Source organism: Actinoplanes sp. NPDC051388, from assembly GCF_055586225.1.
This window is the reverse complement of the sequence record NZ_JBVJIP010000001.1, coordinates 687,789-741,818: the sequence shown is the minus strand read 5'-3', so window position 1 is coordinate 741,818 and position 54,030 is coordinate 687,789. Positions and strand designations below refer to the sequence as shown.

Below are 54,030 nucleotides of genomic sequence, written 5' to 3'. Positions count from 1 at the left end.
GCGGCGGTGGGTCTCCACGGCCCGCACGGTCAGCTCGAACGCCTCGGTGGTGCGCTCGTAGGTGCGCTGGGCCACGGCGACGTAGATCAGGTCGAGCACCAGCAGCGCCGAGTGCAGCGCGGACAGGGCGGCGACCCGGAACGTGGTCTCGTGCACCGACGTGGTGAACACGACGTCGGCGGTCTCGGCGAGCGGCGACCGCGGATAGGACGTCACCGCGACGGTCAGCGCACCGTGGTCGGCGGCCTCGGCCAGGGTCTCGATCACCTCGCCGGTGCGGCCGGAGTGGGACAGCCCGATCGCGACGTCACCGGGGCGCAGCAGCGCGGCGTTGGTCAGCGCGGTGTGGCTGTCCGACCGGCTCCACACCGGGATCCGGATTCGCTCGAGCCGGAACGCCATCTCGCGGCCGGCCGTGCCGCTGCTGCCCAGCCCGAAGATCTCCACCCGGCCGGCCGCGGCGATCGCCCCGGCGACCCGCTCGATGTCGGTCATCTCCAGACCGGCGGCGGTGGCCTGGATCGCCCGGGTGTCCGCGGTGGCGATCACCTTAAGCACGCTGTCCAGCGAGTCGCCGGGATTGATGTCGCCACTGATGTCGGTCTCCCAGCGGGCCTGGTCGGCGCGGCCGGTCTCGGTGGCCACGGCGACGCGCAGGTTCGCGTACCCCTTGAAGCCGAGCGCGCGGCTGAAGCGGGTGACCGTCGCGGCCGAGGTGCCGGTGCGCTCGGCGAGGTCGACGATGCTCGCGTTGGCGGCCCCCTCGGGGTCGCCGGCGATGGTCGCCGCGATCCGGGCGAAGGCGCCGGGCATGGTCGGGCCCTCGATGCGCAGCCGCCCGAGCAGCCCACCGCTTCCACCGGTCATGATGCGAGCGTCCTTTTCACAGTAAAGTTTGTTTGATGAAAATTACGACCGCGAGCCCGGATAGTCAATGATGACTTTCTATGGAGATGGTGCTGGGGGTCGATGCCGGGGGCACCGGCTCGCGGGCGGTGCTGACCACCGCGGACGGCGTCGTGGTCGGGCGGGGCGCGGCCGGGCCGGGCAATCCGGCGCTGGTCGGGGTGCACGCGGCCGAGGCGATCGGTTCGGCGGCCCGGATGGCGATCGGCGGACATCGGGTGGCCGCCGCGGTGGTGGGCCTCGCCGGGATCAGCGCGCTGACCAACCCGGCGGTCCGCGCGGCCTTCGACCGCGAGTGGGCGGCGATCGGCCTGCGCTGCCCGGTGCGCATCGTCGGCGACGCGGTCACCGCCTTCGCGGCCGGATCGATCGGCGACGGCGGCCCGGCCGGGCGGCGCGGGTCGGTGCTCATCGCCGGGACCGGTGCGGTGGCCGCGCTGGTCGACGGCTTCGAGGTGGTGCGCACCGCGGACGGTCTCGGCTGGCTGCTCGGCGACGAGGGCTCCGGCGTCTGGCTGGGGCTCGAAGCGGTGCGGACAGCCGCCCGGCACCCCGGCGACCTGGGCGCCGCGGTCCTCGCCCACGCCGGCGCGCGCACCTCGGACGAACTGGTGGCCTGGGCCGGCCGGCAGCCACCGACCGCGTTCGCCGCCCTCGCTCCCCTGGTCTGCGCCTCCACCGACCCGGCGGCCGCCACGATCGTCGGCCGGGCCGTGCGGAAGCTGATCGCGACGCTGGACGAGCTGCGCGACGACGGCCCGGTGGTGCTGGCCGGCGGCCTGCTGACCGCGGACACCCCGGTGCGCCGCGGGGTGCTGGCCGCGCTCGGCGACCGGGCCCGGGTGGCCGGCGATCCGGCGCTGGGCGCGGCCCGGCTGGCCGCTGAGGCGGTGTCAGGCGTTCCGGGTCGCCTCGGCATCGTGCAGTGACAGCAGATCGACGGCCTGCGCCCGCATCTCGACCTTGCGCACCTTTCCGGTGACGGTCATCGGGAAGCCGTCCACGATGTGCACGTAGCGCGGGATCTTGTAGTGCGCGAGCCGGCCCTCGCAGAACGATCGGACCGATGCGGCGGTCAGCGGCGCGGCGTCCGGGCGCAGCACCACCCAGGCCATCAGCTCCTCGCCGTATTTGGCGTCCGGCACCCCGATCACCTGCACGTCGGCGACGTCCGGGTGGGTGTAGAGGAACTCCTCGACCTCGCGCGGATAGACGTTCTCGCCGCCGCGGATGACCAGGTCCTTGATCCGGCCGACGATGTTCAGATAGCCGTCGGCGTCCATCGTGGCCAGGTCGCCGGTGTGCATCCAGCGGGCCGCGTCGATCGCCTCGGCGGTGGCGTCGGCCTGCTCCCAGTAGCCGAGCATCACCGAGTAGCCGCGGGTGCACAGCTCACCCGGCTCGCCGCGCTCGACGACCAGCCCGGTGGCCGGGTCGACCACCTTCGACTCGAGGTGCGGCATGACCCGGCCGACCGTCTCGGTGCGCCGCGCCAGGCTGTCGTCCGCCCGGGTCATCGTGGACACCGGTGACGTCTCGGTCATGCCGTAGCAGATCGCCACCTCGGTCATGTGCATCTCGGCGACCACCCGCTTCATCACCTCGACCGGGCACGGCGAGCCGGCCATGATGCCGGTGCGCAGCGTGGAGAGGTCGTGCTCGGCGAAGTCGGCCAGGCCGAGCTCGGCGATGAACATGGTGGGCACGCCGTAGAGCGAGGTGCAGCGCTCGCTCGCCACCGCGCGCAGCGACGCGGCCGGGTCGAAGCCCGGCGCGGGCAGCACCATGCAGGCGCCGTGCGAGGTGGCCGCGAGGTTGCCCATCACCATGCCGAAGCAGTGGTAGAGCGGCACCGGGATGCAGATCCGGTCCTCTTCGGTGTAGTTCACCAGCTCACCGACGAAGAAGCCGTTGTTCAGGATGTTGTGGTGCGACAGCGTGGCGCCCTTGGGGAAGCCGGTCGTGCCGGACGTGTACTGGATATTGATCGGATCGTCGAAGGACAGAGTGGCGGCCACCGGCCCGTCCGAGTTGTCGGATAGATCAGCCCACTCCGCGGATCCGATGAAGATGGTCTCGGCGAAGCCGACCGACTCGATCATCCCGCGGTAGTCGCTGGTCTTGAAGCTGACCGCGCTGATCAGCAGCCGCACCCCGGACTGCCTGAGCACGAAGTCCAGCTCGTGCGTCCGATAGGCCGGGTTGATGTTGACCAGGATCGCGCCGATCTTCGCGGTCGCGTATTGCACCAGCACCCACTCGGCGCAGTTCGGCGCCCAGATGCCGACCCGGTCGCCCTTCTCGATGCCGCGATCGCGCAGGCCGTGGGCCAGCCGGTTCACGTCGGCGTCGAATTCGGCGTACGTCCAGCGCCGGCCGGCGGCCACGTCGACCAGCGCCTCGCGGTCGCCGAAGCGCGCGACGGTCCGTTCCAGGTTGGCGCCGATCGTCTCCCCGAGCAGCGGCACGTCCGAGATCCCACTGGCATACGCGAGCATCCCCGCAGCATGAGCGCCCGGCACCGGAACTCGCCACCCCCATCCGGGGGTGGGCCGTGACATGCTCGTCGCATGGTCGAAACAAGTGACCCCGACCTGGGTGCCGCGCTCGGCCGCCTGCGGCGGGTCACCGGCCTGCCGGTGGCGTTCGGTGGCCTGGTCACCGGGCGGGCCATGCGGCTCAGCGACTTCGCCGGCACGGCGACCTCCGCGCTGCACGGGCTGGTGGTGCGGGCCGGCCACGGGCTCGGCGGCCGGGTGCAGGCCACCGCCCGGCCGGGACGGGTCGCGGACTATGCCGCGGATCCCCGGATCACCCACGAATACGACCGCCCGGTGACCGCGGAGGGCCTGCGGGCGATCGCCGCGGTGCCGGTGGTGGCGGGTTCGACGGTGCTCGCCGTGCTCTATGCGGGCACCCGCGAACCCCTGGCGGTGGGCACCCGGGCGATGGACGCGATGGGCCAGGTGGCGGTCCGGCTGGGCGCGGAGCTGACGGTACGCCGCGCGGTGCAGCGCCGCCTGGACGAGCTGGAGACCGCCGCGCTGACCCGGGCCGCGCACTCGCCGCCCGCGGCGCCGGAGTGGGAGAGCGTCCGGCAGGCACACGCCGACCTGCGGTCCATCGCGCGCGAGATCGTCGACCCGGCCCTGCGGTCGCGCCTCGAGGACGTCTGCACGCTGCTCACCACGAACACCGGCCGGCCCGGCCCGAACCCGCTGTCCCCCCGCGAGATCGACGTGCTGGCGATGGTCGCGGTCGGCTGCGGCAACGCCGAGGCGGCCCGGCGGCTGGGCGTCACGTCCGAGACGGTGAAGAGCTACCTGCGCAACGCCATGCGCAAGCTGGGCACGCACGGCCGCGTCGAGACCGTGGTCGCCGCCCGCCGACAGGGCTTCCTCCCTTAGGTTTGGGATCATGGAGATGAGCCGCGTCGTCGTCACGTCGTCCGGGGTCACGCTGGAGACCGTGCCGGTGCCCGAGCCGGGGCCGGGCGAGGTGCTGGTCAAGATGGCGGTGGCCGGCGTCTGCGGCTCGGACACGCACGCGCTGCACGGCCGGCATCCGTTCATCACGCTGCCCTACCCGGCCGGGCACGAGGCGAGCGGTGTCGTGGTGGGTGGCGAGGCGCTGCCGATCGGCCGCCGCGTCACGGTCGAGCCCGACCTGCCCTGCTGGGACTGCAAGAACTGCCGGGCCGGCCGCGAGAACATCTGCGAGCGCCTGCGGTTCTTCGGGTGCGCGCACGACCAGGGCGGCATGGCGGAGTACTTCACCATCGACGCCCGACGCCTGCACACCGTGCCGGACGAGCTGGACTGGCCGGCCGCCGCGCTGATCGAGCCGCTCTCCACGCCCGTGCATGCGATCCGGCTGGCCGGCGGCGTACCCGGAAAAAGCGTGGCGATCCTCGGCGCCGGCACCATCGGTCTTCTGATGTTGCGGGTGGCGCGTGCGCAAGGCGCGCGCCGGATCGTGCTGACCGCCCGCTCCGCGGCGAATCGGGAGCGGGCCCTGAGATTCGGCGCCGACGCCGCGGTGGTCACCGACGCCGATGCGGTACGCGCGGAGCTCGGCGAATCGGCGGACGTGGTCTTCGACTGCGTGGCCGAGCAATCCACCGTGACCGAGGCGATCCGGATGGCGAACAAGGGCGGCACGGTGATCGTGATCGGCGTGCCGGCCGCCGACGTGACGATCCCGCTGCCGGTCGTCCAGGACAGTCAGATCCGCATCCAGGGCAGCGCCACCTATCTGCCCGAGGACTACGCGGACGCGATGAAGCTGCTGGGCGAGGGCGTGGTCACGGCGGCCGACTTCGTCACCGCGACGCACCCGTTGCGGGACGCGGCGGCCGCCTTCCGCGACGCGGAGAGCGGCTCCCACATCAAGGTGCTGCTCACCGGCGCCACCGATCCGCCGCGCTGAACGCCGGCCCGACCTTCGGTCAGGCCGGGATAGGCAGGTAGCAGTCATACGAGCTCTGCCGCAGCAGCAGCCCGTCGCGGAACTCGAGGAACTGGCCGATGTGCGCGGCCAGCGGCGTGCCGGCCGGGATGTCGCCCAGCTCCCGGGCGGCGCGCGCGGTCCAGACCAGCTGGACCGCCATCCGGTCGCCCGACTCGAACAGGTCGGTGATCTCGATCCGCTGGTCGCGGACCACGGTGCCGGCGACGTCCGCGCCGGCGGCCAGGCCGTCGACATCGCGGGTGCGGCCGTGCGGCGTCATCAGATTGGGCATCTCGACCTGCTCGGCGTCCGGGTGCCAGAACTTCGCGACCTCCCGGCCCGGCGCAAAGGCACAGAGCGTGGAGCGCCGCACGGTGGCCGGTGATCAGCGCGCCCGTACGGTGCGGCTGACCGACCGCGGCCGGGCCGTCATCGAGACCTCGCGCCGGCAGCAGGCCGAGGCCGAACGGCAGGTCATCGAGCGAGTCGGCGCCGACCGTGTACAGGCGGCCAAGGAGACGCTCGCAGCCCTGCTCGACCTGACCGGCGCGGCCGCCCGCGTGCGCACCCGCAGCTTCCCCACTCCGGTCGACTGACCGGGTCTCACCATGGGTCATCTCCAGGGGTTTGTGCGTTGCCGGGGACCACTGTCTGGCGCACCGCTTTCGCAGCGCCTAACGTCGGCTGAATGGCAGGCTTGACGCACTACGACGTGGTGGTCGTGGGCAGTGGGTTCGGCGGGAGCGTGACCGCGCTGCGCCTGGCCGAAAAGGGCTACCGGGTCGGCGTGCTCGAGGCCGGCCGCCGGTTCACCCCGGAGACGCTGCCGAAGACCTCGTGGGATCTGCGGAACTTCCTCTGGGCGCCCCGGCTGGGCCTGCGCGGGATTCAGCGCATCACGCTGCTCAAGGACATCGTGGTGCTGTCCGCGGCCGGGGTGGGCGGCGGTTCGCTGGTCTATGCGAACACGCTCTATCAGCCGCCGGCCGCGTTCTTCGCCGATCCACGGTGGTCCGGCATCACCGACTGGGCCCGCGAGCTGGAGCCCTACTACGAGCTGGCGACCCGGATGCTCGGCGTCACCGTGCAGCCGTCGATGACCCCGTCCGACGTCGTCATCGAGCAGGTGGCGAAGGACATGGGGGTGGGCGGCACGTTCCGGCGTACGCCGGTGGGGGTGTTCTTCGGCGAGCCGGGCAAGACCGTGCCGGACCCCTATTTCGGCGGCGCCGGGCCGGACCGCACCGGCTGCCTGGAGTGCGGCGACTGCATGATCGGCTGCCGGTTCGGCGCGAAGAACCGGCTCGACCTCAACTATCTGCACCTGGCCGAGCGGGCCGGCGCGGTGATCCACCCGGACACCACCGTCACCGGCCTGCGACCGCGGGCGGACGGCGGCTGGCTGGTCGAGACCAAGGGCGCCGGCTTCACCGCGGACGATGTGGTGCTGGCCGCCGGGGCGCTGGGCACGCAGCGCCTGCTGCACGCGATGAAGGACACCGGCGTGCTGCCCGCACTGTCGGATCGGCTGGGCGCGCTCACTCGCACCAATTCCGAGGCGCTGCTGGGTGCGCAGGCGATGCGCGTACCGGAAGAGCCTTTTTCGCGCGGGGTGGCGATCACCTCGTCGTTCCATCCGGACGCCGACACCCACATCGAGCCGGTGCGATACGGGCCGGGCAGCAACGCGATGGGCCTGCTCTCCACGCTGCTGGTCGACGGCGGCGGCCGCGTGCCGCGCCCGATCCGCTTTCTCGGCCGGGCGCTGCGCCATCCCGCGCTCTTCGCGCGCTCGCTCTCCACCCGGAGGTGGAGCGAGCGGACCATCATCGCGCTGGTCATGCAGTCGCTGGACAATTCCCTGACGGTACGCAGGACCCGCCGCGGCCGCCTGACCACCGGACCCGGTCACGGGCCGGCGAACCCGACCTGGATCCCGGCCGGGCACGAGGCGGTGCGCCGCATCGCGGACCGGATCGGCGGCTTCCCGGGCGGCACGGTCGGCGACGTGTTCGACATTCCGATGACCGCGCACATTCTCGGCGGCGCGACCATCGGCGACTCACCGGCGACCGGCGTGGTGGACGCCTTCCACCGGGTGTTCGGATATCCGGGACTGCACGTGGTGGACGGCTCGGCGGTGCCGGCCAACCTCGGCGTGAACCCGTCGCTGACGATCACCGCGCTGGCCGAGCGCGCGGCGGCGCTGTGGCCGAACCGGGGTGAGCCCGATCCGCGCCCGCCGGCCGGCGCGGAATACCGCGTCACGGCGGCCGTCCCGCCCCGGTCCCCGGCCGTGCCGGCACACGCTCCGGCCGCTCTCCGAATCGACATTGGGAGCGCTCCCGTATCGGGCCGCACGGGCCTTGGTCAAGGCCCGGACAGCGGTCGTTAGAAATGCGACATGCGGTTGCCGCAATTTGCACTGACAAGCATTGCGAGACAGAATGAATGGCGACAGTCATTTTCGCGGTTCCGGACGCCGCGTGTGCATAGCAGTGACTTAATTCGCCGTTACAGGAGCAGCCACCACATGGCCAAGCAGGTAATCACCCTTCTCACCGATGACCTCGACGGCGGCGAGGCGGACCGCACCGTCGAGTTCGGACTGGACGGGGTCAACTACTCCATCGACCTGTCCGAAAAGAACGCCGGAAAGCTGCGCAAGGCGCTCGACCCCTACCTGGGTGTGGCGACCCGCGTCGGCCGCAGCGGCGCCGACGCCCGCGTCGCCCGCCGCGCCACCGCCAGCACCGGGCGCGCCAGCCGCGACCAGAACCAGGCGATTCGCGAGTGGGCGGGCAAGAACGGTTACGAGGTCTCGGAGCGCGGCCGCATCCCGAGCTCCATCGTCGAGGCATACCACGCGAAGCGCTAGATTGGTTCGACCCGAAACGACGCCGCCGGGCAACGGCGGCGTCGTTTTCTTTTCGTGACGGAAGGGCAACCATGACGGTCGTCATCGTGACCGGGGCGTCGAGCGGCATCGGAGAGGCGATCGCGCTCCGACTCGGGCGTCCGGGAATGACCGTGGTGCTGGCCGCCCGGCGCAGTGCGGAATTGGCCGCGGTGGCCACCCGTATCGAAGCGAATGGCGGCGCCGCGTTGATCGTGCCGACCGATGTGCGCGATCCCGAGGCGATCTCGACACTGATCGAAAAAGCGAGGTCGGTAACCGGCCGGATCGACGCGCTGGTCAACAATGCCGGGGTGGGTGGCGGGGCCTCGGTGCTCACCGACGACGCCGCGGTGGATCAGATGATCGAGGTGAACCTGCGCGCCCCGATCCGGCTGATGCGCGCGGTCGTGCCGATCATGACCGAGCAGGGGTCCGGCACGATCGTCAACATCGGGTCGGTGGCCGGCGAGGTGGGCATCGGCGGCGCCTACTCGGCGACCAAGTTCGGGTTGCGCGGCATGACCGATTCGGTTCGGCGCGAGCTGGGCGGCACCGGGGTCACGGTGACCCTGGTCGAGCCGGGCTACATCGCCACTCCGTTCAACAGCCGGCGCGGCAACCTGCCCGGCCCGGAGATCGTGGCCGCCGCGGTCGAGAAGGCGCTGCGCCGCCCGCGCCGGCGCATCATCGTCCCGTTCAAATACCGCCCCGCGGTGCTGCTCTCCAACGCGCTGCCGATGCTCACCGACCGCATCTACCGCGGGAAAGCTGCTTCAAAGATTGGGTAGCAGCTTGTCCAGGCGGACGGGGAGGTCGCGGACGCGGATGCCGGTGGCGTGCCAGACCGCGTTCACGATCGCGGCCGGCGAGCCGACGATGCCGATCTCCCCGATGCCCTTGGTGCCCATCGGGTTGAGCTGGTCGTCCTGCTCGTCGATCCAGTCCGCGTCGATCCACTCCACGTCGGCGTGCGCGGGCACGTGGTATTCGGCGAGGTCGTGGTTGACCCAGTCGCCGGTCGCCGGGTCGAGCACGCCCTCCTCGTGCAGGGCCATCCCCATGCCCATCGTCATGCCGCCGATGAACTGGCTGCGGGCGGTGCGCGGGTTGACGATGCGGCCGGCCGCGTACATGCCGAACAGCCGGGAGACCCGGACCTCGCCGGTGTCGGCGTCCACGCGCACCTCGGCGAAGTGCGCGCCGAACGCGTGTTTCCCGTCCTTCTGCAGTTTCTGCACGTCCTCGGTGGTGTCGTAGGTGGCCTCGTCGCCGCCGGACTCGCGCAGCCGGCGGCAGGCGCCGGTCACCGCCCAGCCCCAGGACGAACTGCCGGACGAACCACCGGCCACCGAGCCCTGCGGCAGCGTGCTGTCGCCGATCCGCAGCCGCACGAGGGGCACCGGCAGGTCCAGCGCGTCGGCGGCGATCTGGGTCAGGATCGTGCGGGCGCCGGTGCCGATGTCGGTGGCCGCGATGGACACCTCGACCCGCCCGTCCCCGAGCCGCCGGGCGCGGGCCGCGGACGCCTGCACCATCGCCGGATAGATCGCGCCCGCCACTCCCGTCCCGATCCACCAGTCCCCTTCGCGCCGCTGCCGGGGCCGCGGATCCCGCCCCTCCCAGCCGAACCGGGAAGCGCCGAGCCGCAGGCAGTCCGCATAGTGCCGGCTGGTGAACGGGGTGCCACTCTCCGGCTCGGCGGACGGCTCGTTGCGCAGCCGCAGCTCGATCGGGTCCAGGCCCAGCTCGACGGCCAGCTCGTCCATCGCGCACTCCAGGCCGAGCATGCCGGGGGCCTCGCCGGGCGCGCGCATCCACCTGGGCGTCGGCACGTCGAGCCGCACCAGCCGGTGGCCGGTGTGCCGGTTCGGGGCGGCGTACATGTGCCGGCTGCACACCGTGGTCTGCTCGGCGAACTCGAACAGCCGTGAGCTCTGCTCGATCGCCTGATGGTCGAGCGCGGTCAGGGTGCCGTCCGCCCGGGCCCCGAGCCGGATCCGCTGGATCGTCGGGGTGCGGTAGCCGACCATGCTGAACATCGCCTGCCGGGGCAGCGCCAGTTTCACCGGGCGGCCGGCCACCTTGGCGGCGAGCGCGGCCAGCACCACGTTGGGCTTCGGCGTGCCCTTCGAGCCGAAGCCGCCGCCGACGTGCTCGGCGATCACGTGCAGCTGCCCGGGCTCGAGCCCGAAGAGCGGCGCGATCGTCTTGGCGACCACCGACGCGCCCTGGCTGGAGTCGTACAGCACCAGGTCGTCGCCCTCCCACACGGCGATGGTGGCGTGCGGTTCCATCGGATTGTTGTGCAGCGCCGGGGTCTCGTAGACCACGTCCACGGTGGCGTCGGCGCTGCTCAGCGCGGCCTCGACGTCGCCCTCGGCGGTCTCCGCCGGGAACTGCGGGTTGACCTTCTCTGGTGTGTAGAGATCCTGGTGGTCGGCGGTGAGCAGCGAGTCGTGCGGCTCCTCGGCGATGTCCAGGTCGATCACCTGGGCGGCGCGCCGGGCGGCTTCCAGGGTGCGGGCCACCACGACGGCGAGCGCCTGGCCGCGATAGCTGATCCGGTCCGACTGCAGCACCTGCAGCTCGGGGTCGTCGCCCGGCCGCAGGCGTGGTGCGTTGCCGTGCCAGAGCACCGCGAGCACGTCCCGGTCCTCGGTGGTCGGATCGACCACGACCGCGTTCAGCGTGCCGCGGGCGACCGGCGACTGCACCACCCAGGCGTAGGCGACGTCGGACACCGGATATTCGGCGGCATAGAGCGCGGTGCCGGCCACCTTCTCCGGGCCCTCGATGCGGGCGAGCGGCGCGCCGACCGCCCGTTCCGTGGTCGTGGTCATGCCGCCCCTCCGGTCAGCTTGGTCAGCGTGGCCGCCACCAGGTTGCGCAGCAGCGGCACCTTGAACCCGTTGTCCCGCAAGGGTTCCGCCGCGGCCAGCTCGGCGTCGGCGGCGGCCAGGAAGGACTCCCGGGTGGCCCGGTGGCCGCGCAGCGTCTCCTCGGCCAGGCGGGCCCGCCACGGCTTGTGCGCCACCGCGCCGAAGGCCAGCCGGACGTCGCGCACGGTGTCGCCGTCGAGGTCGAGCGCCGCGGCCACCGACCCGGCGGCGAAGGCATAGGACGCCCGGTCCCGCGCCTTCCGGTACGCCGAGACCCGCCCGAACGACAACTCCGGCACGTCCACCGAGGTGATCAACTCCCCCGCCCGCAGCACGGTGTCCGCCTCGGGCCGGTCGCCGGGCAGCCGATGCAGCTCCTCGACCGCGAGGGTGCGGTCGCCGTCCGGGCCGCTCACGTGCACCATCGCGTCCAGGGCCACCAGGGCCACCGCCAGGTCCGACGGATGCGTGGCGACGCAGTGCTCGGAGGCGCCCAGGATCGCGAGGTTGCGATGGTCGCCGGTGCGGGCCGGGCAACCGCTGCCCGGCGAACGCTTGTTGCACGGCTTGGTGATGTCGGTGAAGTAGCGGCAGCGGGTGCGCTGCAACAGGTTCCCGCCGGTGGTCGCCATGTTGCGCAGCTGACCGGAGGCGCCGGCCAGCAGCGCCTGGCTCAGCACCGGGAAGTCGCGCCGGACCACCGGATGCACGGCGAGGTTGCTGTTGCGCACACCGGCGCCGATCCGCAGCAGGCCGGGCCGCTCCTCGACGTCCCGCAGCGGCAGCCGGGAGATGTCGACCAGCAGGTCCGGCGTGGCGACGCCCAGCTTCATCAGGTCGACCAGGTTGGTGCCGCCGGCCAGGAACGTCGCGCCCGGGTGGGCCAGCGCCTCGGGGACGGTGGTCGCGGCCTGATATTCGAAGGTCTTCATCGGGCCGCCCGAATCGCCGGGATCATGTTGGCGTATGCGCCGCACCGGCAGATGTTGCCGCTCATCCGCTCCCGGATCTCGGCGTCGTCCAGCTCGCACCCCTCGTCGGCGGCCTCGTCGAGCATGCCGATCGCCGAGCAGATCTGACCCGGCGTGCAGTAGCCGCACTGGAAGCCGTCGTGCTCGATGAAGCTGCGCTGCATCGGATGCGGCTCCGCCGCCGTGCCGATGCCCTCGATCGTGGTGATCTCCGCGTCCTGATGCGCGATCGCGAGCAGCAGGCAGCTGTTCACCCGGCGGCCGTCCAGCAGCACCGTGCAGGCGCCGCACTGGCCGTGGTCGCAGCCCTTCTTGGCGCCGGTGAGCTGCAGATGCTCGCGCAGCGCGTCCAGCACGGTGGTGCGCGGATCGAGGTCGAGCGCATGCTCGACGCCGTTGACGACGAGATTCATGTCGCGGTTCCTACCCGCGACATTCCGGTTCAACCGCCCGTGCCGGGGTAGCCGACACGCATGCGAGTGGTGATCGTCGGAGCGTCGGGAAACGCCGGAACCGCCCTGCTGCGCCGTCTGCGCCGGGAGTCCGATGTCGAGATCGCGGGCGTTTCGCGCCGCCTTCCGGCGTCGGACGACATCGAGTGGCACTCGGTCGACGTCGGCGAGGCGGACGCGGCCGAGCGGCTCACCGGCGTCTTCCGCGGCGCCGACGCGGTGGTGCACCTGGCGTGGCAGATCCAGCCCTCGCACGACCAGCGGTTGCTCTATCGCACCAACGTGCTGGGCAGCCGCAACGTGGCCCGGGCGGCGGTCGCGGCCGGGGCCGGCGCGCTGGTCTTCGCCTCCTCGGTCGGGGTCTACGCGCCCGGACCCAAGCGCGCCTACGTCACCGAGCAGTGGCCCGCGACCGGGGTGCCGCAGTCGTCCTACAGCCGGCACAAGGCGCTGGTCGAGCGGCTGCTGAACCGGGTGGAGGCCGACCATCCCATGCTGCGGGTGGTGCGGCTGCGACCCGGGCTGATCTTCCAGCGGCAGAGCGGCACCGAGATCGGCCGGTACTTCGCCGGGCCGCTGCTGCCCGCGAGCCTGCTGCGGTTCCAGCGGATCCCGGTCATCCCGGACCACCCGGGGCTGCGCATGCAGGCGGTGCACGCGGACGACGTGGCGGACGCCTACGCTCGCGCGCTGCGGTCGGATGCGCGGGGCGCGTTCAACGTGGCGGCCGAGCCGGTGCTCGACCCGGAGCTCGCGGCCGAGCTGTTCCACGGGGTGCGGGTACGCGTACCCGGAAAGGTTTTGACCGGCGCGGCGGCGCTGTCCTGGTGGTTGCGGCTGCAGCCGGTCGACGCCGGCTGGGTGCATCTGGGCCTGCGGGCGCCGCTGATGAACTGCGGCCGGATCATCCGCGAACTCGGCTGGCGGGCACGGCACGACGCGGTGGCAACGCTGCGCGAGCTGATCGCCGGGATGGCCGAGCGGGCATCCGCGGACACCCCGCCGCTCTCGGGCGACCCCAGCCTGCCCGGCCGGCTGGGCGGACTGGCCCGCGGCCGCCTGCCGGGTTCCGGAAACCCCTATTAGGCGAGAACGGGTTCGGGGGTCATCCAGGTCAGTGCCGCGGTGGCGCTGACCGGGCTGGAGAAGAGATAGCCCTGGCCCAGCGGGCAGCCCAGCTCCTCGAGCACCCGGCGGTGCTGATCGCTCTCGATACCCTCGGCGATCACCGTCAGGTTCAGCGAGTGCGCCAGGCCGATGATGCCGCTGACCAGCGTGACCTGCTGCTGGTCGTGGCCGATGCCGTCGATGAAGGTCTTGTCGATCTTCAGCACGTCGATCGGGCGCTGGCGCAGGTAGCTCAGTGACGAGTAGCCGGTGCCGAAGTCGTCGATCGCGATCCGGACGCCCATCTCCTGCAGCACCGCCAGGTCGGCCCAGATCTGCTCCTCGTCGCCCATCAGCAGGGTCTCGGTGATCTCCAGCATCAGCGCCTGGGCGGGCACCCCGGCATAGTCCAGCGAGTGCCGCACCTGGTCGACGAAGCCGGTCTGGCGGAACTGGCGGACGCTGACGTTCACGCTCACGTACGGGCTGCGGGAGCGCGGCAGCACCCGGCGCCACTGCGCGACCGTGTGCAGCGCCTGGTCGAGCACCCAGCGGCCCATCGGCACGATCAGGCCGCTCTCCTCGGCCACCTCGATGAACTGGTCCGGCGCGATCACCCCGCGCTGCGGGTGGTGCCAGCGGACCAGCGCCTCGAAGCCGGCCGTGTCGCCGGTGGCCAACTCCACGATCGGCTGGTACTGCAGCAGGAAATGGCCCTCGTTGACCGCGTGGTCCAGCGCCGAGCGCAGTTCCAGCCGCTCGACCATCGCGCCGTGCAGGTGCGACTGGTAGCGCCGCCACTGGTTCTTGCCGGCCCCCTTGGCCACGTAGAGCGCCAGGTCGGCCTGCCGCAGCAGCTCCTTGGCGGTGTGCGCCTCCGGCGTGGTGGTGATGCCGATGCTGGCCACCGCCTGCAGCGCCTGCCCGTCCACGTCGATCGGCTCGGCCAGCGCGGCCAGGATCCGGTTCGCGGTCTCCTCCACCGCGCCGGGGTCCTGCACGTTCTCCACCAGCGCGGCGAACTCGTCGCCGCCCAGCCGGGCCGCGGTGTCGTCGGACCGCAGGGCCCCGGCGATCCGGTCCGCCACCGCCATCAGCAGCTGGTCGCCGACCGCGTGCCCGAGCGTGTCGTTGACCATCTTGAAGTCGTCCAGGTCGATGAACAGCACGCCGACCACCGAGCCGTCGCGGGCGCCGCGGGCCAGCGCGTGTTCCAGCCGGTCGGCGAACAGCACCCGGTTGGCCAGCCCGGTCAGCGCGTCGTGGAACGCCTGGTGGGTGAGCTCGCGCTCGAGGCGGCGGCGCTCGGTCACGTCCCGCATGGTGATGACCAGGCCGGCCACCGACTGATCCGCGCGCAGGTCACGGCAGTGCAGCTCGAGCGTCACCTCGGTGCGTCGCCGGTCCATCGCCCGGAAGTCCTGGCCCTGCTCGGGAGCGCCGTGCCCGGCCCGGATCGCGGACACCAGTCCGGCCAGGCGATGGCGGTCCACCGGGTGGATCACGTCGTACACGTCCACGCCCACCGGGTCGGCGCCGAGCACCTTGCCCGCCGACGGGCTGGCGTAGCGGACCCGGTCCTCCTCGTCGACGATCAGGATCACGTCCGAGGTGTTCTGCACCAGCGTGCGGAAGTAGGTCTCGCTGTTACGCCGGGTGACCTCCTCGCTCAGCTCGATCCGCTCCATCGCCAGCGCCACCTGCGTGGCCAGCACCTCGATCGCCTGGGTCAGGCCGGCCAGCGCCCAGTGCGGCCCGCCGACGTGCAGCACGCCGACCAGCGGGTCGCCGGTGGGCCGGTCCTGCAGCACCAGCGGGCAGCGCAGCACGGTGTTGAACTGGGTGAGCCGCACCGCGACCGCCCAGTCGACGTCGCGGGTGGACATCATCCGGGCCGCGGCGCCGGCCGCGCGGTCGTGCGCCGCCTGGGCCACGGCCTGGGGGCTGAGCGGGTGTTCCGGCTCGGCGATCGCCATCGCCAGCACCACGCCGTGCGGCACGTCGGCGGGCAGCAGCTGGGCCACCGCCTTGCGGACCGCGGCGCCGACCTCGTCGGAGTCGGCCGCGGACACCAGTGCAGCGGAGGCTTCGCGCAGGCCACGCTCGCGGGCCACGGCCAGCCGGTGGCTCTTCACGATGCCGGCCATCCGGGCCAGCACCAGCAGGAACGTGAGGGCGCTGAGGGCGCCGACCACGGCCAGGTTGGGCACCTCGCCGTGCCGGGCCACCTCGACGATCAGCACGGTCGGCGCGACCAGCGAGGCCAGCGCGAGCAGCAGCAGGCGGGAGCGGCCCAGGTCGCCGGAGTTCACCTCGGCGGGCCTGGTCAGCTCGATCATCGACGGGTGCAGCGCGGCCAGCCCGGCCGCGGCATAGAGCGGGATCCGGCCGAAGGCGGCCAGGAAGCTCACCTCGCCGGCCGGCATCACCAGGTCGTAGCCGATGTCCGCGACGAGCATCGCGACGATGCCCGCGCCGAGCAGCCCGGCGGCGACCAGGCGGTGGCCGGCGGTGGTCAGCAGCCGGGTCAGCATGGCCAGGCAGAGCAGGTCGCCGATCGGAAAGGCGATCGGGATCCAGCTCTCCGGCGAGCTCAGGTCGGTCTGGCCGATCAGCGGCGCGATGGCGTACGCCCAGGCGAGCAGAGCCGCCCCGGCGGTGACGGTGAGCGCGTCCAGCACGCCGCCCCGGTCCCGGGCGCCACCGGCGCGGATGCGCACGAACACCAGGAAGACCAGGGCGAACAGCGGGTACACCAGGATCAGCAGCCACTCGCCGGCCTCGTGCACCCACGGCACCGGGCGCACCAGCCAGGCCGGTGCGCCGAACGCGGCCCCGCCGACCCCGGACAGGCCGACGCCGAGTTGCAGGAGTCGCCACGGGGCGGTGCGGGCGGGCTTGCGGCGGCGTACGCCGATCGCGATGGCCGCCACCGCGGACCCGGCGGCGATCAGCCGGATCGGGGTCTGCAGGGAAGGCTCGAGCAGGAACGCGGCGGCGAGCACCACCATCCACGCGCCGAACAGGGCGGCTGCCAATCGTGCCGGCATCCTGCTCCTCCTCGGGTGCGTTCCGACTCGGCACCCTGATCGGTTCACCCGGGGCGCAACTGAGCGAAACTGTCCCGATGGCTGCCGACTTCGTCCGATCCCACACGATGCTCGCGCCCGTCCCGTTCGTCCCGGAGCTGGTGTTGCACCAGGCGGACGAGCCGATCGGGCTGTGGGAGCGCACCGAGGAGGGCCGCACGGAGCAGCCGCCGCCGTTCTGGGCCTTCGCGTGGGCCGGCGGTCAGGCCCTCGCCCGCTACGTGCTGGACCACCCGGTCGCGGCCGGCCGGCGGGTGCTCGACCTGGCGACCGGCTCGGGCCTGGTGGCGATCGCGGCGGCGCGGGCCGGGGCGGCGGCCGTCACCGCGAACGACATCGACCCGCTGTCGCTGGCCGCGACCCGCGCGAACGCCGAGGCCAACGGGGTCACACTGGAGATCGTCGAGGGCGATCTGCTGGACACCGACGAGCCGTACGACGTGGTGCTGGCCGGCGACGTCTGCTACAGCCGCGCGATGGCCGCCCGGATGCTGCCGTTCCTGCGGCGCTCGGCCGGCCGGGGCTCGCTGGTGCTGCTCGGCGACCCGGGCCGCGCCTACCTGCCGCCGGGTCTGGTCGAGCGGGCGGCCTATGACGTGCCGGTGGTCGAGGCCCTGGAGAGCGTGACGACAAGGCGGACGACGGTGTGGGAGGTCCCCGCCTAGGCTGCTGGGCATGGTGATCGACGCGTTCCTGTCCGCCGCCGGCACCGTCGGCGGCCTGCTGCGCTCCCCCGAGCTGGCGCGGCGGTGGGACGAGGCCAGCGCGGCGCTGCCCGAGTTCCGGGTCGGGCCGCTCGCCGGGCACCTCGGCCGGGCGGTCTTCACGACCGAGGGCTACCTGGCCGCCGAGCTGCCGCCGGACGCCACGATCGTGGACGCGGCGCGGTACATGACCATGCTGTCCACGCTCACCCCCGAGGACAACCAGCAGATCGTGGATCGCGGCTCGGCCGACGCCGGGACCGGCCCGGACGACCTGGTGCGGCGCTATGACGCGGCGGTCGCCCGGCTCACCGCGACGCTGCCCGGACTGCCCGAGGACCGGCCGATGCCGATGCGCGCGGGCCTGGTGCTGCCGTTGCGGGAGTGCTTGGTGACGCGTCTGGTCGAGCTGCTGGTGCACGCCGACGATCTGGCGGTCAGCCTGGACGTGCCGACGCCGGAGTTCGACGACGAGGCCGCCGACCTGGTGGTGAATCTGCTGGCCGGGTTCGCCCGCCGCCGGCACGGAACGCCCGCGCTGCTCCGGGCACTGGCCCGCGACGAGCGCGCCCCGGTGACGATCAGCGCGTTCTGAGCAGGTCGAGCAGGCCGAAGCCGTCCTCGACGGTCACATCCGGGTCCGGCCAGTCGCCCTCGTCCTCGACGCCGGTGCGCGCCGACGGCATCAGGATCGCCAGCTCCACCTCGGCCCGGCGCGCGCAGAGGATGTCGCGGCGGCGGCTGTCGCCGACGAACCAGCACTCCTGCGGCGGCACGCCCAGCGCGTCGGTGGCGGCCCAGATCATCTGTGGGTTCGGCTTGCGGACGCCGGCCTCGTCGCTGTAGATCTGCACCGCGAAACGAGAGTCGACGCCCGCCTTCCGCAGGAAGTCACGGTGAGCGGCGCCGCACAGGGTGTTGCTCACCACGGCCAGCGGCAGGGCGGCTTCGGCCAGCATCTCGGCGATGCCCGGGCGCAGCGCCCAGGCGTCGCGCCGGGCCCAGTCATAGCTGAGGCGGCCGATCGCGCCGCGTACCGCGATCTGCGCGGACCTCGGCCACCCACCCAGCACGAACCGTTCCCAGACCTCGGCCTGCGGCAGCTCGTCGGGGTGGTCCTCGTCGCGCCAGCGGGCATAGGCCGCGGCACCCTCGGTGAGCGAACGCTGGATCGCGCCCGGCGTGAGCGTGACCCCGGCCAGGTTGAAGATCCGCAACACCAGCTCGGGCGGCGCGGTGCGCTGCGGCGGCGCGTCCGCCAGCACGCCGCCGAAGTCGAGCAGCAGCGCCGACGGCATCAGCGCTGCGGGTTCATGCCCAGGCTCCAGGCCCGGACGCCGCCGACGATGCCCGCCGTGTTGGGCACCACCACCACGTCGTCGCCCATCCGGGCCAGCTGGGTGGGCGTGATCAGGCGCGAGTTGCCGCCACCCAGATAGACCCGGTCCCACAGGTAGACCGGCCGCAGCCCCTCGACCACGTTGCGGACCCGGCGCGACCAGAGCGCGTCGCCCAGCCGCCGCCGCTCGTGCTCGCCGATGTAGGTGTCGTAGCTCATCCCCCACCGCACCGGGGCCTGCGACATCTCCATGTGCGGCGCGAGCTGGCCGCCGTCGAAGAGCGCGCAGCCCAGCCCGGTGCCCAGCGTCAGCATCAGCTCGCACCCGGTGCCCGCGACCACCCCGGCGCCGTGCACCTCGGCGTCGTTGAGCACCAGCGTGGGCAGCCCGAACGCCTCGGCCAGCGCGGTCCGGGCGTCGAACCCGTGCCACGCGTCGACCAGCTCGGGATCGACCTTCGTCCGCGGCCCGCTGCGGGTCACGTAATGCGGCGTCGCCACCACCACGCCGTGCCGCAGCATGCCCGGCATGCCGACCGTGACGCGATCCGCCTGGGGCAGCCGCCCACCGAGCCCGACCAGGGTCTTCACAAAAAGATCAGGATGCAACGGGTACGGGGTGGGCACGCGCAGTGGCTGGGCCCGCATCGTGCCGGCGTCGTCGAGCACCGAGCCCTTGATGCCGCCGCCACCGCAATCCATCGTCAGGGTGAATGCCACGCGAACAGTGTCGCCTACGTCGCTGAACCCCGCGAGTAGTCTCGGCGCCGATGAAAATCACTTCCCGTAACGCGAACTTCCAGCAGTGGCAGGCGTTGCTCGGCAATCGCACCAAGCGGCATCACTCCGGGCGTTTCCTGGTGCAGGGTGTGCGCCCGATCACGCTGGCGGTGGAGCACGGCTGGGCGGTGGAGACGCTGATCTATCCGGATCGGCAGGCGCTCTCCGACTGGGCCCGGGAGATGCTCGATCGCAGCGGGGCGACGCCGGTGGCGATGGCCGCCGAACTGGTGGCGGAACTGGCCGAGAAGGACGAGGCCGAGCTGATCGCGGTGGTCGGCATGCCGCCGGACGAGCTGGACCGGATCACCGCCGGGCCGCGGATGCTCACCGTGGTCTTCGACCGGCCGTCCACCCCGGGCAACATCGGCACGCTGATCCGGTCGGCCGACGCGTTCGGCGCCTCGGGCGTGGTCGTGACCGGGCACGCGGCGGATCCGTACGACCCGCGGGCGGTGCGGGCCAGCACCGGGTCGCTCTTCGCGTTGCCGGTGGTGCGGGCGGACTCGCATCGTGAGGTGCTCGACTGGGTGTCCTGGCTGCGCGACCGGGATCTGCCGGTGCAGATCGTGGGCACCGACGAGCACGGCGCCGACGACGTGGCCTCCTTCGACCTCACCGGCCCCCGGGTCCTGCTGATCGGCAACGAGACGCACGGGCTGTCGGCGGGGTGGCGGGCCGCGGCCGACGCGATGGTGCGCATCCCGATCACCGGGGCGGCCAGCTCGCTGAACGCGGCCGCCGCGGCGACGGTCGTCCTCTACGAAGCGGCTCGCCAGCGCGCCCTCGGCAGCTAGGTTCCGGGCCCGGGCAGGGCGAGGCGGACCAGGTTCACGTAGTAGTCCACGCCGGTCTGCAGGACGTCGTCGTTGAAGTCGTACGCCGGGCTGTGCAGCGGCGCGGTGTCGCCGACGCCGAGGAAGGCGAAGCAGCCCGGCACCTCCTGCAGGAACGCGCCGAAGTCCTCGCTGCCGGTGAGCAGGGCGGTGTCCGGGTCGACGTCGGCCGCGGTCAGCCGGGCGGCGGCAACCGCGAGCGCGACGGCGTCCGGGGTGTTCACGGTCGGCTCGAACTCGTGGGTGTAGTCGACCTCGCACGTCGCGCCGTGGGCGGCGCAGACGCCGGCGGCGATCTCGCGGATCCGGCGTTCGAGCAGCGCCCGCACCTCCGGATCGAAGCTGCGGGTGTCGCCGCGCAGCACGACCGCGGTCGGGATGGCGTTGCGGGCGCCGTCGGTGGTGATATCCGTGCAGGACACCACGGCGGCGTCGGCCGGGTCGAGGTTGCGCGCCACGATGGTCTGCAACGCCAGCACGATCTCCGCGGCGACCACGATCGGGTCGACCACCATCTGCGGCCGGGCCGCGTGCCCGCCACGGCCGAGGATCCGGATCTCGAAGTCGTCCTCACTGGCCATGATGGCGCCGACCCGGGTGCCGATCCGGCCGGCGGGCAGCCCCGGCAGGTTGTGCAGGCCGAAGACGGCGTCCACCGGGAACCGCTCGAACAGCCCGTCGGCGATCATCGCCTTGGCGCCCAGCCCGTGCTCCTCGGCCGGTTGGAAGACCAGGTGCACGGTCCCGGCGAACCCGCCCTCCGCGGCCAGCACCCGGCCGGCGCCGAGCACCATCGCCATGTGCCCGTCGTGCCCGCAGGCGTGCGTCACCCCGCCGGGCAGCGCGAGCGCGTCCATGTCCGCTCGCAGCGCGATCGCCTTGCCTTGGTCGTTGCTCAGGGTGGCGACGATTCCGGTGCCGCCGACTCCCTCGGTGACGTCCAGACCCATCTCGCGCAGGGCCGCCGCCAGATAGCGGCTCGTCTCGTGCTCGCGCATGCCGGTCTCGGGGATCAGGTGCAGATCGCGGCGCCAGCGCCTCGTCCGGTCGTCGCTCATGCCGGCTGCAGCAGCGGTCCGATGGCGCTCACCAGCGCCACCGCGCACTCCTCGTCGGTGGCCCAGGGCAGCTGGTCGGTGAAGTTGCCGAGGAACGCGTAATTGAGGCACCCGCCCAGCAGCAGCTGCGCGATCGCGGCCGGATCCGCGGTTTGCGGCACCCGGCCGGCATTCTGCTCCGCCGCCAGATAGGCGGCCACCGCCTGCGAGACCTTCTGCGGTCCGCTGTCGGCCGCCGCCAGGAAGCCACGATGCGCGGCGAGCAGCTGCGGCTCGGCGAACAACGACGCCGCGATCGGGAACGTGCGCCGATAGAACGTCAGCGCGACCCGCACCAGCTCGCCGACGGTGTCCATCACCTCGCCCCGGCCGACGCGCTCGGGCAGCTCGGCGAGCAGCGGATTGAGCCCCGGCACGCGTTCCTTGAGCACCGCCAGAAAAATCTCTTCTTTGGTACGGAAAGACTTGTAGAGCATTGCCTCGGAGTAGCCGGCCTCCCGGGCGATCTCCTTCGTCGTGGAGCGCGCGAGCCCGATCGTGCCCATCACGTGGGCGGCGGCGTCCAGAATCCGGTCCCGGCTGCTCATTCGTCTCCTCAAGCTCTTGCTCTTCGAGACTCTACGCAAGATAGTGGTTAGTAAGTGCTCACTCACCACTCTCTCGTCGAGGAGACATCCCATGGATCTCACGGTCATCGGCGCCTCCGGCGGCACCGGCAGCCAGGTGGTCGCCCAGGCTCTGACCGCCGGGCACCGGGTCACCGCCGTGGTCCGCGACCCGGCCAAGCTGCCGCCCCTCCCGCCCGGCGACCTGAGCGTGGTGACCGCCGACGTGCTGAAGGCGGACGACCTGCGCCCCGCGATCCGCGGCCGCGACGCGGTGATCACGGCGCTGGGCCCGAGAGGCGCCGCCGACGCTTCGCCGATCGTCACACCCGCCCTGCAGGCGCTGATCGAGGCGATGTGGGCCGAGAACGTCACCCGCGTCGTGCTGGTGAGCAACAGCGGCATGCACACCACGGGAGACCCGCTGCTGATCCGCTTTCTGGTCAAGCCGCCGCTGCAGCGGGTGTTCCGCCACGCGTACGCCGACGCGATCCGCGCCGAGACCCTGCTCGAGTCCACCGATCTGGAGTGGACGATCGCCCGCCCGCCCCGCCTGACCAACGGCCGGCGCCGAGCCTCCTACCGCACCGCGACCCCGGCAAACGTGCGCTGGGGCAACAGCATCAGCCGAGCCGACCTGGCCGACTTCCTGCTGAGGGTGGCCGCCGACCCAGGCACCACCCGGCGAGCGGTGAGCCTCGCCTACTGACCCCTTTCAAATGCCCTCAGACCTTCCCTCGTCATGCCCGCAGACCTTTCGTCAGATGCCCTCAGCGAACGCGGCCCGAATGCCGTCGCCGTAGTCATCGTCCGACAGCGCGTGCAGGTGCGCCCGACCCAGCTCGAAGTGCCGACGCGCGTTGGCGTCGTCACCGAGGCGCCGGTAGTCCACCGCGAGGTTCAGATGCAGGGACGGCAGCAGGGCGGCCCGGCCACCGGGGTTGCCCCGCTCGAGGGCGCGCTGGTCGGTGAGATCAGCCATGAAGGCGAGCGCCCGGAGGTCCCAGGCGAGCTCGTCCTCGGGGTTCTCCTGCACGTCGGCCAGCGAGTGCGCGAGGAAGACCTTGGCGAAGGCGTCCGGTCCGCTGTCCACGTCGGCGACCAGGGGCTCCATGAGGGCCTTCGCTTCGGCTGAGCGCCCCTGCTCACGCAGGGCGATCCCGGCGAGGATGGTCGCGTAGGCGGGCGACTCGGCCGGACTGGTCATGCTGGCCCTCCTGCGGCGCTCACGTCTCATGGGATTCCGGACGCGCTTGGACTTGGTTTTTGGGACTTGGGCCTGCGCCTTGTCAGGCTTACCCTGACGTCGTCAGGCTAGCCCTGACGAAGAGCCCGGAGCAACCCCTTGCGGCTTTGTCAGCGGACCTCTTCGGCCCAGACTCGCCAGTCGTCCAGCACTCCGTAGAGCGCCGGGGTCAGCCAACCCGGCGCCGAGCGACGGAACACGCCCGGTTCCATCGCGCCGGCGCCGTCCGGGAGGGCGCCGACCATATGGGGCACCAGTTCGCTGAGGTTGGCCCAGTGGACCAGTTCCGGCTCGGCCGGCCACGCGCCGAGCACCACGCCGGCCGGGACGCCGCGGCGGTTCAGTGCCTCGAGTGTGAGTGCGGTGTGGTTGAGCGTGCCGAGTCCGGCGCGGGCGACCACCACTGTGCTCACACCCAGCGTGGTGGCCAGGTCGGCCAGGTTCCACGGTTCGCCGGACGGGCGCACGCCCATCGGCACCAGCAGGCCGCCGGCGCCCTCGACCAGCACCAGATCGTGTTTGGCCGCCTCGGCCCGGATCGCGTCCACCACTTCGTAGAGTTCCAGCGGCGGCATCTCCGCGAACCGTGCGGCGGCCAGCGGGGCGAGCGGCTCGGGATAGCTGGCCAGGGTTTTCGCGGTGTGCGGGGCGGCCAGGTGGTTGACCAGGTCGATGTCGGTGGGGGCGCCCTGGGCCGTACCGGTCTGGCCGGGCTTGATCACCGCGACCCGCAGCCCGGCCGCCTCCGCCGCGGCCGCGATCGCCGCGGTGACGATGGTTTTGCCGACATCGGTGTCGGTGCCGGTGACGAGCACGACGCCGCGCCACTCACCGGATTCGGCCGGCCGGGGTGCGGGCTCGGCGACCGGCTCCGGTGCCTGAGCCGCCAGTTCGGCCTCGATCTCATCACTGAGCTGTTCGCCCAGGGCCGGTGAGCTCTCGGCGGGACCGTCCGGCAGATCCGGCGCGGGCCCGATCGGCCCGGGCGACACGGGGATGTCGGGATTCGGTTCCGCCGGGCCATCCGGTCGCGGCGCGGGCGGAGCTGAGGGAGCGGGCGGAATCGACGGCGCGGGCACATCCGGCACGGACGCAACCAGCGCACCGACCTCCGCCGGCGGGAGAGCTGAAAAAGAAGGGGAAGAGGTCACGGTGCGCACTCCACGATCACGTCGAGGGCTCGGGCGAAATCCGTGTCGGACACGCCGGCGTTCAGGGTGATGCGAAGACGACTGGAACCGTCCGGTGTGGATGGTGGGCGAAAACATCCGACGGCGATGCCCCGGTCCCGGCAATCCGCGGCCCACGCGACCGCCGCCTCCGGCCCGGGCGCCGGCACCGACAGCACCCCGGCGCTCGGCCGGGTGACCGCGAACCCCGCGCCCCGCAGGCGGCTCACGGCCGCGGCGCCGCGCGCGACGAGCAGCGCCCGGCGATCCTCGGCAACCCGGGCCACCCCCAGCGCGGCGCGCACCCCGGCGACCACCGCGGGCGGCGCGGCCGTGTCATAGATGAACGTGCGACCGGTGTCGATCAGGTGCCGGATGAACACCGCCGGACCCACCACCACCCCGCCCGCCCCGCCGAGCGACTTGGACAGCGTCGCGGTCACCACCACGTCGAGCTTCCCGGCCAGCCCGGCCGCGGCCACCCCGCCCGCGCCCTGCGGCCCCAGCACCCCGACCGCGTGCGCGTCGTCCACCAGCAGCACCGCGCCGCGGGCCGACGTGACCGCGTGCAGCTCGGCGAGCGGCGCCAGGTCACCGTCCACCGAGAACACCGACTCGGTCACCACCACCGCGTCGCGGCCGGGCGCGCCGTCGAGCAGCGCCGCCACCGCGTCCGGGTCGGCGTGCGGCGCGACCACTACCTCGGCCCCGGACATCTTGCAGCCGTCGATCAGCGAGGCGTGGTTGTAGGCGTCGCTCACCACCAGCGTGCCGGCCGGCGCGAGGGCCCGGACGGCGCCGATGTTCGCCAGATAGCCCGACGAGAACAGCAGCGCCTGCTCGGCGCCCAGCCAGGAGGCGAGTTCGCCCTCCAGTTCGGTGTGCGCGTCGGTGGAGCCACGCACCAGCCGGGAACCGGTGGCTCCCAGCCCGTACCGGGAAAGGGCCTCGGCGGAAGCGGCGATGACCTCGGGGTGGACGGCGAGGCCGAGGTAGTCGTTGCCGGCCAGATCGACGACCCCGTCGTCGGCCGGGCGCGGTCGCAGAGCGCGGGTGAGTCCGGCCTTGGCCCGGGCGCGGGCCAGGCGCTCAAGCGCCGCCAACCAGCCCGCCAAGGAAGCCTCACATTCACCCGGGAAAGTGCTAGATCGGCAAACTATCACCCAGGTTTTCGCGGCCCGGGCGCTGTGTAGGGTACGAACATGCCAGAGATCCTCGACCGGGCGCGGGCCCAGGTTCTTGCCGACGGCGCCGGGCTCGATGAGGAGTCGATCCTGCGGGTGTTGCGATTGCCCGACGAGGATCTGCCGGCGCTGCTGCAGCTGGCGCACGAGGTGCGCATGCGGTGGTGCGGCCCCGAGGTCGAGGTCGAGGGCATCGTCTCGCTGAAGACCGGCGGCTGCCCCGAGGACTGCCACTTCTGCTCGCAGTCCGGCCTGTTCACGTCGCCGGTGCGGGCCGTCTGGCTGGACATCCCGGCGCTGGTCGAGGCGGCCCGGCAGACCGCCGCGACGGGCGCCACCGAGTTCTGCATCGTGGCCGCCGTGCGCGGGCCCGACCAGCGCCTGATGGACCAGATGCGGGAGGGCGTCAAGGCCATCAAGGAGGCGGTCGACATCCAGGTGGCGGCCAGCCTCGGCATGCTCACCCAGGAGCAGGTCGACGATCTGGTCGAGATGGGCGTGCATCGCTACAACCACAATCTCGAGACCTGCCGCTCCTACTTCACGAACGTGGTGACCACCCATTCGTGGGAGGAGCGCTGGAGCACGCTGAAGATGGTGCGCGAGTCGGGCATGGAGGTCTGCTGCGGCGGCATCCTCGGCCTGGGCGAGTCGATCGAGCAGCGCGCCGAGTTCGCCGCGCAGCTGGCCGAGCTGAGCCCGCACGAGGTCCCGCTCAACTTCCTCAACCCGCGGCCGGGCACGCCGCTGGGTGACCGCCCGGTGGTCGAGGGGAAGGACGCGCTGCGCGCGATCGCGGCGTTCCGCCTGGCCATGCCGAAAACCATTCTGCGGTACGCGGGCGGCCGCGAAATCACCCTCGGCGACCTGGGCACCCGGGACGGCCTGCTGGGCGGCGTCAACGCCGTGATCGTCGGCAACTACCTGACCACGCTGGGCCGCCCGGCGACCGCCGACCTCGACCTGCTGGCGGAGCTGAAGATGCCGGTCAAGGCGCTGTCGGCCACGCTGTGAGCTTCTGCGACCGGTGCGGCGACCCGCTCGCCGCCCGTGACCACAGCGCCTGCGCGGCGGCCCGGCGGCTCGAACCGCCGCGGTTCTGCCCGCAGTGCCGCCGCCGGATGAAGGTGCAGGTGGTCCCCACCGGCTGGACGGCGACCTGCGTCGAGCACGGCGTGCGGGCGTCCTGATGGTCTGGACCAGGCTGCGCGGCAGGTCCGTGACGTTGCGGATCGCCGAGGAGGCGGACGTCGCCGAGCTGGTGCGGATCCGCTCGACGCCCGAGGTCCATGCCCGCTGGCGGGGTGCGGACGTGGCCGCGGACACGCGCGAGGCGATCGCGGACGACAGCCTGGTCTACTACGTCATCGAGGTCGACGGCCGGGTGGCCGGCGGCATCCAGTGGGCGGCCGAGGAAGACCCGGAATATCGGCACGCGAGCATCGACGTCTTCGTCGACCCGGCGGTGCACGGCCGGGGCGTCGGCACCGACGCGGTCCGCACCCTGGCCGTCCACCTGGTCGACGACGAGCACTTCCATCGCCTGGTGATCGACCCGGCGGCGGACAACGTCGCGGCGATCCGCTGTTACGAGAAGGTGGGCTTCCGGCCGGTCGGCATCATGCGCCAATATGAGCGCGGCGACGACGGCTGGCACGACGGCCTGCTGATGGACCTGCTCGCGGCCGAGCTCATCCGCTGACGCCCGGGTCTGCCGACGCCGTCGACCGTGGTGAGCCCGTTTCCGGGCCCACCGCAGCCGCTCTCACCCCGCTTCGCGGGAGTCTCGTCCGGACCGGGCGGGCGTGCCGCCGGTCGCGGGTGCGCCGCCTGGCACCGGCATCGTCACGGTCAGCATGGATCCGTCGCGGTCGGCCGGCCCGGCGCCCAGCCGGCGCAGCGTGCGCAGCATCGCGACATTGTCCGCCGTGGCGTGGCTGACCACCGCCGCGAAACCGTTCCGGCCGGCCCAGGCGACCAGCCGCCGCAGCAGTGCGGTGCCCAGCCCGCGGCGCTGCCAGGCGTCCTCCACCAGCAGTGCGGCCTCGCCCAGATCGCCCTCGGCGAGCAGGCCGGCCATCGCGACCACGTGCTCCTCGCCGCTGCGCGGGTCGACGTGCACGGCCAGCAGGGTGAGCCCGCCGACCGGCTCGAGCAGCCGGCGCAGCCGGGCGTCCGGCGGCGCCCCACCCGGGTAACGCGCCTGCCGGGTGGCCGCCGACGACCGGGCGTGCATGCGCAGAACGCCCTCGCAGTCCTCCGGCGTCGCCGGGCGCAGCACCAGCTCGGCGCCGTCCGGCAGCAGCAACGCGGTCTCCTCGGCCTGCTGCCGCAGCAGCGCGCCGGAAAGCTCGATCAGGGCCTGGGCCCGGGCGTATTCGGCAGGGGTGAACGCCGGCGCCGGGCGCAGCACCTCGAAGGCGCCGCCGGCCGGATCGGCCAGCGTCATGCGGCCCGCGGAGAAGCCGTGCCCGGCCACCCCGTCGGGCCGCCAGCGCACCTCGGACGCGTCGAGCAGGGCGACCAGCGCCTCACCCAGCCCGTCGGGGTCGTGCACCAGGCGGCCCGCCAGCGCCAGCGCGCGGGTGGGCTGGTCGGCCAGGCCCTGCGCCTCGGCCCGCGAGACGAACGCGTCGCGCCCCCGGCCCCGGGCGATCGCCGCGAGCATGTCGGCCTCGGACATGGTGTCGGGCGCATCGACCAGGAAGTCGTCGACCGCACCCGCCTCGGTGGTGTGCACCTGCACGGCCAGGATGTTCACCGACCGCAGCGCGAGGCTGGCGGTCAGCACCGACAGATAACCCGGGCGGTCGTCGACCGTCGCCCTGATCCGCCACAGCGCCATGGCCCGGCACCCCTCTCGGATCCGTTCGCCTGAACCAAATCAAGAGTGCCGCGCCGGTGTTAACCCGACATTGCTTATGCGGGAAGAACTATGAGGGGTCGATCACAGCGGAGGAGACGACCGGCGGCACGCCCGCCTGGTCGAGCCGGTCGCCCAGAATCACCGCGGCGGCGCGCACCAGCTGGGCCACCCGGTCGACCTCGGTGATGTGGAAGGCGGCGGCGGGCAGCTCCGCGTCGTCACAGCGGGCCACCACGAGCACCAGCCCGGCCCGGCCGAAGGGCGCCACCGCGTAACGCGTGTTGTCCGAGCCGATCATCGGGCGGGCGCGCAGCGGGGTGACCTCGGGCAGCCGCAGCGGGGAGGGCGCGCGCCAGCTCGCATAGGCCGTCGTCGGTTCGTTGCCGAGCTGCAGATCGGGACCCGCGGAGAGGGGTCGTGGCGCGCCGGACCGGGCGGCCCAGTCGGCCGGCACCACGGCGGCGGCGGCCCAGTCCGCGGCCAGCAGGCCCGGCACGGCGTCGACCAGGGTCGCCAGGCCGTCCGCGGGGTTGGCCGCGACCTGCGCGAGGAGCTCGGCGTCGTGCCCGCCGGCGACCGGCGCGCCGATCGCCGTCCACACCCCGTCGACCTGCACGCCCGGGATCGCGGCCAGCCCGGCCAGCAGTCGCTCGACACGTGCTGCGCCCGGCCAGACGACCGAGAAGTCGTCCACCGCCCGGCCGCCGAGTCGCTCCAGCACCACGACCTGGACGATGTCCGCTCCGGCGACGCCCAGCGTGCGCGCCACCTGGCCGAGAGCCCCAGGGCGGTCCGGCAGGGTGACCCGTACCCGCAGCAACATGCAACTCCTCCCGTCGAGACGACGGCATGCCGACGCCGCCCGTTGGCGACCACCTTGCCAAAGTGGCGTTTCACACCCGTTGCGCCGCCGTGTCCCAGTCGTCAAGGGGCAGCGTATTGCCGTCTATGTGCTGCTGCGACGGACCAGATGGGTGTCCAGCAGAACGTGCGAAACCCCGTCCGCGCGGCCGGTGATCAGGTCGATCAGCAGCCCGGCCAGCCGCCGGCCCATCTCCTCGACCGGCTGATGCACGGTGGTCAGCGGCGGATCCGTCCGCCGGGCCACGTCGGCGTCCTCGAAACCGGCCAGCGCCACCTCGCCGGGCACCTCGCGCCCGGCCGCCCGCAGCGCCCGCAGCGCCCCCGCGGCCATCAGGTCGGACGCCGCGAACACCGCGTCCAGCTGCGGGTCACGGGCCAGCAGGCTGCGCATCGCGGCATGCCCGCCGGCCTCGGTGAAGTCGCCGTACGCCACCAGCTCCGGCCCGTCCAGCGCGGCCCGGTAGCCGGCCAGCCGATCACGGCCCACCTGCATGTCCTGCGGCCCGGCCACCGTCGCCACCCGCCGCCGGCCCAGCCCACGCAGGTGCTCGACGGCCAGCCGGGCGCCGGCCACGTTGTCCACGTCCACGAACGCATCGTCCGGCCCGGGTGCGGCCGGCCGCCCGCCGAGCACGAACGGCATCCCCCGCGCCCGCAGGATGCCCGGCAGCGGATCGTCGTCGTGCAACGAGAGCAGCAGCACGCCGTCGACGTGCTGCCCGGTCAGGTGCGCCTCGACCCGGCGGCGCTGCTCGGGCGTGGCGGCCATGGCCAGCCAGAGCTGCAGCGGCGTCTCGATCAGGGCGGCGTTGATGCCGCGCAGCACGGCGGCGAAGAACGGCTCGCCGAACACCCGCTCCTGCGATTCGGACACCACCAGGGCGACCGAGTCGGTGCGCTGGGTGACCAGCGAGCGGGCCGCGCGATTGGGCACATAACCCAGCTCGACGACGGCGGCCTCGACCGCGGCCCGGGCCTGCGCGCTGACCTGCGCGGAGCCGTTCAGCACCCGGGAGGCGGTGCCGCGGCCGACCCCGGCCAGCGCGGCGACCGCGTCGAGCGTGGGGCGCTGACCGGGCCGGGACATGCGGGCATTATCCCGGCGTCGGCGCGAATGACATAGATATTGTTGCGGCATGATCTGCCGGGCTTGCAAGGAACGGCGGCACGAGGACTGCAAGGGCGGGTCCTGGTGTGACTGCCAGCATCGGCCGGTCGAGCCGGTGCCGCCGGTGACCGGCCCGCCGGGCTCGTGAACCGGGCTCGTGAAATACACGCGGTTGTGGCCGCTGCCGAGTGCGGAGATCGACGAGTCCGCGCTGGCCGCGTGCTATCCACGGGAGGACCGGCCGACGCTGCGGATGAACTTCGTCTCGAGCGTGGACGGCGCCGCCACCGTCGACGGCAGGTCCGGTGGGCTGGGCAGCCCGGGTGACAAGCTGATCTTCGACACGCTGCGGATGGTCTGTGACGCGCTGGTGGTGGCGGCCGGCACGGTTCGGGCCGAGAACTACGACGCGTTACGACTCACGGCGCCACAGCGGGAGTGGCGGGAGGCTCGCGGGCTTTCCGCGTACCCGATGATGGTGGTTGTCTCGAGATCTCTTGATCTTGATCCTGAGCAGCTCGTCTTCAGCGACGCGCCGGTGCGCCCGATGGTGCTGACCGGCGCGGGCGCCACGCCGGCGGCAAGACTGGCGGACGTCGCCGAGATCGTCACCATGAGCGATCTTGCGGAGGGTCTCGCCAAGCTGCGGGAGCGCGGCGCCGGCCAGGTGCTGTGCGAGGGCGGGCCGAGCCTCTTCGGGTCGCTGATCGCCGCCGACCTGGTCGACGAGCTGTGCCTGACGGTTGCGCCGCTGCTCACCACCGGCGACGCGGGCCGCATCGCCAACGGACCGCCCGCCCCGGCGCGCGAGATGTCGCTGCGGCAGGTCCTGACCGTCGACGACACCCTTTTCCTCCGGTACGCGAGACGCTAGCGCTTGTGGATAGAGCTGTGCACAACCACTAGTTCTTGTGGAAACTCGATGCCAACCGACGTGGGGTCCGTCGATTTGTCGTACCGAAGGTGCACCATGATCCCGTGCTGGACGAACTGACTCCCCCCGGTGACCCGGTCGGCCGTGTGCTGGGCACGGCCGACGCCACCCCGCTGTCGTTCTGGGTGGCCGTCACCCCAGGCAGTTATCTGCAGCTCGACGACGTGGTGGTGACCCGTCGCGACCTGCCCGGGCGCGAGCCGGTGACGATCGCCGGCGTGGTCACCCAGGTCCGCGCGCGGCACGAGGGCGCGCAGTTCGACTCCGACGTCTTCGCGATCGCCGACGGCACCCTGCCCGCGCTGGTGCAGGAGGCCGCCGAGATCACCACCACCCGGGTGGACCCGGAGTTCTATGTGCCGCCCGCCCCCGGCGCCGTGGTGCACCGGGCCTCCGGCGACGCCCGCGACGCGGCGCTGCACTTCGACCGCATGGAGCGGCGCATCCCGATGGGCACCGGCCGCGACGGCGTGCCGGTCTTCCTCAACGCGGACTTCCTCGACGGCACCCGCGGCGCGCACGTGTCGATCTCCGGCATCTCCGGGGTCGCGACCAAGACCAGCTTCGCGACCTTCCTGCTCTATTCGGTGTTCCGGTCCGGCCAGCTCGGCGCCGACGGCACCAACGCCAAGGCGCTGATCTTCAACGTCAAGGGCGAGGACCTGCTGTTCCTCGATCATCCGAACACGCGGCTCGACGAGCCGACCACGGCGGCTTACAAGATGCTCGAGCTGCCCGCGATCCCGTTCCCCGACGTGCGGGTCTATGCGCCGCCCCGGGTCGGCGACGCGTCCGGCACCCCCGACGTGACCAGCCGGATCACCGGGGTGGACAGCTTCTATTGGACGCTCGAGGAGTTCTGCGAGAAACGCCTGCTGCCCTATGTGTTCGCGGACGCCGACGACGAGCGCCAGCAATACACGATGGTGGTCCACTCGGTCACCGCCCACCTGCACCGGCACGCGCTGCCGGCCGAGGGCGGCATCAGCATCGACGGCCGCCGCCTCGGGTCCTACGGCGACCTGGTCGACCACATCGTCGAGCAGCTCACCGACGACGAGACCCGGTCCACCTGGGCGGGCAGCGCGATCAACATGGGCACGGTCAACGCGTTCGCCCGCCGGCTGATCGGCAGCAAGCGCGACCTGGCCCGGCTGATCCGGGGCGACCTCGCGGCCCGCCGCCCGCACCAGATCAAGACCGCGGAGAGCGCCCAGGTCACCGTCGTCGACCTGCACAACCTGCCGGACCGCGCGCAGCGGTTCGTGGTCGGTGTGACGCTGAAGACGGAGTTCGAGGAAAAGGAAAAGGCCGGCACCGGCAAGCCGCTGCTGTTCGTGGTGCTCGACGAGCTCAACAAATACGCGCCCCGCGAGGGCACCTCCCCGATCAAGGAGGTGCTGCTCGACATCGCCGAGCGCGGCCGCTCGCTCGGGGTGATCCTGATCGGCGCGCAGCAGACCGCGAGCGAGGTGGAGCGGCGCATCGTCACCAACTCGGCGATCCGGGTGGTCGGCCGGCTCGACCCGGCCGAGGCGTCGAGGCCGGAATACGGATTCCTGCCGCCCGCCATGCGTCAGCGCGCGCTGCTGGCCCGGCCCGGCACGATGTTCGTCAACCAGCCCGACATCCCGGTCCCGCTCTGCGTCGAGTTCCCGTTTCCGGCCTGGGCCACCCGGTTCTCCGAGGCCGGCCCGCCACCGGCCGGCTCCATGCGTTCGATCGTGCAGGGCGCCGACCCGTTCGCGGTGGTCGGCGGTCGTGCCGGTGGCGCCGACGACGACATCCCCTTCTAAGGTTCAGCGATGCGCATTCTGCACACCTCGGACTGGCACGTCGGCAAGGTCCTCAAGGGGCGTGACCGCGAGGACGAGTTCAAGGCGGTGCTCGCCGAGATCATCAAGATCGCCGAGCGCGAGCAGCCCGACCTGGTGCTGATCGCCGGTGATCTCTATGACACCGCCTCGCCGACGCCGGCCGCGACCCGGCTGGTCACCCGCGCGCTCTCCGCGCTGCGCCGCACCGGCGCCGAGGTCGTCGCGATCGGCGGCAACCACGACAACGGCCCGGCGCTCGACGCGCTGCGCCCGTGGGCCGAGGCGGCCGGCATCACGATCCGCGGCGCGGTGCCCGGCAACCCCGACGAGTTGCTGATCACCGGCACGACCAAGGACGGCGAGCGCTGGCAGCTCATCGCCCTGCCGTTCCTGTCCCAGCGCTGGGCGATCCGGGCCGCGGAGATGTATGAGCTGACCGCCGCCGAGACCCAGCAGACCTATGCCGATCACGTGGCCCGCCTGATCGCCCGGCTCAGCGAGAAGTTCAGCGAGCCCGGCATGGTCAATCTGCTCACCGCGCACCTGACCGTGGTCGGCGCGAGCACCGGCGGCGGCGAGCGCGAGGCGCACACCATCATGGGTTACGCGGTGCCCGCCACCGTCTTCCCGTCCAATGCGCACTACGTCGCGCTCGGCCACCTGCACCGCGTGCAGCAGGTGATCGGCCCGTGCCCGGTGCGATACTGCGGCAGCCCGCTGGCGATCGACTTCGGCGAGGAGGAGAACGTCTGCGGTGTGGCGATCGTCGACGTCAGCACCGACAAGGCGGCGCGGGTCCGCGACGTGCCGGTGCACGCCGCCAAGACGCTGCGCACCGTGCGCGGCACCCTCGAACAGCTCACTTCGGTGAACCTCCCGGACGCCTATCTCCGTGTCTTCGTGCGGGAAGCGCCGAGGGTCGGCCTGCGAGAGGACGTGCAGGAGTTGCTCCCGAACGCACTGGAGGTCCGCATCGACCCCGACATGATTCCCGACCGCAGGGGCGCCACCACGGCCCAGCGCCAGGGCCGCTCGCCACGGCAGTTGTTCGGCGACTACCTGGAGGCCCGCGGCACGTCGGAGGACGGCGTCCGCGAGTTGTTCGACGAGCTGTACGACGAGGTGAGCACCAAGTCATGAGGCCACTGCGACTGGACATGGCCGGATTCACCGTGTTCCGCGAGGAAACCACGGTGGACTTCACCGACGCCGACTACTTCGCGCTGGTCGGGCCCACCGGCTCGGGCAAGTCGACGGTGCTCGACGGCATCTGCTTCGCGCTCTACGGCACCGTGCCGCGCTGGGGCGGCGCCCGCGGCATCGTCAACGCGCTGTCCCCGTCGGCCACCGAGGCGCGGGTCCGGCTCGTCTTCGAGTCGGCCGGCGAGCGTTACGTGGCCACCCGGGTGGTGCGCCGCGACGGCCGGGGCAACGTGAAGACGGCCGGCGCCGGCCTGCAGCTGATGCCGCCCGGCTTCGACGCCACCCGGCTGGACACCGGGATGAGCCTGGACGACCTCGGCGAGGTGCTGGCCGGCACCCCGGCCGAGATGGACCGGGCGGTGATCGAGGCGGTCGGCCTGCCCTACGAGCAGTTCACCAGCTGCGTGGTGCTGCCGCAGGGCCAGTTCGCCGACTTCCTGCACGCCAAGCCGGCCACCCGGCAGCAGATCCTGGTCAACCTGCTGGGCCTGCACGTCTATGAGGACGTGCAGGCGCTCGCCCAGGGCCGGGCGACCGCCGCCGAGGCCAAGCTGGGCACCATCGACCAGCTGCTGGAGGGCCTGGCGGACGCCGACGACGAGGCCGTCGAGGCCGCCGAGGCGCAGCTCAGCCGCATGCGCGCGCTGACCGCCGCGGTCGAGGAGGCGGTGCCCGGACTGCGCGAGATCCGCGGGCGCGAGGCCGAGACCGCGCAGGCCCGCGACGCGCTGCGGGCCGAGGTGGCCACGCTGACCGGAGTGCGCATGCCGACCGGCAGCACCGAGATCGTGGCCGCCACCTTGGCCGCCCGGGGCGAGGCGACCGCCGCGGCCGAGGAGGTCCGCACCGCCGAGGAGCGCGAGGAGAAGATCCGCGGCGAGCTCACCGCGGCCGGCGACCCGGGTTCTCTCAAGCTGCTGCTCGACCGGCACCAGGAGCTCGACCGGCTGTCCGGCCAGGCCGAGTGGCTCGCCGGTGAGGTGTCGGTCGCCGAGGTCGAGTTCAAGGACGCGGTCGCCGCGGCCGACCTGGCGCACTCCGCCCACCTGGGCGCCGAGCAGCTGCTCGAGCAGGCGCGGGCGGATTACACGGAGGCGCAGAAGCTCGACCGGGCGGTCGCGTTGCGCGCGCATCTGGCCGCGGGCGACGCCTGCCCGGTGTGCGAGCAGACCGTGGCGACCGTGCCGCCGATGCCGGCCGGCTCGGCGGTGCAGGCCGCGGAGGCGACCGGCAAGGCCGCGCGAGCGGCGGCCGAGGTGGCCGGCACGGCCTATAAACAGCGCGACGCGGTGGCCCGCAAGCTGGAGAGCAACCTCGAGCGCAAGCGCGCCCAGCAGGAGCATCACCTGTCCCGGCTGGCCGAGGTGCGCGCCACGGTGGCCGACTCGCCCGGCGTCGAGGCGGTCGAGCACCGGCTGGCCGAGCTGGCCCGGCTGCAGAAGAAGCTGGAGGATGCGGGCACCCGGGTGCGCCTCGGCCGCGAGGCGCAGCGGCGGGCCCAGCGCGCGGTGGCCACGGCCGAGGAGCAGCAGCGGTCCGCCTGGCGGGCATTCGACAGCACCCGCGACGCGGTGGCCCGGTTCGCGCCGCCCCCGGCCGACCGCGACGATCTCTCCGGCGCCTGGTCCACCCTGGTCGACTGGGCGGCCGCCGAGCGGGCCAGCCGCACCGCCGCGCTGACCGCCGCGGAGGAGTCGGTGAGCGCGGCACAGCAGGCGACGGCCGCAGCCTGGCAGGCGGTGGCCGCGCTGTTCACCGAGGCCGGGGTGACCGCGCCGGCGAGTCGCGGCGGGTCGGCCGACGCCGATCTGATCCGGGCCGCCGCGGTCGCCGCCGAGCGCGCCGAGTCGACCTGGCAGCGGCTGGTCGACCGGCGCGAGCAGGCGCGCGAGTTCACCGAGCAGCGGGCCGGGCTGGTCCGCGACAGCCGGGTGGCCAAGTCGCTGGCCGGGCATCTGCGGGCGAACAACTTCGAGCGCTGGCTGCTCGAGGAGGCGCTCGACCTGCTGGTGGACGGCGCCTCCGGCATCCTGCGCGAGCTCACCGCGGGGCAATACGACCTGATCCACGAGAAGGGCGAGTTCTTCGTGGTCGACCACTTCGACGCCGACCTGCAGCGCGGGGTGCGCACGCTGTCCGGCGGCGAGACGTTCCAGGCCTCGCTGGCCCTGGCGCTCGCGCTGTCCGAGCAACTGGCCGGCATGTCGACGGCGGCCGCCAGCCTGGAGTCGATCGTGCTGGACGAGGGCTTCGGCACGCTCGACGCGGCCACCCTCGAGGTGGTGGCGGCGACGCTGGAGAGCCTGGCCGCGCGCGGCGACCGGATGGTCGGGGTGGTCACCCACGTCAACGCGCTGGCCGAGCGGGTGCCGGTGCGGTTCGAGGTGCACAAGGACGCCAAGACGGCATACGTGGAAAGGGTCGGCCTTTGACCAGGACGTTCGTGGACGCGTGGGATCCGTCCTACGGCGCCTCGTTCGAGGGCGACGGCGGCGACGGCCCGGCCTCGCCCAGCACCGCCCAGGTGGAGACCGACCACGAGATGCCGGCCGCCGAGTGGGCGCCGATCGATCCGGGCGGCGCGCGCTGCCCCGACGTGGTGCTGCTGGTCGACGGGGTGCGGCGCAACGACGCGCTGCTGTGGACCGAGGAGGAGGACGGCGCTTCCTATGCCGGCCTGGCCGCCTCGTTCGCGGCCGGCGTGGTGCGCTGCGACCTCGGCCGGGGCGCCGCCGAGTTGCTGCCCGGCGCGATGGTGGGCCGCGGGCTGTTCACCGCCAGCCCGTCGCTGGAGGATCTGCGGGCCGGGTCGGTGAGCTACACGGTCCGGCGGGTGAGCGGCAACGGCGAGGTGAGCAAGCTGCCGGCCGCCGTGCAGGCCCCGCTCACCCAGCTGGAGATCGAGATCTCGTCGGCCGCGCGCGAGGAGGACGACCTGCTGGTGGTGGACGGTCCGCTGCGCAGCCGGCGGCAGCTCCCGCGCACCCTGGGATATGTGAAGACCCAGCAGCGGCAATACCTGTCCGCGCAGCTCACCACCGTGGTCACCAGCCTGCGCCCGGGTCAGCGCACACCGATCTTCAAGCTGGGGTCCAACTGGGGCAGCTGGAGTTGGTACCTGCGGCTGCCCGGCAGCAGCGGCGCCCCGTGGGCCGGCATCGTGCGGCTGGAGTGCTCCCCCGACCTGACCCCGGAGCAGGCCATCGAGCTGGCCATGCTGTCCGGCGTGACGTTGCCGCGGTTCGCGTCGTCGGCGTACAAGGATCCGCGGGCCCCGCAAAATCTGGTGCCGATCGCCGGCCTCGAGCGCCGCCTGCGCGGCATGCTGGGCGACGCCCGGGTGCTGCACCGGGCCCTGATCCAGGCGTCCGCCCGAACGCGTTAGTCGTCTTCAGGCTCGGTCCGGGGCAACGGCCGCAGGCGGATCTTGGTGATCGCGCGGCCGGTCACCTCGACCACCTCGGCGGTGAACTCGGGCAGCGTGACCACCTCGCCCGGCGCGGTCGGGATGTGCCCGAGCGCCGCCAGCACCATGCCCGCCACCGTCGTGTAGTCGCCTTCGTCCGGGCCGTCGCCGTCGAAGCCGATGTCCGGCAGGTCGTGGATCGGGAACGAGCCCGGCATCAGCAGCGCGCCGTCGTCCTCGCGCACCACCGCCTGCACGTCGCTGTCCGTCTCGTCGTAGATCTCGCCGACGATCTCCTCGACCAGGTCCTCCATCGTGATGATGCCGTCGATCGCGCCCCGCTCGTCCACCACCATGGCGAGCTGCTGACGTTCCAGGCGCAGTTGCCGCAGCGCGTCGGACACCCGCAGCGTCTCCGGCAGGAACAGCCCGGCCCGCGCCACCCCGTCGACCGGCCCGGACGCGTCGATCAGGTCGCGCAGATGCACCACGCCGATCACGTCGTCGAGCCCGGCCGGGCCGACCACCGGGGCCCGCGAGTGGCCGCCGTCGATCAGCAGCTTGAGCGCCTCCGGCGCGGAACAGCCGGTGGGCAGCGTCAGCACGTCGCGGCGCGGCACCAGGATCTCGCGCAGGATCCGGTCGGCGATCTCGAACGCGCCACTGATGATCGTGCGCTGCTCGGCCGAGAAGTCCTGCTGCGCGGCCACCATGTCGCGGATCTCCTCGGTGCTGACCTCCTCGCGCTGCGCCTTCGGGTCGCCGCCGGCCAGCCGCACCACCATGTCGGTGGAGACGCCGAGCAGCCAGACCGCGGGCCGGGAGATCATCGAGAGGATGTCCAGCGGCCGGGCGACGAGCATCGCCCAGCCCTCGGTGCGCTGCATCGCGATCCGCTTGGGCGCGAGCTCGCCGAGCACCAGCGTGATGAAGGTCAGCGCGATGGTGACCAGCACGATCGCGGACGGCTCGGCCGCCGCGCCGAGGAAGCCCAGGGGCTCGACCAGCGGCTTGGAGAGCGACACCGCGGCGGCCGCCGACGCCAGGAAGCCGGCCAGGGTGATGCCGATCTGGATGGTCGCCAGGAACCTGTTGGGGTCGCGGGTGAGCCGGCCCAGCACCCGCCCGCGCCGGGACTGCCGCTCGAGCCGCTGCACCTGGCTCTCGCGCAGCTGGACCAACGCCATCTCGCTGCCCGAGAACGCGGCGTTCACCAGCACCAGCACGAGCACCAGGACGATCTCGCCGCCCAAACCACCCATCACACGTCCTCGGAGGAGGTCAATCGATCACGAAGGGACCACGCTAGCGACCGCCCGGCCACGGCGCAGGACGGCAGGCGGGGTCGTCACGCCCGTTTTTCCAGGAATGCGAGCGGTGGCACCGCCGCTGTGCTGCTTCCGGCCTGGGTGCCTCCGGCCCTGGCGGAGAATCCGGGCCCCTGCGGGGCCGTCGGTCCGCGGCCGATCTCCACGTACCCCAGGCTGCGATAGAGCCGCAGGTTGCCCTCGCTGGTGGCGCCGGTGAAGAGCTCGAAGCGGGTGACTCGGCCGGCCAGCTCGGCCTCGATCGCGGTCATCAGCCGCCGCCCGATGCCGAGGCCCTGCAGATCCGGCGCCACCGCGAGCCGTCCGACGTGCCCGGTGCCGTCGGCGACCACGCCGCGCACCGAGCCGACCAGGCGGCGGCCCATCCGGGCGACCAGCACCACGGTGTCGTGGTCGGCGATCGAGGCGCGCACCTCGTCGAGCGTCTCGGTCAGCGGCGGCAGCTCGAACGAGTCGTTCAGCCGGCCCTCGGCCAGGAACGCCGCCCGCTGCACGGTCATCAGCTCCCCGGCATCGGCCGGCTGGGCTGCGGAAACCTGAAGATGCATCTAGGGCCTAGAACCGCGCGAACGAACGAACCGGCATGCGCGGACCATATCGCGGCGCCCCGATGCCACCGGCGGCGAGCAGGTCGCAGACCCGGCCACGATGCCCGCGAAACGGCTCGAGCAGCTCCAGCATGCGGGCGTCGGTGCCGCGCGGTTCACCGGCCAGCGCCCAGGTCACGGTGTTCGGGATGTGGTAGTCGCCGACGCTCACCGCGTCCGCGTCGCCATAGGTGGTGCGGACCACCTCGGCCGCGGTCCACGGCCCGATGCCCGGGATGGCGGTCAGCCGGCGGGTCGCCTCGACGCTGTCCGCGCAGCTCTCCAGCCGGTCCGCGACCAGCGCGGTGCGCAGCAGGGCCTGGGTGCGACGCTGCTCCATGCCGAACGGATGAAACACCCAGTAGGGCGTCGCGGCCACCGCGGCCGGATCGGGCGGCAACGTCAGCCCGTCCGGCACCGGCCCGGGCGCCGGCTCGCCGAAGTGCTTGACCACCTGGTGATAGGACCGGTGCGCTTCCTTGCCGGTCACCTTCTGCTCGAGCACCGCGCGCAGCAGCCGGTGGAACATCAGTCCGGTGGCCGGCATCCGCGATCCGGCGAAGGTCCTGGCCAGCCGATGCAGCAGCGGGTTGCTCCCGGCCAGCGCGAACCACTCGCCGAGGTCGTCGCGCAGCCCGGCGATCGCGTCCGCGTGCTCGACGATCCACGCCGCGCCCGGCCCATGGCCGGTCGCGATCAGCTCGGTGCCACTCAGCGTGAGATGGACGGTGGCGGCTCCTTGCGGGGTACGCGCGGCGAGCCAGAACTCACCCCGCCCCAGCCGAGCACACGGATCCTGCCGCACCGCCAGCAGCGACCCCACCGACCCGGCCAGGTGATAGCGCTCCGGCGCGGTCATCCGTCGGGTCAGCTCGCTCACGTGGGCCACTGTGCCACCTGTCCGGCTGTTTCAAAAAACCCGGGACGTGCCGATGGCCCTGACCGCGCTCCCGGTCAGGGCCATCGGGTGGCGACATCGGACACCCGAGTTGGTCCGCGTCGCCCGGTGCCGGAGCTCTTCGCCCGGCTCGACTTGGTCCCGCGCCTCCTTTCGTCAGCCGTTTCCTTCGTCGAGCCGACTGCCGCGGGTGCCGTCCGTCAGGGGGGTGGACGGCGGTCCCGGTGACCGACGGGGGGTCCTGCGGTCCGGACGCCACCTGCTCGTTGGTGTCGCCCGGAGCCGCCGGGATCGGGTTTCCGGGGTGCGGCAGTGCTCCGTCTGTTCAGTTGTGAGTGCGGACTGCCGGGCGGATCAGTTGCCGCCGCCACCGTTGTTGTTGTCGCCGCCGTCGTTGTTGCCGTCGCCGCCCTGGTTGCCACCATCACCCTGGTCGCCACCCTGGTCGCCACCCTGGTCGCCGCCGTCACCCTCGTCGCCGCCACCGCCGCCGACCTGCACGCGGACCGAGTCGAACGCCGGGGTCTGGTTGGCGCGCTCCATCATCGGGATGCGGTGCGAACCGTCACCGGCCCACGAGGAGCACTGGAAGGTGCCCTCGGTCGGCAGGCCCGGGACCTGGACGGAGACCACGTCCGGCGCCGCGCCACCCTGACGGTCCTCGGTCGCCACGAAGAACTCGGGGACCGGGGCCGGGTCCGGCGCCTCGGCGGTGCTGTTCAGGCTGCGGCAAGCGGTGTGGAAGTGGCCGCGCACGATGTTGTTCTGCAGCACCGAGCTCTCCACGTAGTAGCCACCCTGCCCGGCCGCGAGGAACCGGTCGCGGATCAGGTTGCGCGTGCTGACCCGGATGGTGAACGCCTCGCCCACGCCGATCTGCTGCGGGGCCTCGGTGATCAGCAGCGTCGGGTTGTTCGCCGCCGTGCCGACCTCACCGAACTCGGTGGAGACGCAACGGTTGCCGATCTGGAACCCGTCGTGCGGGTCGAGGTTGCTGTCGTCACAGGTGTTGGTCAGGATGCCCAGGCCGGCACCGGGGGGCGGGGTCGCGGGGTCGCCGCCACCGTTGTTGCCGCCACCGCCGTTGTTGCCACCGCCACCGTTGTTGCCGCCACCGCCGGTGTTACCACCACCGGCGCCGGGGTCGGTGCTGGCGCTGCCGCTCGGCGCGGGCTGACCGCCACCACCGTTGTTGCCGCCGCCGCCGTTGTTGCCGGCGTTCTGCATGACCCACTGGCGGCAGCGGGCGCGCAGCTGCTCGCGCGTCGGCACGTCGCTCGCGCCGTCGTCCGAGTGCTGCGTCACGCGGCCCTTGTTGGTGGTGTAGGTGCCCTTCTTGGTCTCGGTCGAGAGCTTCGAGGCCCGGGGCGCCTGGATCCGGTCACAGGCCGCCAGCGCACGGTCGGTGGACCGCTTGGTGGCCGCGTCGGACACCTGCGTGACGGTGACGATGCCACCGAATGCGACCAGCGTGGCGGCCGCAGCGACTAGACGACGCTTGCCGGTGAACCACTTCGGGGCCTTGCTTGCGCGCCGGTACTGTGACCTTCGCATGGAAACACCTTTCTTCAACACACGTGGCGGGCTGTGGTCGCCGGCCGAGGGGTGATACGTACGGCCTGGTCGGCTTGGCCAGGTCGATACCGAAATGCGCGGCTACCTGGCTCGGAAGATGCGCATGGTGGTGACGACTCCGGCGACGAGAGCCGCCGCCAGGACCATCAAGATCACGGACGTGTTCACGCCCGAGACGCCTCCGGGTCCGGCCGCGGCGGCGAGCATCTGCCCGTCCACCGGAACCGGTCCCTTGTTCGCGGCGGGCGGCGGCGCGGTCGGCAGGGCGCCGTAGTTGACCAGGCCACTGCTCTCCAGCAACGTCAGGTGGGTCATGACGAACTGGTTGGCCTCCTGGGCCAGCTTCCGCACCGCGTCGTTGCGGGTGCTCGACCGGATCGTCCCGATCGCCGGGAAGATGTTGCCGTGCGCCGCGCGCAACCGGTCCACGAAGATCTGATCGAAGGTGACGCTGTTGGCGGCCTTCATCTCGGCCAGCCAGCCCTGCTGCTGCTCGGTCGGCACGTTCGGCAGGGCGATGCCCAGCTTCTTCGCGGCCGCGATGTCCAGCTTGTCCAGGGTGACGTGCTGGGCGGCGATGGCCTTGCCGATCGCCCGGACCTTGGGGTCCTCCGACTTCTCCACCGCCATGTTCCCGGCCGGGATCTCCCACAGACCGGCGAGCCGCACCTTCACCACGAAGTCCCGGTCGGCCATGGCGATCTCACCGACGCCACGGTTGGAGAGTCCGCTGCTGGACGGGATCGGAATGGGAGTGTCCGCGGCCTGCGCCGCGGCCGGTGCGGCGAGCACCACCAGGACCATTGCCGAAACGCCCACGACCCAGCGGACGAGCCGTCCTGAGTAGGAGCTGGCAATCATCTCTGAAACACCTCCGAAAGGGAATTACGGGAGAACGTTAGAAGCACGCATCGGTGGTTCGCAATGCCGTCGGCCGGAAATGCGGAACACTTAGGAGCGGCCTAAAGAGAACTTATGGCTTCAGTTTTGAACCCCTGGGCATCGTCCGTTCGGACGATGCCCAGGGGTGACGCTCAGTAGCTGTAGTCCGTCGATCCGGCACCGCCGGAATCGCTCTCCGCGTCCTCCTCGTCGTCGGCCTTGGGCGGCGCGATCGGCTTCGAGACGGGCGGGAGGCAGGTCAGGTTCTTGGTGCCGTCGGGCTCCACGACGAACCACTTGCCGCCGATGTTCTGGCCCAGCCACTGGCCCGGCTTCTTGTCGCCGGCATAGCGGTACACCGGCCAGTCGCCGATGGTCAGCTGCTTGCTGCCGTCCTCGCGGGTGACCGTGCCGACGTCGTCCGGGTCCACGCCCTTGATCTCGGGCTTGCCGTCCACGGTCAGCGCGGGCGGCCAGATGGCTGCGCAATCGCCGTAACACGTGGTCTTCGGCTCGGGCTTGGCCTGGTCCGCGTCGAAGCGGTAGAGCACCCAGCCCTCCTGGTCGACGACGACGTCGCCCATCCGCTTGACCTTGGTGCCGGTCAGCTCACTGGTGATGTCGTCCTCGCTGAGCTCCGGCACGTCCGTGCCGTTCCCGGCCTCACCGGTCGACGTCGGCGAGGGTTCGCCGGTCGGTTCCGCGGTGGGCTCGGCAGTGGGCTCATCGGTGGCGTCCACGGCGTTGGCCGCCGGTTCGACGCCGCCGCCGTTGTTGGACGCGTTGTAACCGGCCGGTGCGCATCCGGGCAGCGCGAACGCCACCGCGATGGCCGCCGAAACGACCATCAACTTTCGCTTCTCCGGAACCACGGTTGCCCTCCAGCGTCTTTGTCTGCACTGCGTTTCCGGGCAGTAGTACGCAGGACCGGCGGCGCGCGGTTGAATCACCACGGCTCAATTTTGTTTGTTTTTCGTTTGAACCCTTCGGCGGGCGTGGCACGTATTAACGTCAATGGCGCCGAAATGGTTGCGGAAAGTATGGCGCCGACTCCGGAACGCGAGGAATCCCGGAAACAAGGAAGCCCGGTCGCGGATGCGGCCGGGCTTCTCGGTGGAGCGGATTCTTACGGGGCGGTCACCAGGGTCTCGGTGGCGCCGTTCTTCGCGACCTCCTGCACCTGCAGGTGGGCGATCTCGGAACGCGGCAGGGCGGTGATCGCCTGCAGCAGCAGGGGCTCCTCGCGCTGCGCGGTGCCCCAGCCCTTCTCGCCCACGGACCAGGTGGACAGCGCCTCGGTGCTGCCGTCGGTGCGGACCGCGACCAGCCGGCAGAGCTTGGGCCCGCTGATGTTCGAGACCGCGAACTGCACCTGAGTGCCCCAGTCCTTCGGCTCCAGCGCCGCGTCCAGCCGGACCCCGCTGCGGGCGTCCGTGCTGCCCACCCGCTCGCCGCGCAGCTCGGTGCCGCCGAAGCCGGCGCCGCCGTCGCTCTGCGGCAGCGGGTCGAGCTGCGTCGGGCCGCCGGCCTTCTGCTGCTGCTGCTGCTGAGCGACCGGTGGCGCCTGCGGCTGATCGGGCGCCATCCACTGGGCGCCGGCGAACAGCGCGCCGATGGAGAGCATCGCGAACACGACCACCGCCGCGGCCAGCGAATAGAGCCGCCGGCTGTTGGCCTTGCGCCGCTCGCTGCGCACCGCACCGAACATCTGCTTGAGGACCACGCCGTCCTTGCGGGACTCCTCGGTCGCCACCAGGGCGTCCGCGTCCACGTCCGCGAGGATGTCGGCCACCTGGAGGAACGACTCGAGCTCCACGGCGCAGGCCGGGCACTCGATCAGATGGTCCTCGAAACGGCCCGCGTCGCGCTCGTCGAGCACCCCGAGGGCGTACGCCGCCACGTCGAAGTGTTGTTCCTGTGTCATTCCGTCACCCCCCGCTGCTGCAAAGCCGTACGCAGAGCCCGCAGTGCGTAGTACACCCGTGACTTGGCCGTCCCCAGCGGGAGTCCAAGCACCTCCGCCGCTTCCGGAACCGTCCGGCCGCGGAAATACGTCTCCACCAGGATCTCACGGTGCGACTGACTGAGCGTCTTCAGCGCATCGGTCACCGTCATCAGCTGCAGCACCCGATCGGTGTCGTCCGCCGTGCTCGGGAAGCTCTCCAGCTCACGGTCGTACGTCTCCGGCGGCCGGGCGGTGGTGCTGCGGTGATCGTCGATCGCGATCCGCCGCGCCACCGTCACCAGCCAGGGCCGCAGTGACTGCTGCCCCTGGGCTCCGAGGCGGTGCGCATTGCGCCACGCCCGCAGCAACGTCTCCTGCACGATGTCCTCGGCACGTTGCCGGTCACCGCCGGTCAGCCGCAGCACGAACATGAGCAACGGACCCGCATGCTCCTCATAGAGCATCCGGACCAGCGTGTCCTCATGATCTGCCGCGGTCGGCGCTGCCTCGTGCCTGGGGGCCTGTCGCGGGATCACCGAACCATCATTCTCCGCACCACGGCCTCCGTCGAGAGCCTGCCACCTGCCACCGGATCGTTGCTGCGTCATGCCGCACACCCCGTCCGGCGCACGCCGCTCCATGACTGACGCATGCATCGATTCCTCCTGCCGGTGCTTTCCCCGTCACCCTCTTTACGGGCGGGGACCCCGGCGGGGATCAACTGGCGGACAAGAAATTCATAAGGTTCTGCTGAGGTGCGGGCAGCGCGTGACAGCAAGGTTCCTCCGGGGGGCGAAGGGCAGGGGGGCCCGCGCAGTGGACGGATCGCAAACCATCCATCTGCACCGATATGTGCGGCCGAGCACGCGAATACTACTCACTGGGCGTCGAACCCCGAAGCCGTGCAGCGTAAGGCCTCACAGTTTGTGCGACATTCGACTTCCCCGGTCCAGTTGGGCCGGATTGGGCCACCAGGGGCATTGCGGCACTCCCCCTCACGTTCACTAAGCTCACGGTGACCACTGGGGATCACATGCGTGAGGGGGTGCCCCGGATGACGAACAGCAGCCCGGTCTCGTCCAACGCATACCAATACCTCGATGCCGTCGGGCCCGAGGAGCAGGCACGGCTGGCGGCGGTGCGGCGATACCGGTTGGTGGATCAGCCGGTGGAGGACGCGTACGACCGGATCGCCTTCGTGGCCGGCGCGATCTTCGACACCCCGATCGCCACCGTCTCCCTGGTCGAGCAGGACCGGGTGTGGCTGGCCGCCTGCCAGGGCCTGGTCGGCGTGCGGCAGGTGGGCAACGAGCCCGGCCTGTGCGCGTCGGTGATCCAGCAGGACGGCATCTATGTGATCAACAACGCCGCGGTCGACCCGCGCACGCTCGCGCACCCGCTGGTCCGCGGCGAGCTGGGCCTGCGGTTCTATGCGGCGGCGCCGATCCGCACCCACGACGGCTACCGCCTGGGCACGGTCAACGTGATCGACAGCCGCCCGCGCGAGGCCTCCCCGCGCCAGTTGCAGGCGCTGGAGCACCTGGCCCAGATGGTCTCCGACGAGCTCGAGCTGCGCCTGATGGTGATCCGCAGCGCCGCCGCCGAGCAGCGGATGCGCCAGACCGTCAGCTGACTGATCTGGGCGCCGCGTAGAAAAAGCTTCGATCGGGTAAATGCGCGTCCCATGCGGACACCACGAAGAATCGCCGTCGTCGCCCACTCCGGCAAGACGCTGGACGGCGGGCTCGACGAGTTGCGCACGCGCATCACGTCGCACGGCGTCGACAAGCTCTTCTGGTACGAGGTGCCGAAGAGCAAGAAGGCCCCCAAGCAGGTGCGCAAGGCCCTGCAGAAGGACGTCGACCTGGTCGTGGCCTGGGGCGGTGACGGCCTGGTCCAGCGCACCATCGACGTGCTGGCCGACACCGGCACCCCGCTCGCCATCATCCCGGCCGGCACCGGCAACCTGCTGGCCACCAACCTGGGCGTGCCGGCCGACCTGGCGGGTGCGGTGGACCTCGCCTTCGAGGGCGAGCGCCGCGCCGTCGACCTGGGCAAACTCAACGGCGAGCACTTCGCGGTGATGGCCGGCATCGGCTTCGACGGCGCGATGATCCAGGACGCCGACAAGAAGATGAAGGACCGGCTCGGCAAGCTGGCCTATGTCTGGGCGGGCGTCCGGCACGTGAACGGCGAGGCGCCGCGGGCCAAGGTGGTGATCGACGGCACCGAGTGGTTCGACGACGAGGCGAGCTGCGTGCTGGTCGGCAACGTCGGCACGATCACCGGCGGCATCCACGCCTTCGACGACGCGCAGCCGGACGACGGCTGGCTGGACGTCGGGGTGGCCACCGCGCAGGGTGCGCTGCAGTGGGCGCGGGCGCTGGGGACGATGGCGGTCGGCCGGTCCGACCACTCCCCCTTCGTCCGGATGACCCGGGCCCGCAAGATCGACATCACCCTGAAGTCGAAGCTCGAATACGAGCTGGACGGCGGCGCCCGCGAGGCGGTCAAGAAGCTCACCGTCAAGGTCGTGCCGGGCGCGATCAAGATCTGCGTCCCCCGGGTGCGGGCGCCCGGCCAGCGCATCAACGGCGAGGTGCCCGCGGTCGGATAGGCGACAGTCAGCGCTGTCTGCGTCCGTACCCGAGCGGGGTTTTTATGGTTCTAAAGGCTCTTTAATCCTCTGGTTGCGGGGGGGGGGGGGGGCCCCCCCCCCCCCCCTGCCTCCCCCCCCCCCCCCCGCTACGTCTCCCGGGGGTTCGCCATGACGTACCACCAGAGTTCCGCAGTGAGCGTCGCTTCCGTCCTGACCGCCGCCACCGTTCTGGTCCTGGGCTACCGCCTGGGCCGCACCCACGCCGCCTGGCGCGACGTGCGCGACGCCAAACGATCGATCGCCGGCTCCCGCCGCACGGCCTGGCGGCACACCCTGACCGTGGCCCTGGGCACCGCCGCCCTGCTGGTCACCCTGGCCGCCGCCGGCTACGACCTCAGCAGACACTGAACGTCGGGACCGCCATCGTGGCCACCACGATGAACGTCGCCGGGGCGGTGTCCGGCGTGCCCGGCAGAGCGACCGGCGGCGCCACCGCCACCCGGCACCGCTCGAAGAACCGGCCCAGCGTCGCACCCTCGCGACGGTTCTCGCTCGCGCTGATCAGCCCGACCCGGGCCGGCGGCCCCGCCCAGCTGTGCAACGGTCCGCCCTCCAGGGTGGACCAGAACGGGAACTCCTGGCAGTCCGACGGCAGCGTCGTGGTGGTGGCCGCGGCCGGCGCACACACGTCGCCGCTCTCCGCGGACCAGACCGGGCTCTTGTACCACTGTCGCTGCACACCGAGGGCCTCGTGACTCGCGCCGTTGCCGTCCCGGGTCAGCCGATGCCAGCCCGGGTGCGCGGTCAGCGCGGCCGCGTCGAAGCGCGCGACCTGCGGCAGGTCGCGGCCGATCACCAGGATCGGCGGACCGTCCAGGCAGTCGTCCGCGCCGGCCGCGAGGGCCTGCCGGGCGCAGGCCTCGGCGGCCGCGGCCAGCACCGCCGTCGAGATCCCCGGCGTCACTTCCCGGGTACGCCAATTCGCGGCGATCCGGGCCGCCTCGGGCGTGACCGTGGTGGGCGCCGCGGGTCCGGTGTCGCGCGCCGGCCCGTCCTGAGTGGTGTCCACCCCCGGCGTGCCGGCGAACGCCGCCGCGAGGGCGAGCAGCAGGACCGCCGGCAGGAGGATGCCGAACCGCCACGGCACGAACGCCCGGAAGCCGAGCAGCCCACCCAGGATCCGCAGGGGGAACCCCAGGACCGTGCGGGCGACCATCAGCAGGATCACGCACAGCCCCAGGGCGACCATCGTCTCGCTGGTCATCTCAGCGCCCCCACACCCGGTCGGTGGTGTCCGGCGAACCGCCGACCGCCAGCATCCGCTCGCGGGCCACCGCCCGGAACGCCTGGACCAGGGTCGCGATCCGGGCTCGCCGGCCCTGCGCCCGTTCGGCCCGCATCGCGATTCGCGCCTGCAGGTAGGACCGCCGGACGGCCAGCCGGTAGGCCCGGAAACGCAGCCGCCGGAGCCGGCGCTTCAAGATGCGGTGCGCCTTCACGTCCGGGTCGTGGGCGGCGAACGTCTCGGCCGCCTGGATCAGGCCGGTCACCGCGAGCACGAGGGTGAGCAGGGTGGACAGTGCCAGGTCGCCGGGCGCCCCGGCGGTGGCGGCGCCGTCCGGCAGCCCGCTCAGCGCCGCCACCCCGTGCGTCTGCACCCGGAACAGCCAGACGCAGAACAGAGCGGACGCCCAGATCAGCGTGATGGCGATGAACAGGACGAGGTGCGGGAGATAACCGTCGCCGAGCCACAACGCCAGTTGCAGGGCGGCGATCGAGGCGGCGATGGTCAGCGAGAGGGCCAGGCCGAAGGCCATCGCGTAGACCACGATCGGGGCCGCGTTGACCTGGGCCGCGACGCTGGAATACATGATCGGGATGTCCGCGGACACCACGATCAGGAAGACCAGCGGCCAGACCCACCGGCCCTGCCGCACCCAGCGGCGGGTGGACCGCTGGCGGGCGTAGCGTCCCGGGCTCGCCGGGGGCCGGTCCTGCGGCCCCGGGTTGGGTTCGATCATCGTCATGGCCGATCACCTCCACGCTCGAGGGCGCCGTAGCGCTTGAAGGAGGCGCCGTCGCGCGCCGCCAGATCCATCTCCAGGGCCGCGAGGTCGTGCTCCACGGCGGTGATCTCGGTCCGCAGATCGCGCTCGCGGTCGACCAGCCCGGCGAGCCGGGCCCGGTCCCGCATCTCGCGGCGCTCGGTCAGCGCGGTGAGCGCGGTGCGCCGGGTCATGGCCAGTTCGGTGCCGTGCGCGATGCGGCCCTCGGTGACGGCCGGGCTGCCGGCGTCGATCACGCCGGCCGCGGCCAGTTCGTCGATCGGGTCGTGCACCAGCGGCTTCTCGATCCCGGCCTCGCGACGGTTCCGCGAGACGTGTGCGTGCCTCTTCCGGCCGATCATCATCGGGTTGCCCTCCTGCTCTCCCTGTGCAGGCGGCGGGCCCGCGCCCGGGCGTTGGCCCGGGCGTAGATCGCCGTCCGCTGCTCCATCCATCCGCGGTACTCGTCGGCGCGCAGGCCGAGGCGCACCCGGCGCTGCTGGACCCGCTTCTCGATCAGCTCGAGCTCCACCTCGGTGGCCTGCCGGGCGGCACGGGCCCGCTCCAGCCGAGCCCGCTCGGTCGCGCAGGCCCGGTCGCGCTCGTTGCGGTCGCGCTGCTTGCGCAGGCCGTCCTCGGTCGCGCCGCGCCCGGGGTACGCGGCGCGGATCGCTTCGACCTCGGCGGCGAAGCGCTCCTGCTCCTCGACCCGGTGGGCCAGCGTGCGCGCCAGCGCGGCGATCCGCTCCAGGTCCTTGCGCTCGCGGTCGGCCAGGTCGTCGGCGCAGGCGTCCTGCAGCGTGCGGTGCTCGGCGGCCAGCTTGTCCGCGTACCCGGCATCGGTCCGGTTCGGCAGGCCGTGGGCCGCGTCGCGGCGGCCGTGCCAGCCCAGCACGACGTGGTCCTTGGCGCGCGTCCACGGCGCGTGCCAGATGCGGTCGGTGATCTTCATCGTCAGTTCCTTCCCGCACCCGGGATCGCCCGGATGACGACCTTGCGGTTGATTGCCTGCTCGGCGGGCCGGGTCTCCGGCACGAACCACCGCGAGTACGACCCCCAGCCGAAGCAGGTGATCCGGCCGTCCTCGACACCGGCCGCCACCAGCAGGCCCTTGATGCGCTCGGCCCGGGCCATGCCGAGCGCCTTCTGCTTCGCCGGGTGCGGGTCCGGCCCGCGCGCGGTCAGCCCGTGGATCTCCAGGGTTCCGGCCGGGTCGGCCGTGGCCCAGGCGGCGAACGGCGCCACCATCCGGGCCGCGGCCGCCGGGTCGAGCAGTTCGTCGGAGTCCGGGGCGAAGAACTCCCCGGCCGGCACCGGCACCTCGATCGGCGCGGACGGCGCCGCGGCGGGCAGGCGGATCACCGCCGCCTGCGCCGCGACCGGGGTGACCCGGGGGCCGTCCCGGCCCGGCCCGGTGCGCGGGGTGCGGACCAGGTCGACCGTGGCGCCGGACGCGGTGAGCGACCCGGTGGCGATCGCGATCAGGTTCCGCTTCTGCGTCGGCGACAGCGGCTCCTGCGGCGGGGCCACGTCGCCGGCGCCGACCAGGTGGATGGTGTTTTCGCGCAGCTGGCCGATGTTCTCGCTGAGCTGCGGCACGACGTCGCCGGGCTCGGCGTCGATCAGGCCCGGGTCCTGGAAGCGGATCAGCCCGGCGGTGGAGAGCAGCGAGTCGAGCACCCACTGTTCGTCGCCCGGCCCGGCCAGGTAGCGGTTGCCGAGCACGATCGCGTCGAACGAGGCGTGCTCCTCGGTGGTGGCCGCGGCTTCGCGGAGTGCCTTGCGGGCGGCCGCCGTGTAGGTGTCGATGAGCTTCGCGCGGAACTCCGGGTTCTCGGTCCGGGCGAGATCGTCGCCGGGCCGGATCTCCGCGATCACCTCGGGCCTCTCGCCCGGCGTGATGATCACGAGGTCCCGACCGGCCGCGACGGCCGCGCTGACGACCGGGTCGAGCGGGCCGAGGTCGGCCGGCTGGTTGGCGGTGCCGCCGGCCACCACGACGGTGACGCCCGCCCCCGCGCCCGCGGACGGGGTCGGCGGGTCGACCAGGTCCTTGACGCTGCCGCAGCCGCCCAGCAGCAGCGAGCCGGCCGCGACGAGCGTGACGAGCACTCTCTTGACCCTCATGGGCCACCTCCCCGACGTGTCACGATTTCCATTGGGTGTAGAACCAACGTGACACCTGGAGTCATCGTGATCCTCGCCACCGCAGCTGTCAACGACAAATTAGCCGCACTGTCGCAAGCGTGTGACGACATCTATCAACAACTTGCCTGCGGTGTAGGCGGCTCGTATAGTCGGTGCGGCCGGGGTTGCGAAACTCGTCGTATTTCGGACACCAGAGAGCAGAGTCCTTGCCCAAGTCAGCGAGAAAGCCCGACGACCCGGAGGCCGGCGACGGCCGCTCCGGGGTCGACGAGGTCTTCCGGAAGATGCAGAAGTGGCAGACCGACAACGGCTACACCGCCGGGCGGGCGGCGGCCGAGTTCGGCATTCCGCGCGGCACCTTCGGCAGCTACCAGACCCATTTCAAGGACGTCGAGGCCGGCCGGGAGCCGTCGAAGTCCGCCCGGGCGTTCCGCTTCACCAAGCAGGACCCCGAGACCCAGGCCCGGATCGCCGAGAAGCTCGGCGAGCCGCTGGACCAGCTGCGCAGTCTGTCCGCCGGGGTGCGGCCCGAGGAGGCGCTGGTCCCGGAGACGGCCGCCGCGGTGAATCGGATCGGCGGCGCCGCCGCGCTCCCCGAGTTCACCGACCCCCGCCTGCTGCGTTATGTCATCGCGGGCACCATCGAGGAGCTGCCCGGAGTCGGCGCGGTGGGCGTGGTCAAGGAGTTCCGCGGCTCCACCTACCGGTTCCTGGACCAATATCAGATCCCGGTCTTCGCCGAGCCGGACGCCGACCTCGAGCACCTGCGATCCCAGATCAACGACGAGCTCGACCGGCTGAGCCTCCCCGGCTCCTGGGAGCACGGCGCCAAGCAGCCCACCGTCGCCATGGAGGCCGGGCGCACCCTGCGGCCGCTCGGCTCGATCGTGTGCCCCTGGGTGGCGGCGCCGCGCCCGTCCCGGTCCGGCCTGCTGCTGCGGGTGCGCCGGGAGCTGATCGCCACGCACCGCGTCGGCGTGGTGATCAGCGGCCCCTACGCGGGCAGCGTCCCGGTCGGCAGCTACCTCGCGGGCTCGCTCTCGGCCGGCTATGCCCGGTTCGAGGATCTGGTCCGGCTCGCCAACGCCGAGCTGGAGCGCACGTCCGGCAACCCCGCCGACCCGATCGACGACCCGGCGGACGACGAGCGCCCGGCCACCCGGGCCGCTCGGACCGCCCTGGCCGAGCGGGAGCACGACATCAACGCCGGCTTCCTCGGGCACCGGGCGCTGACCGCGATGAAGAGCGGCGACGTGGCCGGCGCGTGGGTGACGGCGATGGAGGTCAGCCCGGTCGACGCGTACGAACCGATCGGCGATGCCCTGGTCAAGCTGCCCGATCTGGTGGTCGTGGTGCACTACGGCCCGGAGTGGCAGCGCATGGCGGCCTGGCGGATGTCCGCCACCGATCTCGACATCCAGGGGCGGCAGGACTCCTTCGACCCCGACCCGGGCCCGGACGTGCTGGCCGCCGCCCACCGCGACCGTCCGATCTGGTCGTCGGACCGGCTGACCGGGGTGGCCGACGGCAACCCGCTGGCCGAGACCCCTGACGAGGAGAAGGCGGTCTGGGCGGTGCTCAACCACCAGACCGTGGTGGCCGCCCGGTGGTTCGACCGGATCCGCGACTGGGAGGAGAGGCTCGTCGAGCTCGAGCGGGAGCGGCGCCGAGCGGGCCGGCTCACCATCTCGATCACGCTGGGCCAGTTGCCCGCCGACTCCCGCGGATTCCGCTTCGACAACGGCCGGTTCGAGCTGCAGGACGGCGACGCCGGTGGCGCGGCCGGGCGGGTGCTCTATCAGGACCAGCTCGAGCAGATGGTGGACGCCTGGGTGATCGCCGCGGCCAAGGTGCTGCACACCTTCGCGCATCTCGCCGGGAATCCGCCGGAGCGATACGTGCGGACCATCGCGGACGGCCCGGCCCGGCTGGCCTTCGAGGACCTCCGCGCGGCGGGCTACCGGCCGGACGAGGACCCCGATGTGGACTTCGGCGACTACCTGCGCAAGGGCGCCTTCGCTCGGGCCCGAGATGAGTGACGCGTTGGCCGAGGCGGTGCATGAGCAGTTGGCCGGTGTGTCCCGGCGGGTCGGCGCGGACGCGTACAGCCACGAGGTGGCCGAGGTGCGGGCGGCGCAGAAGGCCCTGGAGA

General features: G+C 72.3%; 55 protein-coding genes (2 of these 55 running past the window's edge). 25 read left to right on the top strand and 30 right to left on the bottom strand.

Annotated elements, in window-relative coordinates; genetic code table 11:
• A protein-coding gene (locus ACZ6TI_RS03560; RefSeq protein ID WP_465343392.1) for a MurR/RpiR family transcriptional regulator crosses the window boundary here: on the bottom strand, positions 1-867 show its 5' portion. The gene continues 9 nt to the left of window position 1, outside the view; only the first 867 of its 876 coding nucleotides appear in the window; the start codon lies at positions 865-867; its stop codon lies beyond the left edge, outside the window.
• An 80-nt stretch (positions 868-947) separates the two neighbouring features.
• On the opposite strand from ACZ6TI_RS03560, the gene ACZ6TI_RS03555 reads away from it, so the two are divergent.
• Complete coding sequence (locus tag ACZ6TI_RS03555) at positions 948-1,835, top strand: N-acetylglucosamine kinase (protein ID WP_465343391.1); 888 nt, start codon at positions 948-950, stop codon at positions 1,833-1,835.
• On the opposite strand, the gene ACZ6TI_RS03550 is transcribed toward ACZ6TI_RS03555, so the two are convergent.
• Positions 1,800-3,404, bottom strand: coding sequence for an AMP-binding protein (locus ACZ6TI_RS03550; RefSeq protein WP_465343390.1), 1,605 nt, complete (start codon positions 3,402-3,404; stop codon positions 1,800-1,802). The genes ACZ6TI_RS03555 and ACZ6TI_RS03550 overlap by 36 nt on opposite strands.
• 72 nt (positions 3,405-3,476) lie before the next feature.
• Here ACZ6TI_RS03550 and ACZ6TI_RS03545 point away from each other — a divergent pair, with 72 nt between their 5' ends.
• A complete protein-coding gene (locus ACZ6TI_RS03545; protein ID WP_465343389.1) occupies positions 3,477-4,313 on the top strand; it encodes a helix-turn-helix transcriptional regulator in 837 nt (278 codons plus the stop codon).
• 10 nt (positions 4,314-4,323) lie between these two features.
• On the top strand, positions 4,324-5,334 hold the full coding sequence (locus tag ACZ6TI_RS03540) for a zinc-dependent alcohol dehydrogenase (RefSeq protein WP_465343388.1): 1,011 nt from the start codon (positions 4,324-4,326) through the stop codon (positions 5,332-5,334).
• A 19-nt stretch (positions 5,335-5,353) separates the two neighbouring features.
• On the opposite strand, the gene ACZ6TI_RS03535 is transcribed toward ACZ6TI_RS03540, so the two are convergent.
• Positions 5,354-5,728, bottom strand: coding sequence for a nuclear transport factor 2 family protein (locus ACZ6TI_RS03535; protein ID WP_465343387.1), 375 nt, complete (start codon positions 5,726-5,728; stop codon positions 5,354-5,356).
• On the opposite strand from ACZ6TI_RS03535, the gene ACZ6TI_RS03530 reads away from it, so the two are divergent.
• The 4 genes from ACZ6TI_RS03530 (at position 5,715) to ACZ6TI_RS03515 (ending at position 9,042) form a co-directional block, all read left to right on the top strand.
• The gene (locus tag ACZ6TI_RS03530; protein ID WP_465343386.1) at positions 5,715-5,951 is read left to right on the top strand and encodes a hypothetical protein; all 237 of its coding nucleotides are present in this window, start codon (positions 5,715-5,717) and stop codon (positions 5,949-5,951) included. The two genes, ACZ6TI_RS03535 and ACZ6TI_RS03530, sit on opposite strands and share 14 nt — an antisense overlap.
• A gap of 92 nt (positions 5,952-6,043) precedes the next feature.
• The gene (locus ACZ6TI_RS03525; protein ID WP_465343385.1) at positions 6,044-7,750 is read left to right on the top strand and encodes an FAD-dependent oxidoreductase; all 1,707 of its coding nucleotides are present in this window, start codon (positions 6,044-6,046) and stop codon (positions 7,748-7,750) included.
• Positions 7,751-7,888: 138 nt separating this feature from the next.
• Positions 7,889-8,233, top strand: coding sequence for a histone-like nucleoid-structuring protein Lsr2 (locus ACZ6TI_RS03520; RefSeq protein ID WP_465343384.1), 345 nt, complete (start codon positions 7,889-7,891; stop codon positions 8,231-8,233).
• A gap of 71 nt (positions 8,234-8,304) precedes the next feature.
• Entirely contained in the window at positions 8,305-9,042 is a 738-nt protein-coding gene (locus ACZ6TI_RS03515; RefSeq protein ID WP_465343383.1) for an SDR family NAD(P)-dependent oxidoreductase, read from the top strand.
• On the opposite strand, the gene ACZ6TI_RS03510 is transcribed toward ACZ6TI_RS03515, so the two are convergent.
• The 3 genes from ACZ6TI_RS03510 to ACZ6TI_RS03500 are packed head-to-tail and all read right to left on the bottom strand — an operon-like array spanning position 9,028 to position 12,517.
• Complete coding sequence (locus tag ACZ6TI_RS03510; protein WP_465343382.1) at positions 9,028-11,094, bottom strand: xanthine dehydrogenase family protein molybdopterin-binding subunit; 2,067 nt, start codon at positions 11,092-11,094, stop codon at positions 9,028-9,030. The two genes, ACZ6TI_RS03515 and ACZ6TI_RS03510, sit on opposite strands and share 15 nt — an antisense overlap.
• On the bottom strand, positions 11,091-12,065 hold the full coding sequence (locus ACZ6TI_RS03505) for an FAD binding domain-containing protein (protein ID WP_465343381.1): 975 nt from the start codon (positions 12,063-12,065) through the stop codon (positions 11,091-11,093). The genes ACZ6TI_RS03510 and ACZ6TI_RS03505 overlap by 4 nt, the downstream gene beginning before the upstream one ends.
• Positions 12,062-12,517 carry a (2Fe-2S)-binding protein gene (locus ACZ6TI_RS03500; protein WP_465343380.1) on the bottom strand — a complete coding sequence of 152 codons (456 nt, stop codon included), beginning with the start codon at positions 12,515-12,517 and terminating at the stop codon, positions 12,062-12,064. Before ACZ6TI_RS03500 ends, ACZ6TI_RS03505 begins: the two co-directional genes overlap by 4 nt.
• A gap of 60 nt (positions 12,518-12,577) precedes the next feature.
• Here ACZ6TI_RS03500 and ACZ6TI_RS03495 point away from each other — a divergent pair, with 60 nt between their 5' ends.
• Entirely contained in the window at positions 12,578-13,642 is a 1,065-nt protein-coding gene (locus ACZ6TI_RS03495) for an NAD-dependent epimerase/dehydratase family protein (protein ID WP_465343379.1), read from the top strand.
• On the opposite strand, the gene ACZ6TI_RS03490 is transcribed toward ACZ6TI_RS03495, so the two are convergent.
• Positions 13,639-16,713, bottom strand: a complete 3,075-nt coding sequence (locus ACZ6TI_RS03490; RefSeq protein WP_465343378.1) for an EAL domain-containing protein — start codon at positions 16,711-16,713, stop codon at positions 13,639-13,641. The genes ACZ6TI_RS03495 and ACZ6TI_RS03490 overlap by 4 nt on opposite strands.
• A 77-nt stretch (positions 16,714-16,790) precedes the next feature.
• Here ACZ6TI_RS03490 and ACZ6TI_RS03485 point away from each other — a divergent pair, with 77 nt between their 5' ends.
• On the top strand, positions 16,791-17,417 hold the full coding sequence (locus ACZ6TI_RS03485; protein WP_465343377.1) for a class I SAM-dependent methyltransferase: 627 nt from the start codon (positions 16,791-16,793) through the stop codon (positions 17,415-17,417).
• A 10-nt stretch (positions 17,418-17,427) separates the two neighbouring features.
• Positions 17,428-18,051 (top strand): maleylpyruvate isomerase N-terminal domain-containing protein, encoded by a 624-nt coding sequence (locus ACZ6TI_RS03480; RefSeq protein ID WP_465343376.1) that lies wholly within the window; start codon positions 17,428-17,430, stop codon positions 18,049-18,051.
• Here ACZ6TI_RS03480 and ACZ6TI_RS03475 read toward each other — a convergent pair.
• Both ACZ6TI_RS03475 and ACZ6TI_RS03470 read right to left on the bottom strand, forming a co-directional pair.
• Positions 18,038-18,754: an HAD family hydrolase gene (locus ACZ6TI_RS03475; protein ID WP_465343375.1), complete on the bottom strand. Its 717-nt coding sequence runs from the start codon at positions 18,752-18,754 to the stop codon at positions 18,038-18,040. The two genes, ACZ6TI_RS03480 and ACZ6TI_RS03475, sit on opposite strands and share 14 nt — an antisense overlap.
• A complete protein-coding gene (locus tag ACZ6TI_RS03470; RefSeq protein ID WP_465343538.1) occupies positions 18,754-19,497 on the bottom strand; it encodes an ROK family protein in 744 nt (247 codons plus the stop codon). The genes ACZ6TI_RS03475 and ACZ6TI_RS03470 overlap by 1 nt, the downstream gene beginning before the upstream one ends.
• A gap of 68 nt (positions 19,498-19,565) precedes the next feature.
• Between ACZ6TI_RS03470 and ACZ6TI_RS03465 the strand changes: the two genes are divergently transcribed.
• On the top strand, positions 19,566-20,372 hold the full coding sequence (locus tag ACZ6TI_RS03465; RefSeq protein ID WP_465343374.1) for a TrmH family RNA methyltransferase: 807 nt from the start codon (positions 19,566-19,568) through the stop codon (positions 20,370-20,372).
• On the opposite strand, the gene ACZ6TI_RS03460 is transcribed toward ACZ6TI_RS03465, so the two are convergent.
• Entirely contained in the window at positions 20,369-21,469 is a 1,101-nt protein-coding gene (locus tag ACZ6TI_RS03460) for an amidohydrolase (RefSeq protein WP_465343373.1), read from the bottom strand. The two genes, ACZ6TI_RS03465 and ACZ6TI_RS03460, sit on opposite strands and share 4 nt — an antisense overlap.
• Entirely contained in the window at positions 21,466-22,056 is a 591-nt protein-coding gene (locus tag ACZ6TI_RS03455) for a TetR/AcrR family transcriptional regulator (protein ID WP_465343372.1), read from the bottom strand. Before ACZ6TI_RS03455 ends, ACZ6TI_RS03460 begins: the two co-directional genes overlap by 4 nt.
• Before the next feature lie 91 nt (positions 22,057-22,147).
• On the opposite strand from ACZ6TI_RS03455, the gene ACZ6TI_RS03450 reads away from it, so the two are divergent.
• Positions 22,148-22,783: an NAD(P)-dependent oxidoreductase gene (locus ACZ6TI_RS03450; RefSeq protein WP_465343371.1), complete on the top strand. Its 636-nt coding sequence runs from the start codon at positions 22,148-22,150 to the stop codon at positions 22,781-22,783.
• Between the two features lie 51 nt (positions 22,784-22,834).
• Here the strand turns inward: ACZ6TI_RS03450 and ACZ6TI_RS03445 are convergent, their stop codons facing one another.
• From ACZ6TI_RS03445 to ACZ6TI_RS03435, 3 genes are all read right to left on the bottom strand, one after another.
• On the bottom strand, positions 22,835-23,281 hold the full coding sequence (locus ACZ6TI_RS03445; RefSeq protein WP_465343370.1) for a hypothetical protein: 447 nt from the start codon (positions 23,279-23,281) through the stop codon (positions 22,835-22,837).
• Positions 23,282-23,430: 149 nt separating this feature from the next.
• Positions 23,431-24,135, bottom strand: coding sequence for a dethiobiotin synthase (gene bioD, locus ACZ6TI_RS03440; RefSeq protein WP_465343537.1), 705 nt, complete (start codon positions 24,133-24,135; stop codon positions 23,431-23,433).
• Positions 24,136-24,467: 332 nt separating this feature from the next.
• Positions 24,468-25,604 carry an 8-amino-7-oxononanoate synthase gene (locus ACZ6TI_RS03435; protein WP_465343369.1) on the bottom strand — a complete coding sequence of 379 codons (1,137 nt, stop codon included), beginning with the start codon at positions 25,602-25,604 and terminating at the stop codon, positions 24,468-24,470.
• Between the two features lie 87 nt (positions 25,605-25,691).
• On the opposite strand from ACZ6TI_RS03435, the gene bioB reads away from it, so the two are divergent.
• Genes bioB through ACZ6TI_RS03420 form a run of 3 tightly spaced genes read left to right on the top strand, consistent with a single transcriptional unit; the run spans position 25,692 to position 27,375 of the window.
• Positions 25,692-26,687: a biotin synthase BioB gene (bioB, locus tag ACZ6TI_RS03430; protein ID WP_465343368.1), complete on the top strand. Its 996-nt coding sequence runs from the start codon at positions 25,692-25,694 to the stop codon at positions 26,685-26,687.
• A complete protein-coding gene (gene bsaP, locus ACZ6TI_RS03425; RefSeq protein ID WP_465343367.1) occupies positions 26,684-26,863 on the top strand; it encodes a biotin synthase auxiliary protein BsaP in 180 nt (59 codons plus the stop codon). The genes bioB and bsaP overlap by 4 nt, the downstream gene beginning before the upstream one ends.
• The gene (locus tag ACZ6TI_RS03420) at positions 26,863-27,375 is read left to right on the top strand and encodes a GNAT family N-acetyltransferase (RefSeq protein ID WP_465343366.1); all 513 of its coding nucleotides are present in this window, start codon (positions 26,863-26,865) and stop codon (positions 27,373-27,375) included. Before bsaP ends, ACZ6TI_RS03420 begins: the two co-directional genes overlap by 1 nt.
• Positions 27,376-27,438: 63 nt before the next feature.
• Here the strand turns inward: ACZ6TI_RS03420 and ACZ6TI_RS03415 are convergent, their stop codons facing one another.
• The 3 genes from ACZ6TI_RS03415 to ACZ6TI_RS03405 all read right to left on the bottom strand — a co-directional run bounded on the left by ACZ6TI_RS03415 (position 27,439) and on the right by ACZ6TI_RS03405 (position 30,490).
• Positions 27,439-28,518, bottom strand: coding sequence for a GNAT family N-acetyltransferase (locus ACZ6TI_RS03415; protein WP_465343365.1), 1,080 nt, complete (start codon positions 28,516-28,518; stop codon positions 27,439-27,441).
• An 88-nt stretch (positions 28,519-28,606) separates the two neighbouring features.
• Positions 28,607-29,362, bottom strand: a complete 756-nt coding sequence (locus ACZ6TI_RS03410; protein WP_465343364.1) for an ACT domain-containing protein — start codon at positions 29,360-29,362, stop codon at positions 28,607-28,609.
• A 123-nt stretch (positions 29,363-29,485) separates the two neighbouring features.
• Entirely contained in the window at positions 29,486-30,490 is a 1,005-nt protein-coding gene (locus ACZ6TI_RS03405) for a LacI family DNA-binding transcriptional regulator (RefSeq protein WP_465343363.1), read from the bottom strand.
• Positions 30,491-30,668: 178 nt separating this feature from the next.
• Between ACZ6TI_RS03405 and ACZ6TI_RS03400 the strand changes: the two genes are divergently transcribed.
• The 5 genes from ACZ6TI_RS03400 to ACZ6TI_RS03380 all read left to right on the top strand — a co-directional run bounded on the left by ACZ6TI_RS03400 (position 30,669) and on the right by ACZ6TI_RS03380 (position 37,850).
• Entirely contained in the window at positions 30,669-31,385 is a 717-nt protein-coding gene (locus ACZ6TI_RS03400; RefSeq protein ID WP_465343362.1) for a pyrimidine reductase family protein, read from the top strand.
• A gap of 104 nt (positions 31,386-31,489) precedes the next feature.
• Positions 31,490-33,241, top strand: a complete 1,752-nt coding sequence (locus ACZ6TI_RS03395) for an ATP-binding protein (protein WP_465343361.1) — start codon at positions 31,490-31,492, stop codon at positions 33,239-33,241.
• Positions 33,242-33,250: 9 nt separating this feature from the next.
• Positions 33,251-34,402 (top strand): exonuclease SbcCD subunit D, encoded by a 1,152-nt coding sequence (locus ACZ6TI_RS03390; RefSeq protein WP_465343360.1) that lies wholly within the window; start codon positions 33,251-33,253, stop codon positions 34,400-34,402.
• Positions 34,399-36,897 carry an AAA family ATPase gene (locus tag ACZ6TI_RS03385; RefSeq protein WP_465343359.1) on the top strand — a complete coding sequence of 833 codons (2,499 nt, stop codon included), beginning with the start codon at positions 34,399-34,401 and terminating at the stop codon, positions 36,895-36,897. The genes ACZ6TI_RS03390 and ACZ6TI_RS03385 overlap by 4 nt, the downstream gene beginning before the upstream one ends.
• The gene (locus ACZ6TI_RS03380) at positions 36,894-37,850 is read left to right on the top strand and encodes a hypothetical protein (protein ID WP_465343358.1); all 957 of its coding nucleotides are present in this window, start codon (positions 36,894-36,896) and stop codon (positions 37,848-37,850) included. Before ACZ6TI_RS03385 ends, ACZ6TI_RS03380 begins: the two co-directional genes overlap by 4 nt.
• Here the strand turns inward: ACZ6TI_RS03380 and ACZ6TI_RS03375 are convergent.
• The 8 genes from ACZ6TI_RS03375 to ACZ6TI_RS03340 all read right to left on the bottom strand — a co-directional run bounded on the left by ACZ6TI_RS03375 (position 37,847) and on the right by ACZ6TI_RS03340 (position 45,742).
• Positions 37,847-39,133 carry a hemolysin family protein gene (locus ACZ6TI_RS03375; RefSeq protein WP_465343357.1) on the bottom strand — a complete coding sequence of 429 codons (1,287 nt, stop codon included), beginning with the start codon at positions 39,131-39,133 and terminating at the stop codon, positions 37,847-37,849. The genes ACZ6TI_RS03380 and ACZ6TI_RS03375 overlap by 4 nt on opposite strands.
• Positions 39,134-39,219: 86 nt before the next feature.
• Entirely contained in the window at positions 39,220-39,747 is a 528-nt protein-coding gene (locus ACZ6TI_RS03370) for a GNAT family N-acetyltransferase (RefSeq protein WP_465343356.1), read from the bottom strand.
• 7 nt (positions 39,748-39,754) lie between these two features.
• Positions 39,755-40,645: a DNA-3-methyladenine glycosylase family protein gene (locus ACZ6TI_RS03365; protein ID WP_465343536.1), complete on the bottom strand. Its 891-nt coding sequence runs from the start codon at positions 40,643-40,645 to the stop codon at positions 39,755-39,757.
• Positions 40,646-41,038: 393 nt separating this feature from the next.
• Positions 41,039-42,238, bottom strand: coding sequence for a Pecanex-like protein 1 (locus ACZ6TI_RS03360; RefSeq protein WP_465343355.1), 1,200 nt, complete (start codon positions 42,236-42,238; stop codon positions 41,039-41,041).
• A 102-nt stretch (positions 42,239-42,340) separates the two neighbouring features.
• Positions 42,341-43,120: a DUF4142 domain-containing protein gene (locus tag ACZ6TI_RS03355; RefSeq protein WP_465343354.1), complete on the bottom strand. Its 780-nt coding sequence runs from the start codon at positions 43,118-43,120 to the stop codon at positions 42,341-42,343.
• 173 nt (positions 43,121-43,293) lie between these two features.
• Complete coding sequence (locus ACZ6TI_RS03350; RefSeq protein WP_465343353.1) at positions 43,294-43,989, bottom strand: COG4315 family predicted lipoprotein; 696 nt, start codon at positions 43,987-43,989, stop codon at positions 43,294-43,296.
• Positions 43,990-44,267: 278 nt separating this feature from the next.
• Complete coding sequence (locus ACZ6TI_RS03345; protein ID WP_465343352.1) at positions 44,268-45,065, bottom strand: anti-sigma factor family protein; 798 nt, start codon at positions 45,063-45,065, stop codon at positions 44,268-44,270.
• Complete coding sequence (locus ACZ6TI_RS03340) at positions 45,062-45,742, bottom strand: sigma-70 family RNA polymerase sigma factor (RefSeq protein ID WP_465343351.1); 681 nt, start codon at positions 45,740-45,742, stop codon at positions 45,062-45,064. The genes ACZ6TI_RS03345 and ACZ6TI_RS03340 overlap by 4 nt, the downstream gene beginning before the upstream one ends.
• A 398-nt stretch (positions 45,743-46,140) precedes the next feature.
• Here ACZ6TI_RS03340 and ACZ6TI_RS03335 point away from each other — a divergent pair, with 398 nt between their 5' ends.
• The 3 genes from ACZ6TI_RS03335 to ACZ6TI_RS03325 all read left to right on the top strand — a co-directional run bounded on the left by ACZ6TI_RS03335 (position 46,141) and on the right by ACZ6TI_RS03325 (position 48,093).
• Positions 46,141-46,719 (top strand): GAF domain-containing protein, encoded by a 579-nt coding sequence (locus tag ACZ6TI_RS03335; RefSeq protein WP_465343350.1) that lies wholly within the window; start codon positions 46,141-46,143, stop codon positions 46,717-46,719.
• 51 nt (positions 46,720-46,770) lie between these two features.
• Entirely contained in the window at positions 46,771-47,703 is a 933-nt protein-coding gene (locus ACZ6TI_RS03330) for a diacylglycerol/lipid kinase family protein (RefSeq protein WP_465343349.1), read from the top strand.
• A gap of 174 nt (positions 47,704-47,877) precedes the next feature.
• Complete coding sequence (locus ACZ6TI_RS03325; RefSeq protein WP_465343348.1) at positions 47,878-48,093, top strand: hypothetical protein; 216 nt, start codon at positions 47,878-47,880, stop codon at positions 48,091-48,093.
• On the opposite strand, the gene ACZ6TI_RS03320 is transcribed toward ACZ6TI_RS03325, so the two are convergent.
• From ACZ6TI_RS03320 to ACZ6TI_RS03300, 5 genes are read right to left on the bottom strand one after another with little or no spacing between them, the layout of a single operon-like run.
• Positions 48,080-48,949 (bottom strand): NucA/NucB deoxyribonuclease domain-containing protein, encoded by an 870-nt coding sequence (locus ACZ6TI_RS03320; protein WP_465343347.1) that lies wholly within the window; start codon positions 48,947-48,949, stop codon positions 48,080-48,082. The two genes, ACZ6TI_RS03325 and ACZ6TI_RS03320, sit on opposite strands and share 14 nt — an antisense overlap.
• Before the next feature lies 1 nt (position 48,950).
• Positions 48,951-49,712, bottom strand: coding sequence for a hypothetical protein (locus ACZ6TI_RS03315; protein WP_465343346.1), 762 nt, complete (start codon positions 49,710-49,712; stop codon positions 48,951-48,953).
• On the bottom strand, positions 49,709-50,095 hold the full coding sequence (locus tag ACZ6TI_RS03310; RefSeq protein WP_465343345.1) for a hypothetical protein: 387 nt from the start codon (positions 50,093-50,095) through the stop codon (positions 49,709-49,711). The genes ACZ6TI_RS03315 and ACZ6TI_RS03310 overlap by 4 nt, the downstream gene beginning before the upstream one ends.
• Positions 50,092-50,682: a hypothetical protein gene (locus ACZ6TI_RS03305; RefSeq protein ID WP_465343344.1), complete on the bottom strand. Its 591-nt coding sequence runs from the start codon at positions 50,680-50,682 to the stop codon at positions 50,092-50,094. The genes ACZ6TI_RS03310 and ACZ6TI_RS03305 overlap by 4 nt, the downstream gene beginning before the upstream one ends.
• A gap of 2 nt (positions 50,683-50,684) precedes the next feature.
• A complete protein-coding gene (locus ACZ6TI_RS03300) occupies positions 50,685-51,857 on the bottom strand; it encodes an OmpA family protein (protein ID WP_465343343.1) in 1,173 nt (390 codons plus the stop codon).
• Positions 51,858-52,084: 227 nt separating this feature from the next.
• On the opposite strand from ACZ6TI_RS03300, the gene ACZ6TI_RS03295 reads away from it, so the two are divergent.
• Complete coding sequence (locus ACZ6TI_RS03295; protein WP_465343342.1) at positions 52,085-53,917, top strand: hypothetical protein; 1,833 nt, start codon at positions 52,085-52,087, stop codon at positions 53,915-53,917.
• A protein-coding gene (locus tag ACZ6TI_RS03290) for a phosphotransferase (RefSeq protein WP_465343341.1) crosses the window boundary here: on the top strand, positions 53,910-54,030 show its beginning. Its footprint extends 845 nt past the window's final position; only the first 121 of its 966 coding nucleotides appear in the window; its start codon is at positions 53,910-53,912; the stop codon falls past the right edge of the window. The genes ACZ6TI_RS03295 and ACZ6TI_RS03290 overlap by 8 nt, the downstream gene beginning before the upstream one ends.

Excerpts from the sequence above, each read along its gene's own strand:
- ACZ6TI_RS03555 (WP_465343391.1), top strand. The coding sequence starts at position 948 with ATGGAGATGGTGCTGGGGGTCGATGCCGGGGGCACCGGCTCGCGGGCG.
- ACZ6TI_RS03550 (WP_465343390.1), bottom strand. The coding sequence starts at position 3,404 with ATGCTCGCGTATGCCAGTGGGATCTCGGACGTGCCGCTGCTCGGGGAG.
- ACZ6TI_RS03545 (WP_465343389.1), top strand. The coding sequence starts at position 3,477 with ATGGTCGAAACAAGTGACCCCGACCTGGGTGCCGCGCTCGGCCGCCTG.
- ACZ6TI_RS03540 (WP_465343388.1), top strand. The coding sequence starts at position 4,324 with ATGGAGATGAGCCGCGTCGTCGTCACGTCGTCCGGGGTCACGCTGGAG.
- ACZ6TI_RS03525 (WP_465343385.1), top strand. The coding sequence starts at position 6,044 with ATGGCAGGCTTGACGCACTACGACGTGGTGGTCGTGGGCAGTGGGTTC.
- ACZ6TI_RS03520 (WP_465343384.1), top strand. The coding sequence starts at position 7,889 with ATGGCCAAGCAGGTAATCACCCTTCTCACCGATGACCTCGACGGCGGC.
- ACZ6TI_RS03515 (WP_465343383.1), top strand. The coding sequence starts at position 8,305 with ATGACGGTCGTCATCGTGACCGGGGCGTCGAGCGGCATCGGAGAGGCG.
- ACZ6TI_RS03510 (WP_465343382.1), bottom strand. The coding sequence starts at position 11,094 with ATGACCACGACCACGGAACGGGCGGTCGGCGCGCCGCTCGCCCGCATC.
- ACZ6TI_RS03505 (WP_465343381.1), bottom strand. The coding sequence starts at position 12,065 with ATGAAGACCTTCGAATATCAGGCCGCGACCACCGTCCCCGAGGCGCTG.
- ACZ6TI_RS03500 (WP_465343380.1), bottom strand. The coding sequence starts at position 12,517 with ATGAATCTCGTCGTCAACGGCGTCGAGCATGCGCTCGACCTCGATCCG.
- ACZ6TI_RS03495 (WP_465343379.1), top strand. The coding sequence starts at position 12,578 with ATGCGAGTGGTGATCGTCGGAGCGTCGGGAAACGCCGGAACCGCCCTG.
- ACZ6TI_RS03490 (WP_465343378.1), bottom strand. The coding sequence starts at position 16,713 with ATGCCGGCACGATTGGCAGCCGCCCTGTTCGGCGCGTGGATGGTGGTG.
- ACZ6TI_RS03485 (WP_465343377.1), top strand. The coding sequence starts at position 16,791 with ATGGCTGCCGACTTCGTCCGATCCCACACGATGCTCGCGCCCGTCCCG.
- ACZ6TI_RS03480 (WP_465343376.1), top strand. The coding sequence starts at position 17,428 with ATGGTGATCGACGCGTTCCTGTCCGCCGCCGGCACCGTCGGCGGCCTG.
- ACZ6TI_RS03475 (WP_465343375.1), bottom strand. The coding sequence starts at position 18,754 with ATGCCGTCGGCGCTGCTGCTCGACTTCGGCGGCGTGCTGGCGGACGCG.
- ACZ6TI_RS03470 (WP_465343538.1), bottom strand. The coding sequence starts at position 19,497 with ATGGATTGCGGTGGCGGCGGCATCAAGGGCTCGGTGCTCGACGACGCC.
- ACZ6TI_RS03465 (WP_465343374.1), top strand. The coding sequence starts at position 19,566 with ATGAAAATCACTTCCCGTAACGCGAACTTCCAGCAGTGGCAGGCGTTG.
- ACZ6TI_RS03460 (WP_465343373.1), bottom strand. The coding sequence starts at position 21,469 with ATGAGCGACGACCGGACGAGGCGCTGGCGCCGCGATCTGCACCTGATC.
- ACZ6TI_RS03455 (WP_465343372.1), bottom strand. The coding sequence starts at position 22,056 with ATGAGCAGCCGGGACCGGATTCTGGACGCCGCCGCCCACGTGATGGGC.
- ACZ6TI_RS03450 (WP_465343371.1), top strand. The coding sequence starts at position 22,148 with ATGGATCTCACGGTCATCGGCGCCTCCGGCGGCACCGGCAGCCAGGTG.
- ACZ6TI_RS03445 (WP_465343370.1), bottom strand. The coding sequence starts at position 23,281 with ATGACCAGTCCGGCCGAGTCGCCCGCCTACGCGACCATCCTCGCCGGG.
- bioB (WP_465343368.1), top strand. The coding sequence starts at position 25,692 with ATGCCAGAGATCCTCGACCGGGCGCGGGCCCAGGTTCTTGCCGACGGC.
- ACZ6TI_RS03420 (WP_465343366.1), top strand. The coding sequence starts at position 26,863 with ATGGTCTGGACCAGGCTGCGCGGCAGGTCCGTGACGTTGCGGATCGCC.
- ACZ6TI_RS03415 (WP_465343365.1), bottom strand. The coding sequence starts at position 28,518 with ATGGCGCTGTGGCGGATCAGGGCGACGGTCGACGACCGCCCGGGTTAT.
- ACZ6TI_RS03410 (WP_465343364.1), bottom strand. The coding sequence starts at position 29,362 with ATGTTGCTGCGGGTACGGGTCACCCTGCCGGACCGCCCTGGGGCTCTC.
- ACZ6TI_RS03405 (WP_465343363.1), bottom strand. The coding sequence starts at position 30,490 with ATGTCCCGGCCCGGTCAGCGCCCCACGCTCGACGCGGTCGCCGCGCTG.
- ACZ6TI_RS03390 (WP_465343360.1), top strand. The coding sequence starts at position 33,251 with ATGCGCATTCTGCACACCTCGGACTGGCACGTCGGCAAGGTCCTCAAG.
- ACZ6TI_RS03385 (WP_465343359.1), top strand. The coding sequence starts at position 34,399 with ATGAGGCCACTGCGACTGGACATGGCCGGATTCACCGTGTTCCGCGAG.
- ACZ6TI_RS03375 (WP_465343357.1), bottom strand. The coding sequence starts at position 39,133 with ATGGGTGGTTTGGGCGGCGAGATCGTCCTGGTGCTCGTGCTGGTGCTG.
- ACZ6TI_RS03370 (WP_465343356.1), bottom strand. The coding sequence starts at position 39,747 with ATGCATCTTCAGGTTTCCGCAGCCCAGCCGGCCGATGCCGGGGAGCTG.
- ACZ6TI_RS03365 (WP_465343536.1), bottom strand. The coding sequence starts at position 40,645 with ATGACCGCGCCGGAGCGCTATCACCTGGCCGGGTCGGTGGGGTCGCTG.
- ACZ6TI_RS03360 (WP_465343355.1), bottom strand. The coding sequence starts at position 42,238 with ATGCGAAGGTCACAGTACCGGCGCGCAAGCAAGGCCCCGAAGTGGTTC.
- ACZ6TI_RS03355 (WP_465343354.1), bottom strand. The coding sequence starts at position 43,120 with ATGATTGCCAGCTCCTACTCAGGACGGCTCGTCCGCTGGGTCGTGGGC.
- ACZ6TI_RS03350 (WP_465343353.1), bottom strand. The coding sequence starts at position 43,989 with ATGGTCGTTTCGGCGGCCATCGCGGTGGCGTTCGCGCTGCCCGGATGC.
- ACZ6TI_RS03345 (WP_465343352.1), bottom strand. The coding sequence starts at position 45,065 with ATGACACAGGAACAACACTTCGACGTGGCGGCGTACGCCCTCGGGGTG.
- ACZ6TI_RS03340 (WP_465343351.1), bottom strand. The coding sequence starts at position 45,742 with ATGCATGCGTCAGTCATGGAGCGGCGTGCGCCGGACGGGGTGTGCGGC.
- ACZ6TI_RS03335 (WP_465343350.1), top strand. The coding sequence starts at position 46,141 with ATGACGAACAGCAGCCCGGTCTCGTCCAACGCATACCAATACCTCGAT.
- ACZ6TI_RS03330 (WP_465343349.1), top strand. The coding sequence starts at position 46,771 with ATGCGGACACCACGAAGAATCGCCGTCGTCGCCCACTCCGGCAAGACG.
- ACZ6TI_RS03320 (WP_465343347.1), bottom strand. The coding sequence starts at position 48,949 with ATGACCAGCGAGACGATGGTCGCCCTGGGGCTGTGCGTGATCCTGCTG.
- ACZ6TI_RS03315 (WP_465343346.1), bottom strand. The coding sequence starts at position 49,712 with ATGACGATGATCGAACCCAACCCGGGGCCGCAGGACCGGCCCCCGGCG.
- ACZ6TI_RS03310 (WP_465343345.1), bottom strand. The coding sequence starts at position 50,095 with ATGATGATCGGCCGGAAGAGGCACGCACACGTCTCGCGGAACCGTCGC.
- ACZ6TI_RS03305 (WP_465343344.1), bottom strand. The coding sequence starts at position 50,682 with ATGAAGATCACCGACCGCATCTGGCACGCGCCGTGGACGCGCGCCAAG.
- ACZ6TI_RS03300 (WP_465343343.1), bottom strand. The coding sequence starts at position 51,857 with ATGAGGGTCAAGAGAGTGCTCGTCACGCTCGTCGCGGCCGGCTCGCTG.